Source organism: Streptomyces sp. NPDC037203 (assembly GCF_055605065.1).
In genome coordinates this window covers 368,212-425,882 of sequence record NZ_JBVJUC010000001.1, presented here as the reverse complement: position 1 = coordinate 425,882, position 57,671 = coordinate 368,212, and the positions used below count along the sequence as shown (strand labels likewise).

At 73.6% G+C, this 57,671-nt stretch carries 44 protein-coding genes and 2 pseudogenes (1 of these 46 running past the window's edge); 28 read left to right on the top strand and 18 right to left on the bottom strand.

The annotated features are described in order from the left end of the window. Nucleotides 1–157 precede the first annotated feature (157 nt). Both ACZ7EC_RS01730 and ACZ7EC_RS01725 read left to right on the top strand, forming a co-directional pair. Nucleotides 158–2,002 (top strand): glycoside hydrolase family 15 protein, encoded by a 1,845-nt coding sequence (locus ACZ7EC_RS01730; RefSeq protein ID WP_471056297.1) that lies wholly within the window; start codon nucleotides 158–160, stop codon nucleotides 2,000–2,002. An 82-nt stretch (nucleotides 2,003–2,084) separates the two neighbouring features. Continuing rightward, the gene (locus tag ACZ7EC_RS01725) at nucleotides 2,085–2,318 is read left to right on the top strand and encodes a hypothetical protein (protein ID WP_471056294.1); all 234 of its coding nucleotides are present in this window, start codon (nucleotides 2,085–2,087) and stop codon (nucleotides 2,316–2,318) included. A gap of 45 nt (nucleotides 2,319–2,363) precedes the next feature. On the opposite strand, the gene cynR is transcribed toward ACZ7EC_RS01725, so the two are convergent. Then, the gene (cynR, locus tag ACZ7EC_RS01720) at nucleotides 2,364–3,281 is read right to left on the bottom strand and encodes a transcriptional regulator CynR (RefSeq protein WP_471056291.1); all 918 of its coding nucleotides are present in this window, start codon (nucleotides 3,279–3,281) and stop codon (nucleotides 2,364–2,366) included. A gap of 126 nt (nucleotides 3,282–3,407) precedes the next feature. On the opposite strand from cynR, the gene ACZ7EC_RS01715 reads away from it, so the two are divergent. From ACZ7EC_RS01715 to ACZ7EC_RS01705, 3 genes are all read left to right on the top strand, one after another. Next, nucleotides 3,408–3,992 (top strand): carbonic anhydrase, encoded by a 585-nt coding sequence (locus ACZ7EC_RS01715; RefSeq protein ID WP_471056288.1) that lies wholly within the window; start codon nucleotides 3,408–3,410, stop codon nucleotides 3,990–3,992. Nucleotides 3,993–4,068: 76 nt separating this feature from the next. Next, complete coding sequence (cynS, locus tag ACZ7EC_RS01710) at nucleotides 4,069–4,539, top strand: cyanase (protein WP_471056285.1); 471 nt, start codon at nucleotides 4,069–4,071, stop codon at nucleotides 4,537–4,539. Nucleotides 4,540–4,570: 31 nt separating this feature from the next. Next, entirely contained in the window at nucleotides 4,571–5,071 is a 501-nt protein-coding gene (locus tag ACZ7EC_RS01705) for a nucleoside deaminase (RefSeq protein WP_471056282.1), read from the top strand. Between the two features lie 56 nt (nucleotides 5,072–5,127). Here ACZ7EC_RS01705 and ACZ7EC_RS01700 read toward each other — a convergent pair whose 3' ends face one another. Both ACZ7EC_RS01700 and ACZ7EC_RS01695 read right to left on the bottom strand, forming a co-directional pair. Then, nucleotides 5,128–7,749, bottom strand: a complete 2,622-nt coding sequence (locus ACZ7EC_RS01700; RefSeq protein WP_471057795.1) for a SpoIIE family protein phosphatase — start codon at nucleotides 7,747–7,749, stop codon at nucleotides 5,128–5,130. Nucleotides 7,750–8,068: 319 nt separating this feature from the next. Continuing rightward, nucleotides 8,069–10,588 carry a SpoIIE family protein phosphatase gene (locus ACZ7EC_RS01695; RefSeq protein ID WP_471056278.1) on the bottom strand — a complete coding sequence of 840 codons (2,520 nt, stop codon included), beginning with the start codon at nucleotides 10,586–10,588 and terminating at the stop codon, nucleotides 8,069–8,071. Nucleotides 10,589–11,006: 418 nt separating this feature from the next. Here ACZ7EC_RS01695 and ACZ7EC_RS01690 point away from each other — a divergent pair, with 418 nt between their 5' ends. Beyond that, complete coding sequence (locus ACZ7EC_RS01690) at nucleotides 11,007–12,206, top strand: hypothetical protein (protein ID WP_471056275.1); 1,200 nt, start codon at nucleotides 11,007–11,009, stop codon at nucleotides 12,204–12,206. Nucleotide 12,207: 1 nt separating this feature from the next. On the opposite strand, the gene ACZ7EC_RS01685 is transcribed toward ACZ7EC_RS01690, so the two are convergent. The 6 genes from ACZ7EC_RS01685 to ACZ7EC_RS01660 form a co-directional block, all read right to left on the bottom strand. Continuing rightward, nucleotides 12,208–12,900 (bottom strand): 2-phosphosulfolactate phosphatase, encoded by a 693-nt coding sequence (locus ACZ7EC_RS01685; RefSeq protein ID WP_471056272.1) that lies wholly within the window; start codon nucleotides 12,898–12,900, stop codon nucleotides 12,208–12,210. 27 nt (nucleotides 12,901–12,927) lie between these two features. Next, the gene (locus ACZ7EC_RS01680) at nucleotides 12,928–13,209 is read right to left on the bottom strand and encodes a DUF1232 domain-containing protein (RefSeq protein WP_471056270.1); all 282 of its coding nucleotides are present in this window, start codon (nucleotides 13,207–13,209) and stop codon (nucleotides 12,928–12,930) included. A gap of 27 nt (nucleotides 13,210–13,236) precedes the next feature. Beyond that, entirely contained in the window at nucleotides 13,237–14,439 is a 1,203-nt protein-coding gene (locus ACZ7EC_RS01675; RefSeq protein WP_471056267.1) for a hypothetical protein, read from the bottom strand. 455 nt (nucleotides 14,440–14,894) lie between these two features. Next, nucleotides 14,895–16,259: an FAD-dependent oxidoreductase gene (locus ACZ7EC_RS01670; RefSeq protein WP_471056264.1), complete on the bottom strand. Its 1,365-nt coding sequence runs from the start codon at nucleotides 16,257–16,259 to the stop codon at nucleotides 14,895–14,897. Between the two features lie 202 nt (nucleotides 16,260–16,461). Continuing rightward, on the bottom strand, nucleotides 16,462–16,797 hold the full coding sequence (locus ACZ7EC_RS01665; protein ID WP_471056261.1) for a hypothetical protein: 336 nt from the start codon (nucleotides 16,795–16,797) through the stop codon (nucleotides 16,462–16,464). Nucleotides 16,798–16,856: 59 nt separating this feature from the next. Then, nucleotides 16,857–17,498: a class I SAM-dependent methyltransferase gene (locus ACZ7EC_RS01660; protein ID WP_471056258.1), complete on the bottom strand. Its 642-nt coding sequence runs from the start codon at nucleotides 17,496–17,498 to the stop codon at nucleotides 16,857–16,859. Between the two features lie 181 nt (nucleotides 17,499–17,679). On the opposite strand from ACZ7EC_RS01660, the gene ACZ7EC_RS01655 reads away from it, so the two are divergent. The 5 genes from ACZ7EC_RS01655 to ACZ7EC_RS01635 all read left to right on the top strand — a co-directional run bounded on the left by ACZ7EC_RS01655 (nucleotide 17,680) and on the right by ACZ7EC_RS01635 (nucleotide 22,955). Then, complete coding sequence (locus tag ACZ7EC_RS01655) at nucleotides 17,680–18,132, top strand: flavodoxin family protein (protein WP_471056255.1); 453 nt, start codon at nucleotides 17,680–17,682, stop codon at nucleotides 18,130–18,132. A gap of 234 nt (nucleotides 18,133–18,366) precedes the next feature. Next, nucleotides 18,367–19,341: an ABC transporter ATP-binding protein gene (locus tag ACZ7EC_RS01650; protein ID WP_471056252.1), complete on the top strand. Its 975-nt coding sequence runs from the start codon at nucleotides 18,367–18,369 to the stop codon at nucleotides 19,339–19,341. Then, a complete protein-coding gene (locus ACZ7EC_RS01645; protein WP_471056249.1) occupies nucleotides 19,338–20,186 on the top strand; it encodes an ABC transporter permease in 849 nt (282 codons plus the stop codon). The genes ACZ7EC_RS01650 and ACZ7EC_RS01645 overlap by 4 nt, the downstream gene beginning before the upstream one ends. Before the next feature lie 358 nt (nucleotides 20,187–20,544). Next, nucleotides 20,545–22,629 carry an acetoacetate decarboxylase family protein gene (locus tag ACZ7EC_RS01640; RefSeq protein ID WP_471056246.1) on the top strand — a complete coding sequence of 695 codons (2,085 nt, stop codon included), beginning with the start codon at nucleotides 20,545–20,547 and terminating at the stop codon, nucleotides 22,627–22,629. Between the two features lie 35 nt (nucleotides 22,630–22,664). Beyond that, on the top strand, nucleotides 22,665–22,955 hold the full coding sequence (locus ACZ7EC_RS01635; protein WP_471056243.1) for a hypothetical protein: 291 nt from the start codon (nucleotides 22,665–22,667) through the stop codon (nucleotides 22,953–22,955). 210 nt (nucleotides 22,956–23,165) lie between these two features. Here ACZ7EC_RS01635 and ACZ7EC_RS01630 read toward each other — a convergent pair whose 3' ends face one another. Continuing rightward, entirely contained in the window at nucleotides 23,166–23,747 is a 582-nt protein-coding gene (locus tag ACZ7EC_RS01630; RefSeq protein ID WP_471056240.1) for an ATP-binding protein, read from the bottom strand. A gap of 360 nt (nucleotides 23,748–24,107) precedes the next feature. Between ACZ7EC_RS01630 and ACZ7EC_RS01625 the strand changes: the two are divergent. Then, nucleotides 24,108–24,254 (top strand): annotated as a pseudogene (locus tag ACZ7EC_RS01625) (polyketide cyclase); the annotation flags it as partial. Between the two features lie 181 nt (nucleotides 24,255–24,435). Next, nucleotides 24,436–24,921, top strand: a complete 486-nt coding sequence (locus tag ACZ7EC_RS01620) for a hypothetical protein (protein ID WP_471056237.1) — start codon at nucleotides 24,436–24,438, stop codon at nucleotides 24,919–24,921. Between the two features lie 71 nt (nucleotides 24,922–24,992). Here the strand turns inward: ACZ7EC_RS01620 and ACZ7EC_RS01615 are convergent, their stop codons facing one another. Next, nucleotides 24,993–26,183, bottom strand: a complete 1,191-nt coding sequence (locus tag ACZ7EC_RS01615) for a PP2C family protein-serine/threonine phosphatase (RefSeq protein ID WP_471056235.1) — start codon at nucleotides 26,181–26,183, stop codon at nucleotides 24,993–24,995. A gap of 609 nt (nucleotides 26,184–26,792) precedes the next feature. On the opposite strand from ACZ7EC_RS01615, the pseudogene ACZ7EC_RS01610 reads away from it, so the two are divergent. The 3 genes and pseudogenes from ACZ7EC_RS01610 to ACZ7EC_RS01600 all read left to right on the top strand — a co-directional run. Next, nucleotides 26,793–27,374: pseudogene (locus ACZ7EC_RS01610) on the top strand (nucleotidyltransferase family protein); the annotation flags it as partial. Beyond that, nucleotides 27,371–27,640: a BON domain-containing protein gene (locus tag ACZ7EC_RS01605; protein ID WP_471056232.1), complete on the top strand. Its 270-nt coding sequence runs from the start codon at nucleotides 27,371–27,373 to the stop codon at nucleotides 27,638–27,640. The pseudogene ACZ7EC_RS01610 and the gene ACZ7EC_RS01605, both read left to right, overlap by 4 nt. Then, the gene (locus ACZ7EC_RS01600) at nucleotides 27,637–28,368 is read left to right on the top strand and encodes a metallophosphoesterase family protein (RefSeq protein ID WP_471056229.1); all 732 of its coding nucleotides are present in this window, start codon (nucleotides 27,637–27,639) and stop codon (nucleotides 28,366–28,368) included. Before ACZ7EC_RS01605 ends, ACZ7EC_RS01600 begins: the two co-directional genes overlap by 4 nt. Before the next feature lie 79 nt (nucleotides 28,369–28,447). Here the strand turns inward: ACZ7EC_RS01600 and ACZ7EC_RS01595 are convergent, their stop codons facing one another. Then, nucleotides 28,448–29,749: an MFS transporter gene (locus tag ACZ7EC_RS01595; protein ID WP_471056226.1), complete on the bottom strand. Its 1,302-nt coding sequence runs from the start codon at nucleotides 29,747–29,749 to the stop codon at nucleotides 28,448–28,450. A gap of 315 nt (nucleotides 29,750–30,064) precedes the next feature. On the opposite strand from ACZ7EC_RS01595, the gene ACZ7EC_RS01590 reads away from it, so the two are divergent. The 3 genes from ACZ7EC_RS01590 to ACZ7EC_RS01580 all read left to right on the top strand — a co-directional run bounded on the left by ACZ7EC_RS01590 (nucleotide 30,065) and on the right by ACZ7EC_RS01580 (nucleotide 35,527). After that, on the top strand, nucleotides 30,065–30,436 hold the full coding sequence (locus ACZ7EC_RS01590; protein ID WP_471056224.1) for a DUF6343 family protein: 372 nt from the start codon (nucleotides 30,065–30,067) through the stop codon (nucleotides 30,434–30,436). A 596-nt stretch (nucleotides 30,437–31,032) separates the two neighbouring features. Continuing rightward, on the top strand, nucleotides 31,033–31,908 hold the full coding sequence (locus tag ACZ7EC_RS01585; RefSeq protein ID WP_471056221.1) for a hypothetical protein: 876 nt from the start codon (nucleotides 31,033–31,035) through the stop codon (nucleotides 31,906–31,908). Between the two features lie 244 nt (nucleotides 31,909–32,152). Further along, a complete protein-coding gene (locus ACZ7EC_RS01580) occupies nucleotides 32,153–35,527 on the top strand; it encodes a pyruvate carboxylase (RefSeq protein ID WP_471056219.1) in 3,375 nt (1,124 codons plus the stop codon). A 51-nt stretch (nucleotides 35,528–35,578) separates the two neighbouring features. Here ACZ7EC_RS01580 and ACZ7EC_RS01575 read toward each other — a convergent pair whose 3' ends face one another. The 4 genes from ACZ7EC_RS01575 to ACZ7EC_RS01560 form a co-directional block, all read right to left on the bottom strand. Next, nucleotides 35,579–36,106 (bottom strand): hypothetical protein, encoded by a 528-nt coding sequence (locus ACZ7EC_RS01575; protein ID WP_471056216.1) that lies wholly within the window; start codon nucleotides 36,104–36,106, stop codon nucleotides 35,579–35,581. 192 nt (nucleotides 36,107–36,298) lie between these two features. Continuing rightward, complete coding sequence (locus ACZ7EC_RS01570; protein WP_471057792.1) at nucleotides 36,299–37,486, bottom strand: chitinase; 1,188 nt, start codon at nucleotides 37,484–37,486, stop codon at nucleotides 36,299–36,301. Between the two features lie 149 nt (nucleotides 37,487–37,635). After that, a complete protein-coding gene (locus tag ACZ7EC_RS01565; protein WP_471056214.1) occupies nucleotides 37,636–40,272 on the bottom strand; it encodes a TIM-barrel domain-containing protein in 2,637 nt (878 codons plus the stop codon). Nucleotides 40,273–40,497: 225 nt separating this feature from the next. Then, complete coding sequence (locus ACZ7EC_RS01560) at nucleotides 40,498–40,914, bottom strand: PaaI family thioesterase (protein ID WP_471056211.1); 417 nt, start codon at nucleotides 40,912–40,914, stop codon at nucleotides 40,498–40,500. Between the two features lie 207 nt (nucleotides 40,915–41,121). Between ACZ7EC_RS01560 and ACZ7EC_RS01555 the strand changes: the two genes are divergently transcribed. Together ACZ7EC_RS01555 and ACZ7EC_RS01550 are read left to right on the top strand one after the other, a co-directional pair. Continuing rightward, nucleotides 41,122–42,222 (top strand): GNAT family N-acetyltransferase, encoded by a 1,101-nt coding sequence (locus ACZ7EC_RS01555; RefSeq protein ID WP_471056208.1) that lies wholly within the window; start codon nucleotides 41,122–41,124, stop codon nucleotides 42,220–42,222. A gap of 126 nt (nucleotides 42,223–42,348) precedes the next feature. Continuing rightward, complete coding sequence (locus tag ACZ7EC_RS01550) at nucleotides 42,349–44,988, top strand: beta propeller repeat protein (protein WP_471056206.1); 2,640 nt, start codon at nucleotides 42,349–42,351, stop codon at nucleotides 44,986–44,988. 51 nt (nucleotides 44,989–45,039) lie between these two features. Here the strand turns inward: ACZ7EC_RS01550 and ACZ7EC_RS01545 are convergent, their stop codons facing one another. After that, nucleotides 45,040–46,050 carry a Ppx/GppA family phosphatase gene (locus ACZ7EC_RS01545; RefSeq protein ID WP_471056203.1) on the bottom strand — a complete coding sequence of 337 codons (1,011 nt, stop codon included), beginning with the start codon at nucleotides 46,048–46,050 and terminating at the stop codon, nucleotides 45,040–45,042. A 220-nt stretch (nucleotides 46,051–46,270) separates the two neighbouring features. Between ACZ7EC_RS01545 and ACZ7EC_RS01540 the strand changes: the two genes are divergently transcribed. From ACZ7EC_RS01540 to ACZ7EC_RS01510, 7 genes are all read left to right on the top strand, one after another. Next, nucleotides 46,271–47,440, top strand: a complete 1,170-nt coding sequence (locus ACZ7EC_RS01540; protein ID WP_471056202.1) for an FAD-dependent oxidoreductase — start codon at nucleotides 46,271–46,273, stop codon at nucleotides 47,438–47,440. A gap of 137 nt (nucleotides 47,441–47,577) precedes the next feature. Next, complete coding sequence (locus ACZ7EC_RS01535) at nucleotides 47,578–49,356, top strand: RICIN domain-containing protein (RefSeq protein ID WP_471056201.1); 1,779 nt, start codon at nucleotides 47,578–47,580, stop codon at nucleotides 49,354–49,356. A 41-nt stretch (nucleotides 49,357–49,397) separates the two neighbouring features. Continuing rightward, nucleotides 49,398–50,219: an inositol monophosphatase family protein gene (locus ACZ7EC_RS01530; protein ID WP_471056198.1), complete on the top strand. Its 822-nt coding sequence runs from the start codon at nucleotides 49,398–49,400 to the stop codon at nucleotides 50,217–50,219. Between the two features lie 140 nt (nucleotides 50,220–50,359). Further along, nucleotides 50,360–52,900 (top strand): discoidin domain-containing protein, encoded by a 2,541-nt coding sequence (locus ACZ7EC_RS01525; protein WP_471056195.1) that lies wholly within the window; start codon nucleotides 50,360–50,362, stop codon nucleotides 52,898–52,900. A 166-nt stretch (nucleotides 52,901–53,066) separates the two neighbouring features. After that, a complete protein-coding gene (locus tag ACZ7EC_RS01520; protein WP_471056192.1) occupies nucleotides 53,067–54,530 on the top strand; it encodes an aminotransferase class I/II-fold pyridoxal phosphate-dependent enzyme in 1,464 nt (487 codons plus the stop codon). A 424-nt stretch (nucleotides 54,531–54,954) separates the two neighbouring features. Beyond that, a complete protein-coding gene (locus ACZ7EC_RS01515) occupies nucleotides 54,955–57,219 on the top strand; it encodes a catalase (protein ID WP_471056188.1) in 2,265 nt (754 codons plus the stop codon). A 134-nt stretch (nucleotides 57,220–57,353) separates the two neighbouring features. Beyond that, nucleotides 57,354–57,596 (top strand): chaplin, encoded by a 243-nt coding sequence (locus ACZ7EC_RS01510; protein WP_471056186.1) that lies wholly within the window; start codon nucleotides 57,354–57,356, stop codon nucleotides 57,594–57,596. Nucleotides 57,597–57,645: 49 nt separating this feature from the next. On the opposite strand, the gene ACZ7EC_RS01505 is transcribed toward ACZ7EC_RS01510, so the two are convergent. Next, a protein-coding gene (locus ACZ7EC_RS01505; protein ID WP_471056183.1) for a PP2C family protein-serine/threonine phosphatase crosses the window boundary here: on the bottom strand, nucleotides 57,646–57,671 show its final stretch. Its footprint extends 1,642 nt past the window's final position; the window shows 26 of its 1,668 coding nt (coding positions 1,643–1,668); the start codon falls outside the window, past its right edge; the stop codon is at nucleotides 57,646–57,648.

Below are 57,671 nucleotides of genomic sequence, written 5' to 3'. Positions count from 1 at the left end.
GGGGCACACTCTCACCATTGCCCGCCGCGGCGCACCCTGCATCCGGAAGGCACGCCGGTGACGGGTGACAAGCTCCTGCCCACTCCACCGCGCCGTACTCGCTCCTAAGCTGGAGACATCGCGGACGAGATCGAGCACCCGCACCGGGAGGCCGCCGATGAGCCAGACGCCGTTCCCCGCGGACACCTCCGCCCGCCCCCGCTACCTGCCGATCGCCGAACACGGCCTGATCGGCGACCTGCGCAGCGTCGCCCTGGTCGGCAGCAACGGCACCATCGACTGGTACTGCTCGCCGTCCTTCGACTCGCCCAGCGTCTTCGCGGCCATCCTGGACGCCGAGCGCGGCGGCTGCTTCGAGCTGGCCGCCGCCGTCCCGGCCCGCACCAAGCAGTTCTACTTCCCCGACACCAACGTGCTGATCACCCGGTTCTTCACCGAGGAGGGCGTCGGCGAGGTGCAGGACTTCATGCCGGTCGCCGCCGATGACCGGCAGTCCGGCGAGGCGGTACGGCACCGGCTGATCCGGCGGGTGGTCTGCGTGCGCGGCAACGTGCCCTTCCGCGCCCTCGTCGCCCCCCGCTTCGACTACGGCGCCGCCCCGCACACCGTCCGCGACGTGGACGGCACCCTGCTGTTCGAATCGCCGGACCTGGCGCTCGCGCTCACCGCGACCGTGGCCGTGGAGTGCGACGGCCGCGACGCCCTCGCCGAGTTCAAACTCGGCGAGGGCGAGACGGCGGTGTTCGCCCTCGACCAGGCCGGCACCGCCCTCGCCCCGCGCGGCTGTGCCCACGCCGAGGCCGAGCAGGAGTTCAACGCGACCGTCGCCTACTGGCGGCGCTGGCTCCACCAGTCCCGCTACCGGGGCCGCTGGCGCGAGATGGTGCACCGCTCCGCCCTCACCCTCAAGCTGCTCACCTACGCCCCCACTGGCGCCATCGTCGCCGCCCCCACCACCAGCCTGCCCGAGCAGCTCGGCGGCGAGCGCAACTGGGACTACCGGTACGTCTGGGTGCGCGACGCGGCCTTCGCCGTCTACGCGCTGCTGCGGCTCGGCTTCAGCGGCGAGGCCGAGGCGTTCATGCGCTTCCTCACCACCCACATCAGCCCCGGCGACGGCGCCGCCTCCGGCCCGCTCCAGATCATGTACGGCATCGACGGCCGCACCGACCTGCCCGAACGCGAGCTGCCGCACCTGGAGGGCCATCAGGGCTCGGCCCCGGTCCGGGTCGGCAACGCCGCCGCCGACCAGCTCCAGCTCGACATCTACGGCGCCCTGATCGACTCCGTGTACCTCTTCGACAAATGGGCCGAGCCCATTTCCAGCGACCAGTGGGACGACGTGACCCATCTGGTCGAGTGGGTCTGCGCGCACTGGGACCAGCCCGACGAAGGGGTGTGGGAGACCCGCGGCGGGCGCAAGAACTTCCTGTACTCGCGGCTGATGTGCTGGGTCGCGGTGGAGCGCGCCATCCGGCTGGCCAACCGGCGCGGCCTGCCCGCCGAGCTGCTGCGCTGGCGGCAGACCCGCGACGCCATCTACCGGCGGATCATGGACCGCGGCTGGTCGGCGCGGCGCAACGCCTTCGTGCAGCACGAGGACGGCGATGTGCTGGACGCCTCCGTCCTGATGATGCCGCTCGCCAAGTTCATCGCCCCCACCGACCCCAAGTGGCTGTCCACCCTGGACGCCCTCACCGGGGAACTCGTCTCCGACTCGCTGGTCTACCGCTACGACCCGCGGGTCAGCCCCGACGGGCTGCGCGGCGACGAGGGCACCTTCTCGATCTGCTCCTTCTGGTACGTCGAGGCGCTGGTGCGGGCCGGCCGGGTGGACGAGGCCCGCCTCGCCTTCGAGAAGATGCTCACCTACGCCAACCATCTCGGCCTGTACGCCGAGGAAATCGGCCGCACCGGCGAACAACAGGGCAACTTCCCGCAAGCGTTCACCCACCTCTCGCTGATCAGCGCCGCCTTCAACCTGGACCGCGCCCTCGGCTGAGCCCGGCGGCCCGTGTGCGGGCAGACCGCACGGGTACCCGAGGCGCGGAAACCGACGGACGGGACCGAAGGAGGAGACCCGCATGACCAGCACCAGCGAGACCGGACACCTCACCGGAACCCGCGACAAGGACTACAACCTGATCTGGTACGTCGAGTCGTGCCTGAACAACGCGCTGCGTCTGGAGAGCTACATCCAGGACGCCGAGCGCGACGGCGACGGCGAGACCGCGGAACTGTTCCGCAAGGCCCAGGCCGACAGCCGCAAGGGTGCCGAACTCGGCAAGCAGCTGCTGCGCGCACGCCTCGGCGGCTGACCACCCCGCCGCGGAGCCGGGACGGGCCGTGCGCCCGTCCCGGCTTCAGGCTGCCCCGGTGTATCCGCGGCTGCGCACCAGCTCGTGGACGAGCCGGGTGAAGGCACCGGTCGCCGCGCTGCGGTAGGCGTCGGCGCGGCCCAGGAGGGCGACCGTGCGGACCGGCAGGGCGGGGTCGAGCGGCACGGGGGCGAGGCGGGGGTGGTCGTGGGTGATCGCGTCCGGCAGCACGGTGGCGAGCCGGGTGCGCTGCACGACCTCGGTCAGGGCCTGGATGGAGTTCGCCTCGACGGCGATGCGCGGGCTGACCCCGTGCCGCTCCAGGTACGCGTCGATATGACCACGGGTGGCGAAGTCGCCGCTGAGCAGCGCGAGTTGGCGCCCGGCGAGGGCGCGTACCGGCAGCGCGGCCGAACGGCTTTGCGGTGCAACCGGGTTACCGAGGTCACCGGTGACCAGGGTGAGCGTCTCGGTGAACAGGTCGGTCGCGGTGATGCCGGGCAGATGGGTGCCCCGGAAGGCGATGCCGAGGTCGAACTCGTCGGCCAGCAGCCCCGCTTCGATCCGGTCCTGGGTGGTCTCCCGCACGGTCAGCGTGATGCCGGGATGCCGGTCGTGCAGCTCGGCGGTGAGCGGGCCGACGAGATAGGCCGTGAAGGTGGGGGTGACCGCCAGCCGCAGCCGCCCGCGCGAAAGGTCGCGCACATCGTGGACGGCGCGCTCGGCGGCGGCCAGCTGGTGCAGCGCGGCGCGGGCGTGCTGGGCGTACGCCTCGCCCGCGTCGGTGAGACGTACGGTGCGCCCGGTGCGGTCGAGCAGCTGGCTGCCGAGGGTCCGTTCGAGCTGCTTGATCTGCTGGGACAGCGTGGGCTGGGAGATGTGCAGCTCCTCGGCGGCACGGGTGAAGTTGCCGTGCTCGGCCACGGCGAGCAGATAGCGCAGATGACGCAGTTCCAGGGCCATGGACACGACTATAGATGGCATCTATAGCGGTGATGCCCAGTGCGTCTTGGACGCTATAGCCCGAGGTCATGCAGGGTGGATCTCGCCGGGCCCGACGGGCCGGGCCGCCACGAAAGGGAGTGACCCATGCATGACCTCGCAAAGGGCGTCGCGCGCTTCCAGCAGGATGTGTTCCCCGCCAAGAGGGAGCTGTTCCGCCGCCTGGCCGCGCACCACGCGCCGCACACGCTGTTCATCGGCTGCTCCGACGCCCGCGTCGTGCCCGAGCTGATCACTGGCTGCGAGCCCGGCGAGCTGTTCGTCATCCGCACCGCGGGCAACCTCGTCCCCGCCCGCGCACCGGGCGCCGACGGGGTCGCGGCGAGCATCGAGTACGCCGTCGGGACGCTCGGGGTCCGGGACATCGTCGTATGCGGGCACTCCGCGTGCGGCGCGATGACCGCCCTCGCCCACGGGCACGACCTCGGCGGCGCCCCCGCGGTCGCCGACTGGCTGCGGCTCGCCGACACCTCGGTGGCCCGCACCCCCGGTACCGCGGACGTGCCCGCCCTGGTCCGGCAGAACGTGCTGGCCCAGCTCGCGAACCTCGCCACCCACCCCAGCGTCGCCCGCGCCCTGGCCCGACGCCAGGTCACGGTGCACGGCTGGGTCTTCGACATCGCCACCGGCCACGTCGAGGACCTCACACCCGCCGCCCCGCTCGCGGCCTGACCCCCCAACCCCCGGACCGGCCCCGCCGGCGCGGTCCGGTGACCGCCCCATCCACACAGTGAGGAACAACACCCCCGTGATCCACGCCCAGTTCGACCCCACCGCCCGCCAGAACCTGGCCGCCGCCGCCGTCGAGGCCAAGACCCGCAAGAACCTCTCCTGGCAGCAGATCGCCGACGCCTCCGGCCTGTCGGTCGCCTTCACCACCGCCGCCGTCCTCGGCCAGCACGCCCTGCCCGCGCACGCCGCCGACGCCGTCGCCGAACTGCTCGGCCTCGACCAGGACGCCGCCCTGCTGCTGACCACCATCCCCACCCGCGGCTCCATCCCCGGCACGGTCCCCACCGACCCGACGATCTACCGCTTCTACGAGATGCTCCAGGTCTACGGCACCACCCTCAAGGCCCTCGTCCACGAGGAGTTCGGCGACGGCATCATCTCCGCGATCAACTTCCGGCTCGACGTCAGGAAGGTCGCCGACCCCGAGGGCGGCGAGCGCGCCGTCATCACCCTGGACGGCAAGTACCTGCCGACCAAGCCCTTCTGACCCGCCCCGCCCGACCACCCAGGAGGACCGCGTGGACTTCGTCCAGCGCACCATCGACCTCGCCCGCCGCAATGTCGCCGAGGGCGGGCGCCCCTTCGCGACCGTCATCGTCAAGGACGGCGAGATCCTCGCCGAGAGCGCCAACCGGGTCGCCCAGACCAGCGACCCCACCGCGCACGCGGAGATCCTCGCCATCCGCGAGGCCTGCGTGAAGCTGGGCACCGAGCACCTGACCGGGACGACCATCTACGTCCTCGCCCACCCCTGCCCGATGTGCCTGGGCTCGCTGTACTACTGCTCGCCGGACGAGGTCGTCTTCCTCACCACCCGCGACGCCTACGCGCCGCACTACGCCGACGACCGCAAGTACTTCGAACTCGACACCTTCTACGAGGAGTTCGGCAAGAACTGGGACGAGCGCCGGCTGCCGATGCGCCACGAGCCGCGCGCGGAGGCGGTGGAGGTCTACCGCATGTGGCAGCACCGCAACGGCGGCGAGCGCCGCGTCACCGGCGCACCCACCGCCGACTGAGGGCACCCCCCCGGCCGACCGGCGCACCGGACGGCGCAATCCGGGCGGAGCCGCCCCTACGGCAGCGGCTGCTCCGCCCAGATGATCTTGCCGTTCGGCGTGTAGCGGGTGCCCCAGCGGTCGGCGACCTGCGCCACCAGGAACAGGCCCCGGCCGCCCTCGTCGGTGCTCGCCGCGTACCGCAGATGCGGGGAGGTCGTGCTGCGGTCGGAGACCTCGCAGATCAGGGTGCGGTCGCGCAGCAGCCGTACCCCGATCGGGGGCCGTCCGTAGCGGATGGCGTTGGTGACCAGCTCGCTGAGGATCAGCTCGGTCGCGAACGCCAGCTCGTCCAGCCCCCACGCCTCCAGCGTCCGGGTGACCGCGGAGCGCACCTCGGAGACGGCCGCCGGATCGGACGGAACCTGCCACTCGGCCACCTGATCCGGACCCAGCACCCGCGTCCGGGCCACGATCAGCGCCACGTCGTCGCTCGGCCGGCCCGGCATCAGCTCCAGCACGGTACGGCAGGTCGTCTCCGGGGAACCGTCCGGCGTTCGGCGCAGCGCGTCGCCCAGCAGTTCCAGGCCGACGTCGATGTCCCGCTCCCGGTCCTCCACCAGGCCGTCCGTGTACAGCACCAGCCTGCTGCCCTCGTCCAACTCCAGATCGACCGTCTCGAACGGCAGCCCGCCCAGACCCAGCGGCGGTCCGGCCGGCACCTCGGCGAACTCCACCCGCCCGTCGGGACGCACCAGCGCCGGCGGCGGATGCCCCGCACGGGCCATGGTGCACCGCCGCGACACCGGGTCGTACACCGCGTACAGGCAGGTCGCGCCGGTCACCGCGGCGCCCTCGTCCGGGCTCTCGTCCTGGTCGATCCGGCCCACCAGCTCGTCCAGCAGACCGAGCAGTTCGTCGGGGGGCAGATCCAGCGCGGAGAAGTTGTGCACGGCCGTGCGCAGCCGCCCCATGGTCGCCGCCGCGTGCAGCCCGTGCCCCACCACATCGCCGACCACGAGCGCCACCCGCGCCCCGGACAGCGGCAGCACGTCGAACCAGTCGCCGCCCACCCCGGACTGCGCCGGCAGATACCGGTAGGCGATCTCCAGCGCCCCCTGCTCGGGCAGCGTCCGCGGCAGCAGGCTCCGCTGGAGCGTCACCGCCATGCTGTGCTCGCGCGTGTAGCGGCGGGCGTTGTCGATGGACACCGCCGCCCGCGCCACCAGCTCCTCCGCGAGCGCCAGCTCCTCGGCGTCGAACGGCTGCGGCTTCTCCGAACGCCAGAAGTTCGCCACGCCGAGGACCAGGCTCCCGGCCCGCAGCGGCACGGTGATCAGCGAGTGGATGCCGTACTCCAGCACCTTGTCCGTACGCTCCGGCTCCTGCGCCCGCCAGCCCGGCGCGTCGCGCAGCCGCGGCTCCACCACCGAGCGCCCGGTCGTCAGGCTGTGAGCCTGCGGCGAGCTCGCAACGAACCTGATCCGGTGGTCCACCGGGTACAGCGGGGAACCCTTGCGCACGCCCACGCAGGCCACCCGGCGCAGATCGCTGCCGGGCCGCGGCTCCTCCCCGTTCAGCACCGGCTCGAACAGGTCCACGGTCGCGAAGTCCGCGAACCGGGGCACCGCCAGCTCCGCCAGTTCCCCGGCGGTGCGGGTCACGTCCAGGCTGGTGCCGATGCCCACCCCGGCGTCGTACAGCATGTTCAGCCGTTCCCGCGCCACCTCCGCCCGCCCGGACACCGCCCGCAGCTCGGTGGAGTCGCGCAGCGTGGCGACGCTGCCGGCCGGGCCGCCGCGCAGCTCGGTGGGCCGCTGGTTGATCGCCAGGAGGCGGTCCTTGACCAGGTGCACCTCGTCCGTGGCCGACCGCCCGGAGGCCAGCAGCCGCGCCGTGTCGTCGTCCAGGCCCAGCTCCAGGACATGCCGGCGCTCGGCGTTCGCGGGCAGGTCCAGCAGGCGCTGCGCCTCGTCGTTGGCGAGCAGCAGCCGGCCGTCGCGGCCCACGATCAGGACCCCCTCCCGCACCGCGTGCAGCACCGCGTCGTGGTGCTCGTACATCCGGGTCATCTCGTACGGCCCGAGGCCGTGCGTCTGGCGCAGCAGCCGTCTGCTGACCAGCGCGGTGCCCGCGGTGGCCAGCGCGAGCGCCGCGGCGGCCGCGGCGAGCAGCAGCGGCAGCTGCTGGTCGGCGGCCCCGCCCACGTGCGCGGTGGTGATCCCGGCCGACACCAGCCCCACCACGGTGCCGTGCGCGTCCTTGACCGGGACCACGCTCTGCACCAGCGGGCCGAGCGTGCCGTTGACGGTCTCCACGACCGTGCCGCCGGCCACGGCCGGGCCGATGGTGCCGACGAATTTCTTGCCTATGCGGTCGGGACGCGGATGCGTGTAGCGGATGCCCTTCGTGCTCATCACGACGATGAAGTCCACGCCGGTCGCCTTGCGCGCGGCCTCGGCCTTCGGCTGGAGGATCGCCGTCGGATCCGGTGAGCGCAGCGCGGCGGCCGTGCCGGGCGCGTTGGCGAACGTCTGCGCCACGGCGAGGGAGCGGTTACGCGCCTCGGTCTCGCTGTCGTGGCGCACCTGGAGCACCTGGGCCACCACCGCCGAGACCACCAGCAGCAGCACGATCACGACCTGGAGCACGAACACCTGACCGGCGACGCTGCGCCCGGTCACCGCCGCCCACAGCATGCCCGGCCGGTCGCCGTTCGCACTGGGGCCGTCCGGCGGCGGGGCCAGTGGTGCGCGCGGGTGCCCGAAGGGTCGGGGCGGCCGGGACACTGGCCGGCCGGGCAGTCGCACCATGTGCCCATGTCTACACTGCCCGGCGGCATCAGGCGAGACCGTCACCCCGGTCGGCGGGCGCCGGGAAAGGCGCAGGAGGCGTGCCGGGCGAAGGAGCGCGGCGAGCGGACTCGGGGAGCCGCGCGGCCGGCCGCGGACGACCCGCGGCGTCCGGGCCGTACGCCGCCGCCCGGACGTCGGCAGCCGGCGTGGCAGGACCGGCTGGCTAGCCACGGCGGAGCCTGCGGGCCAGCAAGAGGGCCACGTCGTCGGGGCGGGCGGCGGCGTGCCGGGCGGCGGCGGTGAGGCGGTCGGCGACCCCGGACAGGGTGAGGCCGTCGCGCCGCCCGGCGGCGGCGCCAGCCCGGTCCAGGGCCGCGCACAGCTCGGCGATCCCGTCGTCGATGTCGGCGCCCGCCCGCTCCACCAGTCCGTCCGTGTACAGCGCGAGGATCGCGTCCGGTTCGAGGACCAGCTCGGTCACCGGATAGCGGGCGCCGGGATCCACCCCGAGGACGACCCCGCCGGGCACGTCCAGCGGCCGGGCCCGGCCGCCGGGGGAGAGCAGCAGCGGCGGGAGATGACCCGCGCGGGCGATCAGCGTCCGCCCGGTCGCCGGGTCCAGGCGCAGACAGCAGCAACTGGCGAACTGGCCCGGATCGAGACCGATCAGCAGGTGGTTGGTGCCGCTGAGCACCTCGTCGGGCGGCCGGTCGCCCAGCGCGAACGCCCGGACCGCGCTGCGCAGCTGGCCCATGGTCGCCGCCGCCTGCACCCCGTGCCCCTGCACATCCCCGATGACCAGGGCGAGACCGTCCCCGGACTCCACCGCGTCGTACCAGTCACCGCCCACCTCCAGCCCTCGGGTGCCCGGCAGATAGCGGCCCGCCGTCTCCACTCGGGGATGCGCCGACAGGCGGCCCGGCAGCAGGGCCTGCTGGAGCCCGCGGGCGAGGGCCGCCTCGCTGTCGTAGCGCCGGGCCCGCTCCATCGCGTGCGCGATCAGCCCGGCGAGCGCGGTGAGCACCGTACGCTCCTCCGCGCTGAAGCGGCGCGGGCCGTCGAAGCCGAGGACGCAGGAGCCGACCGGCCGGCCCGACGCGATCAGCGGCAGAAACGCCCGCGCTCCCTCCGCGGCGTCCGTCGGCAGTCCCGGATAGGTCGCCGCGAGCTGCCGCATCGACTCGAAGAACAGCGGCCGGCCCGTCGCCAGCGTCTCCACGGCGGGGATCCGCGCATCCAGCGCCACCCCGTCGAACCGCTCCAGGAAGCCCGGTGGGAAGCCGGACTCCCACGCCAGGTGGAGTCGCCGCTCCTGGAGCAGGTAGATGGCCAGCCGGCGGCCCCCGAACGCGGGCAGCAGCTCCCGCATCACCACCGCCGACACCTGCTGCGCCGTCGCCGCGTCCGTCAGCGCGATGGCCAGCGCGATCGGCCGGTACGCCGCCGCCACCGGGGGAGCGCCCGCCACCGGCTGCCCCGGCGGCGACGGCCCCTCGGGCGCCGCGATCCGGCTGGCCGGGACGAGCGTGCAGGTCAGGAGGTCGTCACCGGGATACACCGACACAGCGAACCCGTCGTACCCGCCCGGCGGCCCGTCGGCGCCGCCCGGCCGCCGCACATGGAAGTGCACCGGCTCGGGGGACAGCAGGGCGCCGCGCAGATGATCGTCGTACGGCGGACCGGTCAGCCACGGCAGCGCGTCCCACAGCGTCCGACCGGGCAGCGACTTGCGCGGCCGGCCGGCGAACCGTGCCGCTGCCGCGTTGGCGTACCCGATCACGCCCAGCCGGTCCAGGGTGAGCACGCCCTGCGGCAGCTGGTCTGCGGCCCCGTCGGCGAGGGCGGCCCGGCCGGCGTCGAACACCACCCCGCCGACCCGCGCCGCCCGGCCGCCGTCCGCGCCGGGCACCATCGCGCCGCCGTCCCCGGCGGGCCACAGGTCCAGCAGCCGGGACACGCCGTCGGCCGCCCGCAGGCTCAGCGGGGCCGGCGGCTTCCCGGCGGCGGTGTCGCGCAGCGCGGTCAGCACCCGGTGGGGCTCCGCCGGGGCCAGTGCCTTCGCGAGCGCGGTGTCCGTGCCCGCGAAGTCGCCCGCCGCCAGGCCCAGCAGCGCGTGCAGCCGGTCGTCGGCGTGGACCGCGCGGGTGTCCGGGTCCCAGGCGAAGCGTCCGACGGCGGCCTGCGGCGGCCGGGTCGCGGGGGGCCGTACGCACTGCGGTTCCCCGGCCCAGACGATCGCGGCCGGGTCACCGTCGGCGAGCGCGAGCAGTTCGGTGCCCAGGCCCTCGGCGAGCCTGGCCGGCAGCTCCGGGTCGAAGGGCTCGTCCCCGTCGTCGCCGGGCGAGGGACGCAGCACCGTGAGCACCCCGAGCGGCCGGCCGCCGCCCGGCACCGGCAGGTGCACGGATGCGAAGGGGAACGGCAGCCCCGCCGCGAACTGCGGGTAACGGCGCATGGCCTCCGCCGCGTCCGCCAGCACCACGGCGGTCCCCAGCCGGTAGGCGTCGCAGACGGGGAAGGGGCGGTCCGCACGCACCCGCCACCAGGGGCGGAAGAGAGGACCGGGGAGGCCGGAGAGGACCGCCAGGCGGAGGACGTCGGGCGCGTCGGCGGGACCGGCCGAGCGCAGATACACGCCCGCCACCCGGCCGCCCGCCGCGCGCAGCGCCGCGGTGGCGGCGTCCGCCAGCAGCGCGGCCAGCCGGGCCCGTGTACGGACCGCCCGCTCCCCGCTGCCCGCCATCGGCCCTACCTCGTCCCGTCCGCCTCCGGGTGGATCACACAGCAAGAATGCGCCAGGGAGAGCACAGGGCGCACCCCGGCGGACGACCGGCGGCGGGGGCTCACACCGGTGCCTCACTCGGGTGGCGGCGCGGGGAAGCGGCTCCTAGTAATGGACTGCGTACCGCGCGTGCCGTGGTCGGGGGTGTCGGACGCGGCCGTATTTCCGTACTGGAGCCGAGATGACGACCCGATCTTCGTCCACCTGTCCCGACGACTCCCTCATAGGCACGGCGCCGCCCGCGGTCGGGGTCCGGGTGCCGCCGGTCCGGATCCTGACGCGGTCCGCACCGGCGGCCGGGCCGGGGAACACGAAAGGTGCGGGGGCCGGGCCGGGTGCGCGGACCGGGCGCGAGGAGAGCGGTCGGTACGACGATCCGGTGATCAGCCTGGTTCGTACGGCCGTCATCACCCGCCCGCTGGAGGACGTCGCCCGGCTCATCGCCCTGCTGGAAGGCTCCCCGGAGCACGCGCCCGCCCTGGCCGAGGCGGTGCGGTCGGCGGGGCTCGACCGCTCGGTGGCGGACGTCACCCGACTGGCGGCTCTGCTCACCCGGCCCCCGAGGAATCCCGCCGGCGCCGACGCCGTCCTGCGCGTCGCCGCCGGACAGCGTCCCGTGGACGAGGTCGGCCCGCTGCTGCGGCTGCTGCACCACGCCCCGTTGGAGCCGCGCTGCGGACGGACCGCCGTAGCGGCCGCGGCCACCGGTCGGACGATCGAGGAACTGACGGAACTGATCGCCGGGTTGGCGGCGGACGCGGACGCGGGTGTGCGTGCGAGCGCGGGTCGGGGTGGGGGCGCGGACCCGGCCGCGGTGGGTGCGGCTTCGCGTACGGCCGCGGGGGCGACCGCGGGCGGGGCCGCCGTCGCAGGTGGGATCGCGGGTGGGGTCGCGAATCCGCCGGGGCGGGCGCTCGCGCCCGCGGCCCAGGAGAGCGTGGACCCGGCAGCGGCCCCTGCCCCGGCAGGCGAGCGCCCGGAAGCGCACCCTGCTCCAGGGAGCGAGCGCCCGAAAGAGCCGCCTGCTGCGGAGGACCGGTACCCGAAGCCGCCGGCTGCTCCGCCCCGCCGGGCGCCCCGTATCAAGCTCCTGCGCCTCGAACCCGCCTCCCACAAGCCCCTCGCCCTCGCCTCCGCCCTCGCGTCCGCTCCGGCCCCGCCGCGGCACGCCACCTCGCGTTTCCGCGCCGAGACCGTGGTGCGCACGGCCGCCCTCCTGGTCTTCCTCTGCGGAGCCGCCCACGCGCCCCGCTACTGGGCCGGGCTGTCCCGCGGGCTCCTCGGCGCCACGCTCGTCGCCTCCGCGCTGTGCATGCTGCTGGGCCTCGCCCTGCCCACGCGGGCGGCGCACGCCCGGCTCGGCGCGGCGGCGGGCGCCCTCGTGGTCACGGCGGGGCTCGGCGCCGGACAACTGCTCGGCGGGCACCTCGGGCCGCCGGACCCGGCCCGACTGTGGGCGGCGACACTCGCACCGCCCTGGCTCGCCGGTACGGCCGCCGGGGTGGCGGCGCTCGCTGCGCTCGCGGCGGTGGTGGCCGTGCTGCTGGGGCTCGACGGGCCGGACCGGCGCGGGAGTTGAATCAGCGGGCGTCGGCGGTCAAAGGCCGCAGCACCAGGTGGCCGTCCGTCCGGGCGGCCACCATCGCGAACGGCACGCTGTCGGCGTCCAGGCACAGCTCGACGTCCTCGGGATGCACCCCCGGCCACCCCCGCCGCGCCCCCTCCGCGAGCTCCGCCGCGGCGGCGGAGCGGCGGGCCCGTTCCAGATAGGGGCCGGGATCGGTGTCGGCGGCGCGCACGAGGGCGGCGATGTACTCGGCGCAGGCCCGGTCCTCCTCGGCCCGCCCGTCCTCCCCGGTCACGACGAAGGTCACCGTCCGCGCCCCGGCCCGGCGCAGCACTCCGGCGGTCGCCCCGGCCACCAGGAAGCTCGCGCACAGCACGAGCCCGGCGTCCGCCACGGCCAGCGCCCCCGCCTTACCAGCGGTGGTCTTCTGCACGATCGTGCGGCCGCGCACGTCGAGCGAGCGCAGCCGCGCGGGCGAGTTGGCGAGGTCGAAGCCCGGCACCGGCGCCCCGTCCTGGAAGGCGAGCCGGCCCGGACCGCGGGCCTTCAGCGCCAGCGCCTCCTCCCGCGTCCGGGCGAACACGATCCGCTCGGCGCCACGGCGCAGCGCCGAGGCGGCCACGGTGAACGCGCGCATCACATCCACGACGACGGCGACGTCCGGGGCGGCCGGAGCGTCCGAGATCCCAGTGAACACCGTCCGCATCGCACCATGATCCGGTACCCGGCCGGTTCAGGGCAGCCGGGGGGTCTCCGGGCGCGCGGCGCGCATGCTGCGCAGGGCGAGCAGCAGGACGCCGATGTCGTCCAGGTAGATGGGGTCGGGCAGCAGATCGGCCGGGAGCAGCAGATACGCCACCGCGCCCCAGAACACCCAGCGCGGACCCGTGGGCAGTCCCGCCCGCAGCAGTGTCCGCCGGGTGCGCACCAGGCGCACCAGCAGTGCGACGGCACCGGCGAACAGGCCCGCGGCGACGACGGCGGCGACGATCAGCAGCAGGGTGGTGGTGTCCATCGGGGCTCCTTGCGCGGCTCGGGGGCCTTACGACGACAGGTCGGGGGACGGCGGCTCCTGGCCGTCGGCGGTGGTCGAGGGTCCGGTCTTCGCCCGGCCCGGAAGGCCGGGAAGCCCCGGAAGACCGGGGAGCCGCAGCCGCTCGAAGGTCCGGGTGAGCTGCTGGAGCGGCGCGGGCGCCTTGGCCGCGGGCCGCTGCTGCGGCAGGGCGGGCGCCGGTACGTCACGGTAGGCGGCCAGCGCCTCCAGGGCCTGCTCGGCGGCCTGCTTGTACAGGTCCCGCGACTTCGTCATGGCCTCCAGGGCCTCGGCGTACATGGCGACGAGCCGCCGTTCCCGGTCCAGCTCCTCCTGGTGGGTCATCAGGGTCCAGTTGTCCCTGAGGTCCGCCAGCGCCTCCGCCGCGGCCCGCGGCGCGGGCCGCGGCAGGGCGACGAAGTGCCGCAGCGCGGCGAGGAGTTCGGGCGGCTCGGAGCCGTCCAGGAAGACGCTGCGCACCCGGTGCGGGTCGCCGTCGTAGTCCTCCGGGGCGGGGTCCGGCGGCAGGAGTACGGCGCCGCCGCGCGGTACCTCGACCCCGAGGTCCTTCAACGCCCAGTTGACGCCGCGCAGTTGGTGCGGGGCGGCGCGGTGCTCGACCACGCGGTGCCTGAGGCCGGGCGGCAGCAGCCGGGTGAGCGGCAGCTTGCCCTGCTCGTCGGGGGTCATGGCCTCGTGCACGACCAGGTTGACGCACCAGGCCTCGCGCGCGGCGTCCCGCAGCCGCCGGCGCATCTCCTTGTCGTCCGCGGGCAGCGCGTTGACCTGCCGGAAGCGCAGGCCCGCGACCGTGGGGTGGTGGTCCCAGGAGCCGTCGTCGCCGGTACCGCCCTCGGGCCAGAACAGCGTGGCGGGCGAGGGCCAGCCCTCGTCCCAGGGCCGCTCGGCCTCCGCGACGAGCCGCCACTCGTGCCCCTGCGGCCGGCCGTGCCGGGGTACGAGGGTGAGCCGGGCCCGCACGGTCACCGTGCCGCCCGCCCGCCAGCGGGCCTCGAAGACCGTGGGCGGCGCATCGCCCCCGGTGGCGTCCTCGGGCACGGGAGGCTCCGCGAAGTCGTCGATGTCCCCGCTCTCCTTGTGCCGGCGCAGGGTGCGGCGGACGACGTCGTCGGGGGCGGGGCCGGTGTGACGGCCGCGGGCCGCCCAGACGGACTGCGGAAGGGGGGCGCGGTCGGTGGCGGAGTTCGACATAGGCCAATCTGCTGATGGGGGCGGGTGCGCCTTCCAGTATCACCGCTCGCCGCGGGGAAACGTAGAGGGCCCCGCGCCCGCGCGCGGCGCGTGTCCCCGCTGGTGGGTGCGCGGGCGCCGCCGGGGGCGCGCGTACGGCCCTTCACCGGGACGCTCGGGTCGCGTGCCCCGGTCCTGCGGGTCGATCGCTCGCGCGTCGGCTCCCGCAGGCCGTGCCCGCCGGACTGCGCTCCGCCGGGCTCCGCGCGCCGGTGTACGCCCGCGTATCTCCGCGTTCGTCGGGAGCCCGGTATGCGCCCGCTGCGCGCCTGCGCCCCGTACACGCGGGGCGTGCGGGGCACAGGCGGTGGTCGGCCGTGGCAGCCGGACCGGCCATGGCGGTGTGATCAGACGTGGCCGAGGGGGTCAGCCGTGGCCGGAGGCTCAGCCGTTGCCGGGATGGCGCGCGGGAGCGCTCACGCGCCGCTCTCGCGCAGCATGTCCTCGCGCTCGACGATCTTCACCCGCTCGCGGCCCTGCGGCTCGCCCAGGGCGCGCTCGGCGGCGTCGAGGCGGTACCAGCCCTCCCACGTGGTGTAGCGGACGTTGCGCTCGGCGAGGAAGGCGTCGACGGCCTCCGGCGCGGGCGAGGCGGGGGTGTGCAGCCGGCCGCCCGCGTGGTCGGCGAGCAGGTTGGCCACCGTCTCGTTGGCGTCGCCCTTGGTGTGGCCGATGAGACCGACGGGGCCGCGCCGGATCCAGCCGGTGACGTAGGTGGACGTCAGGTGCGTGCCGCCCTCCTCGATGACCCGTCCGCCCTCGTCCGGGACGGTGCCCGACCCGAGGTCCCAGGGCAGCTTGGGCAGCTTCTCGGAGAGGTAGCCGACCGCGCGGTAGACGGCGGTGACGTCCCAGTCCTTGAACTCGCCGGTGCCCTTGACGTTGCCGGTGCCGTCCAGGGCGGTGCGCTCGGTGCGCAGCCCGACGACCTTGCCGTCCTCGCCGAGGATCTCCGCGGGGGATTCGAAGAAGTGCAGGAACAGCTTGTGCGGCCGGTCGCCGACGTCCCGGATCGCCCAGTTCTCCAGCGTCTTGGCGACCATGTCGGCCTGCTTGTTGCCGCGCCGGGTCTCGATCGAACCGGCGTCGTAGTCGATGTCCTCGGGGTCGACGATGACCTCGATGTTGGGGGAGTGGTCCAGCTCGCGCAGCTCCATCGGGCTGAACTTGGCCTGCGCGGGGCCCCGGCGGCCGAAGACGTGGATCTCCAGGGCCTTGTTGGCCTTCAGACCCTCGTAGACGTTCTGCGGGATCTCGGTCGGCAGCAGCTCGTCCGCGGTCTTGGCGAGGATGCGGGCCACGTCCAGGGCCACGTTGCCGACGCCGAGCACCGCGACCTTCTCGGCCTCCAGGGGCCAGGTGCGCGGCACGTCCGGGTGGCCGTCGTACCAGGAGACGAAGTCGGCGGCGCCGTAGGAGCCGTCGAGGTCGATACCGGGTATGGACAGCGCGCGGTCGGCCATGGCGCCGGTGGAGAAGATCACCGCGTCGTAGAAGGTCCGCAGGTCGTCCAGGCTGATGTCCGCCGGGTAGTCGACGTTGCCGAACAGGCGGATCTGCGGCTTGTCCAGCACCTGGTGCAGGGCGGTGACGATGCCCTTGATGCGCGGGTGGTCCGGCGCGACACCGTAGCGGATCAGGCCGAAGGGGGCAGGCATGCGCTCGAAGAGGTCGATGGACACGCCGGGGTCGGCGGCCACCTCGGACTTGAGCAGGGCGTCGGCGGCGTAGATCCCGGCGGGGCCGGCTCCGACGATGGCTACCCGCAGGGGGCGCGGCATGATCAGTTCCCTTCGAGTGAAACAGTCGACTCGATCGGGAAGCCTAAGCTAAGGCAGCCCTAAGTTGGTACGCGGGTCCCGCCTATGACCTCATAAGGAGATCTTATGACTTCCCCAGGGGCGTCTTATGCCCCTGGGGATGCCCCTTGCGGGTGCCTCGCCGCGCCCCTCACGGCCCCGAGCGCGGAGGGCCCCCTCCGGCTCACTCCGGGTGGGTCAGGGCTTCCTTCTGGAGCTGGACCGCCGCGAGCAGGCTCAGCCTCGGCTCCGCCTGGCGCAGTGCCTTCGTCGCCGCGACCGAGGAGAGGTCCCCCGTGAAGCCGACGGCGGCCAGCCGTCCGCGGGTCCAGTCGGCGCGCAGCTTGGCCTCGGTGGCCTCGGCGGTCGACTCGACCAGCGCGACGGCCCGTTCGAGCCCCGGCCGCTCCTCGGGCGACGCCTCCGCCAGCGCCCCGCGCAGCGCCGCGGCCACCACGTCCGCGTCCCGGATGACCAGTACGTGGTTGTGCTTCCTGTTCAGACCCGCGATTCCCGTCATGTTCGCCATCCTGGACGCCGACGGCCCCGCGGACCAAGCGGCTTGAGGAAGACCAGAGGCTACGGCGCAGGCCGCCTGCAGTGCAGGAACAGGTGCGGCTCCGGTACGGCCGAGGGGTGCGCCGGCGCGAACTCCGCGTGTTCCTCGGCCAGTACGGCAAGACCGGCCCGGCCCGCCATCTCCCGGAACCCGTCCGCGCCGAAGCTCGTGACCCGCACCGGCTGCCCCATGAACAGCCCCTCGGCGCCCTCGATGTCCACGGGTACGGTCGCCAGCACCACGAACCCGCCGGGCCGTACCGCCCGCGCGAGGCGGCCCACCACGGCCTCCTGCTCGGCCCGGTCCATCTGGAGCAGCGAGAAGTAGGCGCAGGCCGCGTCGAACGCGTCCTCCTCCAGCGGGAGTTCGCGGATGTCGGCGCGGCGGAACTCGGCCCCCGGCACCTGCCGCGCGGCGAGTTCGACCATCACCGGGGACACGTCGACGCCGAGCACCCGGTGCCCCGCCGCCGCGAGGGCCTCGGCCGTCGGCCGCCCGGTCCCGCAGCCCGCGTCCAGCACCCGGCTGCCCGGCGCCAACCGCTCCAGCAGCCACCGCAGAGACGCCCGGTGCGCCGCGGAGGAGGCGAACGCCCTCTCGTAGTCGAGACCCAGCGCGTCGAACACCACGGCCGCCGGCACCCGGCGCTCGTCCTCGCCCACCACGGCTCCTCCCGTCGCGCGGCACCGGCCCGTGCGGCCCCGCGCCGCGCGGCACCGGCGTGTACGGCGCCACTGCGTTCGGCACCGCCGCCGGCATCCTCGCACCCCGCGCGGCACGCCACAACGGCGAGCGGCGAAGCCCCGTTTGCGCACCGCGCGTCCGACCCGGCAGGGTGCGGGTGTGCCCACCTTGCTGATCGTCCACCACACCCCGTCGCCCAACTGCCAGGCCCTGTTCGAGGCCGTCGTCTCCGGCGCCACCGCACCCGAGATCGAGGGGGTCCGGGTCGTGCGCCGCGCGGCCCTCGCGGCCACCGCCGCCGACGTCCTCGAAGCCGACGGCTACCTCCTCGGCACTCCCGCGAACCTCGGCTACCTCTCCGGCGCCCTCAAACACTTCTTCGACCAGATCTACTACCCCTGCCTGGACGAGACCCGTGGCCGCCCCTTCGGCTACTACGTCCACGGGGGCAACGACGTCACCGGCGCGGTGCGCGCCCTCGACACCATCACCACCGGCCTCGGCTGGCGCCGCGCGGCCGAACCGGTCACCGTCACGGGTGAACCCGGCCGGGCAGACACGGAGGCGTGCTGGGAACTCGGCGCCACCCTCGCGGCGGGCCTGTCCGGCTGAACCGGCCGCCCGCGCGGACGGCGCGGCGCACCGGCGCCACCGCACCGGCCCGCTCCGGCGCGACGGGTCGGCGCAATACCCCCCTGTACCACCCCCTCTGCCCCGTTCAGCCCCCATCACCAAGGGTTCGCGGGGTTTCGGCGCCTAGCGTGGCGGATGAGACGTCAGACGTGACGGACGCCGCCGCCCGTGCGGGCGCGACGGACGCCGCGGTCCGCGAAAGAGGGAGCCCGCATGATCGAGGCACGACGACTGACCAAGAGATACGGCGAGAAGACGGCGGTCGACGGACTGGACTTCGTCGTCGAACCCGGCACCGTCACCGGGTTCCTCGGCCCGAACGGCGCCGGGAAGTCCACCACCATGCGCATGATCATCGGCCTCGACGCCCCGACGAGCGGCTCCGTCACCGTCAACGGCCGCCGCTACGCCGGCCACCGCGCCCCGCTCCAGGAGGTCGGCGCCCTGCTGGAAGCCAGGTCGGTGCACCCCGGCCGCTCGGCCTACCAGCACCTGCGGGCGCTCGCGCTGACCCACGGCATTCCGCGCCGCCGCGTCGACGAGGTCATCGAACTCGCCGGGCTCGGCAGCGTGGCGGACAAGCGGGCCGGCTCCTTCTCACTCGGCATGGGCCAGCGGCTGGGCATCGCCGCGGCCCTGCTCGGCGACCCCCGCACGGTGATGCTGGACGAGCCGGTCAACGGCCTCGACCCCGAGGGCGTCCTGTGGATCCGCAACCTGCTCACCTCGCTCGCCGCCGAGGGCCGGACGGTCTTCGTCTCCTCCCACCTGATGAGCGAGGTCGCCCAAGTCGCGGACCATCTGATCGTCGTGGGCCGCGGGCGGCTGCTCGCCGACACGACCGTACGGGAGCTGGTGCGCGAAGCCGGCGGGGACACCGTACGGGTCGCCACCGGGGATCCGGGGCGGCTGCGGGAGGTGCTCGCCGGACCGGGGGTGGAGATCACCGGACGGGTCGGCGCGGAGGAACTCCAGGTCAGCGGGGTGAGCGCCCGGCAGATCGGGCTCACGGCCGCCGAGCACGGCATCCCCCTGTTCGAACTGAGCACCAGGGCGGTGACGCTGGAGTCGGCCTTCATGGAACTGACCAGGGAGGCCGTCGAGTACCACGGCACCACGACCGGCACCGACACCGCCGCGACCACCGTGACCACGGCCGGCACCGACCGCACCGGGAGCGCCGCATGAGCACCCTCACCCAGACCACCCCGGCCGCGGGGAACACCGGGGCCGCGTCCGGCCGCCCCGCCTACCGGGTGACCGGTCGCCGCGTCCTCGCCTCCGAATGGGCCAAACTCTGGTCCCTGCGCTCCACGTGGATCACCCTCGGCCTGGGACTGCTGTTCCTCGTCGTCTTCGGCGTCATCGCCGCCTACCGCTACCGGTCCATGACCGGCTCGCCCCGCATGGACAAGGACTTCGCCCGCTCCACGGCCCTCAGCCTCTCCCTCTTCGGCGCCAACTTCGCCCAACTCGCCCTCGGTGTGCTGGGAGTGCTGGTCACGGCGGGGGAGTACTCCACCGGCATGATCCGCTCCACCATGGCGGCGGTGCCCCGCCGGCTGCCCGTGCTGTGGTCCAAGGCGGCGGTGTACGGGCTGGTCGCGCTGGTCCTCGGCACGGTCGGCGCGTTCGCCGCCTTCCTGGCCGGCAGCCGGGTCGTCTCGGACACCTCCGCCGCCCTGGCGATCGGTCACGCGGGCGTTGTGCGGGGCCTGTTGGGTGCCGGGCTCTACCTCGGCCTCGTCGGCGTCATCGGTACGGCCCTGGGCGCGCTGCTGCGCTCGGTGGCCGGCGGCATCTCCGTCCTGGTCGCCACCTTCATGCTCCTGCCCGGCCTCGCCTCCCTGCTGCCCAGCTCCTGGCAGGACGACATCGGCCCCTACCTGCCGAGCAACGCGGGCCAGGCGATGTACGCCCTCACGCACGACGCCACCACCCTCGCCCCCGGCGCCGGACTGCTGGTCTTCCTCGGCTGGACCGCGCTGGCGCTGGCGGCGGCGGCCTACCGGCTGCGCCGGGGGGATGTCTGACCGACACGGACATCGACACGGACACGGGCGCCGGACACCGGCGCCCGTCCGGCCCGGCCCGCGTGAGCGCCGTGTCCCCGGCCCCCCGACCGTCGTACCCCTGACCCCCTGCCCCACCGCCCCTAGGCCACACGAGTGACCCGGACCCGTAGGGGAAGCGCGAGCCCACTCGGCGGCCCCGCGCCCCCAGCCTGTCGTCCCGCGGCGCCCTCCCGGCGCCGCACCCCGACCCCCCGCCCCCGTCACCGCCCCCGACGAAGGTGCGGGGCCGGTGGGGCTGGCACACGATGGACGCGGGGTCGCGTCCGGCGGACGCGACCCGCAGCCGTCGAACGTCGTCGAGCCGAGGGAGCGTCGGATGCGAGCGGACGGCACCGCCCCCGGACAACCCGCGCCGGGCGGTCCGGACCACGAGGGAGACGTGCTGCGCGACTGCGCGCGGGACGTGCTGGAGATCGCCGAGGGCATCCGCGCGGTGTCCGAACGCACCGCCGCCACCCTGACCGCCCCCGAACTGGCCGCCACCACCCGCCGGCACCCCCGCACCGGCCTCGCCGGATACCGGGCCCTGCTGCGGGCCCTGGCCGCGACACCGGGCCTCGGCACCCCCGCGGGCACCGGTCCGCGCGGCACCATGGCCCGCGCCCTCGGCCTCGCGGGCCGTGCGGGCGGCGCGGAGAACCTCGCCGCGCTGGTGGGGCTCGCCTCCCTGCGGCTGCGCGTCACCGCCGTACTCGCCGACCATCCCGAACTGGCGCGCACTCCCGGTATGCGCCTGCTGAACCGGGCGCTCGCCGCGGACCGCGACCAGGACGCCGTACGGACCCTGCGGGCCCTGCTCAGGGACCGCACGGCCCAGCGCGCGCTGTCCGGGCTCGCCCCGCTGATATCCGAACTCCTCGCCGTGCAAGCCCTGCTGGACGGTCCGCCCGAACACGACAGCACCCCCGAGGGCGGCGCCGAGGCCGTCGACCTCACCGACCAGCGGCGGCGGATCATCGCCACCGAGGGCTCCCTGCTCGGCTTCCTGCGCAACATCGAGGCGCTCTCCACCGACGGGCGGATCCTCGTCCAGAACGTGCGCGGCCCCGACGGCGTCGTCCGTTACGTGGTCCAGGCACCCGGCGCGGCCCCCGGCCGTCCCCGCGACGACGCCCCGCAGGATCTCGTGGGCGCCTGGCGCGACCTGTGCGCGACGGACTCCCCGTACACCCGCTCCCTGGTGCACGCCCTGGCCGCGCACGGCATTCCGCGCGGCGCCGAACTCGCCCTGATCGGCCACAGCGAGGGCGGCAACGCGGTCCTCAACCTCGCCCAGGACGAGGACTTCTGCCGCACCTACCGCGTCACCCACGCCATCGCCGTGGGCTCCCCCTCCGGCGAGCGCAAAGCCGCCGACCCCCGCACCTGGATCGCCACCGTCGCCAACCAGTACGACCTGGTGGCCGCCCCCGACGGCCCCCGCACCCGTCCGGCGGCCGGTCCCGGCCGTCACCACGTCGAATACGCCGGGCCCACCCGCGAGTTCCCCCGGTGCCACCGCCTGCGCGAGTACATCGAGCACCTGCGGACCCTGCTTCCGGAGGCCCGCGCGGACCTGGACGAGGCGCTGGCGCCCTACCGCGGCCCCGTCGTGCGCACCCAGGCCTACCGGCTCACCAACCACGCCCACCCGCCCGCCGGGCATCCCTTCCTCACCCTTGCCACCGCCCCCGTGCGCACCACGGTGGGCCCCGTCGACGTGCCGGTGCGGTACTACGACTCCGCCGCCGCGCACCTCTGCTTCCCCGTCGACCCGGCCGCCGCCCGGAGCCTGCTGCCCGACGCGGACTGGCTGACGCCCAGCCGGCTCGGCCCCCGCGCCCTCGCGGTGCTGTCCGTGCACGAGCACCGGTGCACCACCATCGGCCCCTACACCGAGATCGCGCTGTCCGTACTGGTGGACGACCTGTGGCGACCGCGTCCGTACGACGCCGTCACCGATCTGCTGCGCCGCGTCGACCTGCGCCGCACCGGCCGCTACGTCCTCTCGCTCGGCGTCACCACCGAGGCGGCCCGCGTGGTCGCGCGGGAGGTCTGGGGGCAGCCCGTGCTCAAGATGCGCGCCGAGGCCGACCTGACCGGCCGGGAGATCCGGGCCCGTTCGGACGACCTCGGCCTCGTGGTGGAGGGCCGCCTCGGGCCGGGGGTGCGCTGCCCGGACGCCGACCGGGCCCTGTACGGCCGCCGGGGCACCGGCACGGTACGCACCCTGGTCCGGGCCCACGGCAGGCTCCGGCTGCATCCGGGCGCCGGCGTCCGGGTACGGCTCGACACGGCGGCCGCCGAACCCCTCGCCGGGCAGCTGAGGCGGCTCGGCATCGACGCGGTCCGGCCCCTTTTCGTGCTGTCCTGCCCGCAGTTCATGGCGCACCGCGGCGGCGGCGCGGAGCTGGCGCGCTGACGTCCCCTACGCACACAGCCTGGTGAGGAGTACGCATGGTGACCGAGTCCGCCGGGGCGCGCGCCGCGCAGGCCGATGAACTCCTCGCCCACATCGGCCGGTTGCGGGCCGACGCCGATCTGATGGACGGCTACGCCCGCCGGTTGCGCGCCACCGCGACGACGCTCGGCGACAGCCCGGCGGCACCCGGCTGGAGCCGGCCGGCCCTGGAACGGCACGCGACCGCCTGCGCCGCGGCGGCGGTCCGACTGCGGTCCGCCGCCGAGGCGTTGCTCGCCCAGGCGCGCGCCGACCGGCCGACGCGGGGCGCGATGTCGGGGCCGTAGCGCACCCGTGGGCCGAGGGGGCGCCGCGCACGGCTCAGCCGGGCTGCTCCTCCGAGCCGGGCTTCGGGCGGGTGCGGGTCCAGGAGGGGTCGACGAGAGGGGTGGTGTGGTGCATGGGGGGTCCTTCGAGCTGGTGGGGGGGGGTGTGTCCGTGGCGGCGGTTCGTGGGGTGGCGGGACTGCCCGGACGGGCCGGGTGAGGCAACGTCCCTCAGGTGAACGGCAGTTCCGCCCAGACGGTACGGGTGGGCCGGTCGGCCGGGAGGAGGACGCCCCAGCCGAGGCTCACCGCCTCCACCAGGAGCAGACCGCGCCCGTGCTGCTCCTCGGGGCCGGGGTGGCGGGTCACGGGGAACGCGGCGTCCGTTTCCCCGGTGATCTCGTCCGTCACCTCGATCCGTATCCGCCCGGCCGCGCGGCGCAGCCGGCAGGCGATACGCGCGCCATCCGCGTGCACCAGCGCGTTGGTGACCAGCTCGGAGGCCACCAGGACCACGTCGTCCGTCACCCCTTCCGGCACCCCCCAGGTGGTCAGCACGTCCCGGACGATCCGGCGGGCGGCGCCGACGCACCAGGGCCGGGCCGGCAGGTCGAAGGAGGCGGCCGGTGCCGCGAGCCGGACCCCGGTGTCCGGGCGCCCCGCCGCTGCGGAGGCCGCGCGCCACCTCGGCGAGGGTGCGTCCGCGCAGCGCGACGGTCCTACGGGGGGCACTCCGTCCGCGCGGGGCGGCTCGTCCGTTCCGGTGTCCGGGGGCGGGCGGTGCAGCGGTCGGGGGAGGGAGGGCGGAGCCATCGCCGTGCGCCTTTCGTCCGGCCTCGCGTGGGGAGCGTCCGGCCGTGCGTGGTGGGGGGTCTGGTCGGCCGGCCGCGCGCAGCAGACGGCACACCGCCCCGGACGGGGCCGTGCCGCGGACCGGTCCCCCGACCGCCCGCACCGCCTGCTCCCCGGTCGGCCGGAGCAGTCGGCCCCACTTTCCCATCTGCCAACAACGGCACGCAACCAGCGAGTTGAAACCGGCGGCCGACCGGGGGCATACGGCACCCGGCCGGTCGGCGGCGCCCGGGACGCCGCGCCGAACCGCATGCCTTTCGGGTACGCCGCCCGAGCCACCCATCAGATGCGCGCGGCCCCCTCGGCTGCCTGCCGGGGCCCATGACGACGACGCTCACCCCGGCCGGTGACGGCACGGACGCGGAGAGCCCGCACGAGGGCGTTCCCGACGCCGTTCCCCGCGCGGACAACGAGCGGGGCACCCGCATGGCCCTCGATCGGTTCGCCCGGTTGCCGGCGGAACGGTAGAACCGGATACATGACCGGATCGGCACGCGCCGGGACCGGAAACCGACGCAACCTTTTCCGATGTGCCGCACGCCCTGAATCATCCGGAAACCACCGGAACCGCCCGCGCCGAAACACGGTCTTACCAGCCGTCAACGTCCGTGATCAGCCCGTCCGTCACGAAACCGGGGGAACGAGACACATGTCCGTCCGCAGCCGTACGACCCTGCTCACCGCCCTCGCCCTCGCCGCCGGCCTCAGCCTGGCCGCGGTGACGCCCGCACTCGCCCGCCCCTCCGCCCCGCGCGCCACCGCCGTCGTCCAGGGCGACGCGCGCAACGCCACCCAGCATGTAGCCGACTTCTACGGCGCCTACATCGACGCCGTCTGGGCCGCCGACGACAAGGCCGCCGGCGCCGAGGCCAAGGCCCTGCGCGCCTTCTACCTCTCCCCGGCCGCCCAGCAGAAGGTCGCCGCCTACGAGGCCAAGCAGCACGCCGACGGCATCCTCTTCGCCCAGAATGTGCCGGTGCGCTGGCAGGTGGCCTACACCGGCTCGGGCGCCGGCCACGCCACCAGCCAAGTGACGCTGACCTGGAGCGACGGCCCGCACGCCGAGGTCACCCGGATCGACGTCCAGTCCGACCTGCGGACCCTGAAGATCACCGACCTCCGGCCGGCCGACTGACCCGGCTCATCGGCCGGGCCGGACCGGCCCGGCGGTCGTACGGCCCCGCTCCGGCCGCGGCTGGGGCGGGGCTAGGGCCGCTCGGCGCCCGCCGCGCCCTCCCGGACGGCCGTCTGGCCATGATCGCGCCCGTGGCCGTGGTGGCGGTGCCGTTCGACCGGGGTGCGGCGCAGCGCGATCAGCGCGGCGTCGTCGCCGAGGCGGCCGCCCGCGTGGGCGAGCAGATCGCGCCGGATGTGGTGCAGCAGTGCCTCGGGAGTGTCGTCGGTCCACCGCGCCACCCGCTCCGCCAGCGGATAGAACCGGCCGCGCACGTCCCGCGCCTCGACCACCCCGTCGGTGTAGAGCAGCAGCGTGTCACCGGGCTCGAACGAGAAGACGTCCAGCGTGTGCTCCACGCTCACCGGCAGCCCCTGCACGCCGAGCGGCGGCGAGGGGTGCAGGCTCGGCACCGTCACCACGTGCCCCGGACTCAGCAGCAGCGGCGGCGGATGCCCGCAGCTGGTCATCCGGGTGATCTGGCCCTGGCCCGGTATCTCCACCAGCAGCGCGGTGGCGAACCGCTCGCTCGCCTCGTCCTCCGGCTCCAGGTCGGCGGTGTACCGGGTGACGCTCTGGTCCAGCGTGTCGACCAGGTCCGGCAGCGAGTGATGGCGGTGGGCGCTCTCCCGGAACGCGCTGAGCAGCAGCGCGGCCTCCCCGATGGCGGGCAGCCCCTTGCCGCGCACGTCCCCGATCAGCACCCGTACGGCGTTGTCGCACACCGTCGCCGCGTAGAGGTCGCCACCGATCTGGGCCTCGTCCTCCGCGGCCAGGTACAGCGAGGCGATCCGCAGCGGGCCGATCTGCTCGGGCAGCGGCCACATCAGCACGTGCTGGGCGGCCTCGGCGACCGTGCGGACCTGGGCCAGCTGGGCCTGGCGCCGCTCGCGCAGGGCGCTGTAGATCACCACCAGCACCGAGAGCGCCGCGAGGGTGATGATCTGCACGATGTGGTTCGAGGTACCGATGCCGCCGTGCGCGACACCGATCACGATCTGGGCGAGCGTGGCCAGCGCTCCGACGGCGGCGGTGGTGCGGGGGCCGGCGAACGACGGGGTCAGCGCGGGCGCGATCACCAGGGCCGGACCGAGGTGGACGTTCTCCGGCGCCTTCACGTCCACCACCGTGATCACGACGATGAGCATGACCGGCAGCAGCAGCAATGCCTGCGAGGACTGCGGGAATCGCCGCTCGCCCGCCGACCCGAGCCGGAATCTCATGCCTACCAGCGTGCTCCCGGCAGGAGTGGGCGGCCACTCGCGCCCCGGAGCGCGCCCCCGGAGCGCGCCAGGGAGCCGGGACGGGAGGGGTGGGGGATCTCGGGGTGGCCGATCTCGGGGCGGCATCCGGGCCGCCCGGCGGCGTGCGCTGCGGGCGCGTCCCGCCGGGGCCCCGGTTCCGCCGCCCCGGTGTCGCCGCCGTCGCGCCGGGTACTCGTACGACTCCCCGGTGTCCGCCCAGGTCGCCGGGGCAGGTGCCGGGAAGGGAGGGCCATGACGCACAACGGGGAGGAGGCCGCGTCTTCGAGGCGGCAGGATGTATCGGAGGCCGCCGGGCTGCGCCTCGCGACGGACGGGACCCCGCCGCGGGCATCGGCCGACCGGCCGTACGCCCCGCCGGCCCACGAGACGCGGCAGCCGGAGGCCGCACCGGGCCACGAGAGGCAGCCGCACGGCGCGCCGGGACACGGAGCGCACCCGCAGCGGGAAAGCGCGCCGGAGCCCGGACCGGGGCCGCGGTCGCCCGTCCCGCCGGACCCCGACGGGACGTCGCAAGCCCCTCCTGGAGGCGAGCCGCGGTTTCAGCCGGAACCCCGGCCGGCGCCCGACGCGCCCGCCCTGCCGCACGACCGCAGCCAGGCCATCCTGGAGGCCGCCAAGCGGATCGGGGCCCTGCTCAAGCGGGCCGGCCACCCCTTCGCGCTGGCCGGGAGCGTCGCCGTGTACGCGCACGGCGGCAGCCGCTACCTCCAGCACGACGCGGACTTCTGCGTGCTCCCCGGCGACGCCGACGCCGTGGCCGCCACCCTGCGCGAGGCCGGGCTAGAAGTCCGCACCCCGCCCGAGGACTGGCTGCTGAAGACCACCTGCCACGGACAGAACGTCGACATCATCTTCGCGCTGGCCCACGAGCCCGTCACCAAGGAGATGCTCGACCGGGCGCACGTCCTGCCCGTCGACTCGGTGCTGATGCCGGTGCTCTGCCCGACCGACCTCATCCGCAGCCTGATCAGCGCGTTCTCCGAGCACTACTGCGACTTCGGGGCCGTGCTGCCGGTCGCCCGCGCCGTGCGCGAGAAGGTCGACTGGGACGTGATCCGCGACAGCTGCGGCGAGCAGCCCATGCCCGCCGCCTTCCTCTTCCTCCTCGAACGCCTGAACGTGATCGAACCCCGTGAGGACCGGCCATGACCGACGTCCCGACCCCGCCGGACACCCAGCTGGACTACCGCGTCGCCCACCTCGCCGAACGCCTGGCCTCGGGACGGCTCGGTGAACTCGGCGTACGCCTCGAACTGCGCGGCGACACGGTCCTGCTCACCGGCACCGTGCCGTCCGCCGAGTGCCGGGACGAGATCCTCGCCACGGCCCGCGAGGAACTGGCGCACCACCCCGTCCACAGCGACCTGCTCGTCGCCGGCACCTCCTCACCCGACCACGGAGAGGACCTCACATGATCCGCGTCGCGGCCGTCGGGGACATCCACATGGGCCCCGACAGCCAGGGCATCCTCCGCCCCTCCTTCGAGACGCTGCCCGAGTGCGCCGACGTCCTGCTGCTCGCCGGCGACCTGACCCGGCACGGCACGCCCGAGGAGGCCGAGGTCGTCGCCCGTGAGATCGAGGACCTCGGGGTGCCCGTGGTCGCCGTGCTCGGCAACCACGACCACCACGACGAGCACTCCGAGGAGGTCACGGCGATCCTCCGGGGTGCGGGCGCGCACGTCCTGGAGGGTCAGGCCGTGGTCGTCACCGCGGGGGGCGCGCGCATCGGGGTCGCCGGGACGAAGGGGTTCGGCGGCGGCTTCGTCGGGCGCTGCGCGGGCGAGTTCGGCGAGCCGCTGATGAAGGAGTTCGTCCGCTACACCCGCCGCTGCGCCGACGCGCTGCACGCCGCGCTGAAGGACATGGAGCAGTGGAACCCGGACGTGCGGATCGCCCTCACCCACTTCTCGCCGGTGCCCGACACCCTCGCCGGGGAGCCGCCGGAGATCTATCCGTTCCTCGGCAGCTACCTGCTCGCGGAGGCCATCGACACCGCGGGCGCCGACCTCGCCGTCCACGGCCACGCCCACGCCGGCACCGAGCACGGCATGACCACCGGCGGCGTCCGCGTCCGCAACGTGGCCCAGCCGGTGATCGGCCAGGCGTTCCACGTGTACCACCTGCCCGGACGCCCGGAGTGAGACCTCCGCCGACCGCCGGGAGTGAGACCGCTGTCGGCCGCTCGGAGCGGGACCGGCGCCGTCGCTCCGGCCCCGCGGATCAGGCCGCCGTGCCGAGCGCCACCCGCTGCGGCACGTCCCCGTTTGGCGTCGGCACCGCGGCCACCGGCGGCAGACCGCCCCGGCGGCGCAGCAGCAGGCCCGCGGCCACCGACCCGGCGATCAGCAGACCACCCGTGACCAGGGCGCCGCGCGCGCCCGCCGTCTGCATGAGCAGGCCCAGCAGCGGCGGGCCGCCGAGGCCCCACACGGTGCCGATGGTGCTCCACACCCCGAGCACCCGGCCCCGCAGATGCGCGGGCGGGTCGGTCTGGAGCACGGCCGTGCCCGCGGTGTCCGAGACGGACTCCACGACGGCCATCGGCAGCACCAGCACCAGCAGCACGGCGAGCGACGGGGACAGCCCGGCCACCACCTGGAGCAGCCCGCCCGCCGCCGCGAGCACCCCCACCGTGCGCACCGACGGGCTGCGCAGCCGGGCGCCGAGGACCGCGCCGAGGATGCCGCCGACGGCCAGCACCGTGGAGACGGTGCCGAAGGAGCCGGCGCCCCCCGCGAGCGGTCCGGTGACCAGGACGGCGAGCGTGAGGCCGTAGTTGCGGCCGAAGACGGAGCTGATCGCGGTGATCCCGGCCAGCGCCATCAGCCGGGGCCGCCGCACGAAGTACGCGAGACCCTCACGGGCGCTCGTCCGCACCGGCTCGGGCTCGCGGCGCACCTCGGCCACGGGCCGCTCGGTGGCCGCGCGCAGGGGCCGCAGGAAGGGCACCACCGACGCCACGAACAGGAAGGACAGTCCATTGGCCGCGTACGCGGCGCCGGTGCCGAGGAGGGCGACCGCCACACCGGCCAGCGCCGTGCCCGCGAGCCGCCCCGCGCTGTGCACGAGGGCGCCCACGCCGATCGCGGACGGCACGTCCGCCACGGGCACGAGGTCGTTGCCGAGCAGCGCGCAGGCCGGGCCGTCCACGGTGGCGATGACGCCGGTCACGGCGGCCAGCACCAGCAGCGACGTCATGTCGATCCGGTCCAGGGCCACCAGCAGCGCCATGGTGAACGCCACCGCGCCCAGCAGTGTCTGGCTGACCGCGACCGTCAGCTTCCGGGGCCAGCGGTCCACGGCCGCGCCGCCCAGCAGGCTCACGAACAGCGCGGGCGCCGCCTGCACGGACATCGACAGACCGGTCGCCGCCGCGGAGCCGGTGATGTGCAGCACCAGCAGGTTCTGCACGGTGAGCTGCATCCAGGTGCCGGCGTTGGAGACGAGGTTGGCGACCGACCACCAGCGCATACCGCGGTGCCGCAGCGACCGCCACGGCGCACGCGAGGCGGGTGCGGCCACGTCAGGGGAATAGGACACGAAGGGGTACTCGACAAGGGTGGGGAGCAGTGACCGACGGTGCCCGCGAGCCGGCTGCGCTGCACGGCCGGGCTACCCGGTCAGGGCATGGGCAATCGTGACAGACGGCGGGGGAGGGGCGCCTGCCGAGACCCCTGCGGACGAGGTCGTACGACGCTCGAAACGCCGTACGGGCAAGGCAGTTGGACCCTCGCGTGGGGTTGCTCACAGACTCCGCCGGACGCCGGTTTACGGGCGCCGCGCCGGGCTACGCGGACGGTGATCCCGCAAGGGCCCCACGGGTGCGAGGAGGCCGTCATGGCCGATGACCGGAACGGACGGACGCCACCACCGGCGCACCGCGCAAACCCCGCCCCCGCGCACACCCCAGCGCACGCCCCCACCGGCACCGAGCCGGTCACCGCCCGCAGCGCCCTGCGCCTGCGCCTGATCCTCTCCGCCCTCTTCCTCCCGGTCTTCACCGCCGCCACCGTGGGCTTCGCCCTCTGGTCCGCCGACCAGGGCCCCGGCGACAGTCCCGGCAGCGGTCCGCTGGCCGTCCTCGCGGTGGTGTGCGGGGTCCTCGCCCTGGCCGCGGCACTGGACCTGGTACGGGTGACGGGCCGCCGGCGGCGCGAGCGCGGCACGGCCGACGACGCCGTCGACCGGCCCGAGGACGCCCTCGGCTAGGGTCTCGGCGAGGGCGCCGCTTTGCGTGGCTTTGGCGGGACGCAGGGCGTGAATATGCCATCCGCACGCTACTGAATCCCGGATTCCGGGGGCAGTCTGCTGACGTACCGCCTGCCCCGCCGTGTCATGAGGTCCGGAAGCCTCCCCGCGCACGGCGGGGCCGGTGTCCCTCCGGGCCGTGAACGCGTCGCGCCGCACCTCTTGCGCCCGGTGAGCTGGGGTCATGGACCTTCCCCGCCAGCGGCCTCGCGACCGCCGGAGCCTGCGCGGTGCTGCTCGGCGGGCGCTGCAGTGTCCGAATCGGAAGACGCGTCGGGAGGGGCGGAGGTTGCCTTCCCGCCCCAGTTTTCCGTTCCGTCCGCCTGTGGGGCTTCCCACCCGTTAAAGATCTTGACGACCGTCGCGCGGGTCGCTGAACTGTCCCCTTGGGTCGCGCGACCACACGGCCCGGAGAACAACGTCGGCGGTCACCTGGTGATTGCCGGAATCGAGCGGGTAGGGGAAAGGCTCGTACGGTCGACCACCGGACGCGGGCCGAAGGGGGCGATGTGCATGACAGGTGCGTCGAAGGCGAAGGCGACGGGCTGTCCCGTCTCATGACCGCGGAAAGACGTCCGGCCCGGCTCCGCCCGGCGGCGGCCCGCCTCGTCCGCTTCACCGGCCGCACCCTGCGCGGTGAATGGCAGGCCATCGTCGTCGACCCGGTACGGCAACTCGCCCGGCGCGGACTGTCCGGGCTGCTGCTGGCCTTCGTCGCCGCGTTCGGCGTCATCTTCTTCCACGACATCGCCCAGCACCCCACCGGCGCGGTCTGGGTCACCCGGCTCGGCGGCGTCAAGGCCGACCTGCCGCTGTGGCTGTCCCTGCTGCGCACCCCGGTGTCGCTGTACGTCCCGGCGCTCGACCTGCCGGTCTGGGCCGGCATCACCCAGCTGTTCCTCGCCTTCGCACTCGCCGAACTCACCCTCGGCCGCTCCCGCACCCTCGCGATCGCCTACGCCACCACGCTGGCCGGCACCCTCGTCGCCCGGCTCATGATCGCGATCGGCCCCGGCTGGTGGGGCCTCGGTCTGCCGGCCGAATGCGGGCACATCCTGGACACCGGGCCCTCGGCGGCGGTCGTCGGCCTGTTCACCTACCTCTCGGTCGTCCGGCGCGCCCCGGTGGTCTTCACGCTGACCGGTGGCTCGATGGTGTGGGAGTCGATCGCCGTGCCCAACCTCGCCGGGCGCGAGCACCTGATCGCGGTGGGCTCGGCCCTCGTCCTCGGCCTGCTGCACGGCCGCCGCAAACGGCTGCGCACCCGCACCCCCGCCCGCCGACCATCCCCTACGGCCCCTACGGCCCCTACGGCCCCTACGGCCCCTACGGCCCTCCCCGTGCCCGCCGTCCTCCCCGCCCCCGCGTCCCCCCACCCCGCGCCCACCGCCGGCCGGACCGCCACCACCGCGATGACCTCCCTCGAACGCTGACCGGGGCACCGTCCGCGCCACGGCCCGTGCCACCGCACCCCGCCCGTGCGCGAACCGGCCCCCGCCCCGGACCGCCCGCACCTGTGGCGCCGCCCACACCCTCGGTGTGATGGTTTTCGCATACGGCCCCGTTCGGCCAGCCCCTAGGGTTGCGCGGGAAACGGCAGGGCAGGGCGTGTCCTGACCACCATGGTCTCGGCCACCATGACGTTCGTCGCCGCCAGGCAGCTGAAGGGATTCCAGGATGTTCCGTAAGGTGCTGGTCGCCAACCGCGGAGAGATCGCGATCCGTGCGTTCCGGGCGGGCTACGAACTCGGCGCGCGCACCGTCGCCGTGTTCCCGCACGAGGACCGCAACTCGCTGCATCGGCTCAAGGCCGACGAGGCGTACGAGATCGGCGAGCCGGGGCACCCGGTGCGTGCCTACCTCTCCGTCGAGGAGATCGTGTCCGCCGCCCGCCGGGCCGGGGCGGACGCCGTCTACCCCGGCTACGGCTTCCTGTCCGAGAACCCGGAGCTGGCCCGCGCCTGCGAGGAGGCGGGCATCACCTTCGTCGGCCCCGGCACGGCCACGCTGGAGCTGACCGGCAACAAGGCCCGCGCGGTCGCCGCCGCCCGCGCGGCCGGCGTACCGGTGCTCGGCTCCTCCCAGCCCTCCACCGACGTGGACGAACTGGTCCGCGCCGCCGGGGAGATCGGCTTCCCCGTGTTCGTGAAGGCGGTCGCGGGCGGCGGTGGCCGCGGCATGCGCCGGGTGGAGGACCCCGCCCAGCTGCGCGAGTCCATCGAGGCCGCCTCCCGCGAGGCCGCCTCCGCGTTCGGCGACCCGACCGTCTTCCTGGAGAAGGCCGTCGTCGACCCGCGCCATATCGAGGTGCAGATCCTCGCCGACGGCGAGGGCAACGTCATCCACCTCTTCGAGCGGGACTGCTCGCTCCAGCGCCGCCACCAGAAGGTCATCGAGCTGGCGCCCGCCCCCAACCTCGACCCCGCGCTGCGCGAGCGGATCTGCGCCGACGCCGTACGCTTCGCCCGCGAGATCGGCTACCGCAACGCGGGCACCGTGGAGTTCCTGCTCGACCGGGACGGCAACCACGTCTTCATCGAGATGAACCCGCGCATCCAGGTCGAGCACACCGTCACCGAGGAGGTCACGGACGTCGACCTGGTCCAGGCGCAGCTGCGGATCGCCGCCGGCGAGACCCTCGCCGACCTCGGCCTCGCCCAGGAGACCATCACCCTGCACGGGGCCGCGCTCCAGTGCCGTATCACCACCGAGGACCCCGCCAACGGCTTCCGCCCGGACACCGGCACGATCAGCGCCTACCGCTCGCCCGGCGGCTCCGGCATCCGGCTCGACGGCGGAACCACCCACGCCGGTACGGAGATCAGCGCCCACTTCGACTCGATGCTGGTCAAACTCACCTGCCGGGGCCGGGACTTCAAGGCCGCCATCGGCCGCGCCCGGCGGGCCGTCGCCGAGTTCCGCATCCGCGGGGTGGCCACCAACATCCCCTTCCTCCAGGCGGTCCTCGACGACCCGGACTTCCAGGCCGGGCGGATCACCACCTCGTTCATCGAGGAGCGCCCGCACCTGCTCACCGCCCGCTCCTCCGCGGACCGCGGCACCAAGCTGCTCACCTACCTCGCCGACGTCACGGTGAACAAGCCGCACGGCGAACGCCCCGAACTGTTCGACCCGTCGACCAAGCTGCCCGCACTGCCGGCCGGTGAGCCGCCCGCCGGATCGCGCCAACTCCTCGTGGACCTCGGCCCCGAGGGCTTCGCCCGCCGGCTGCGCGAATCGCCGACGATCGGCGTCACCGACACCACCTTCCGCGACGCCCACCAGTCGCTGCTCGCCACCCGCGTGCGCACCAAGGACCTGCTGGCCGTCGCCCCGGTCGTCGCCCGCACCCTGCCGCAGCTGCTGTCCCTGGAGTGCTGGGGCGGTGCCACCTACGACGTCGCGCTGCGCTTCCTCGCCGAGGACCCCTGGGAGCGGCTGGCCGCCCTGCGCGAGGCGGTACCCAACATCTGCCTGCAGATGCTGCTGCGCGGCCGCAACACCGTCGGCTACACCCCTTACCCGACCGAGGTCACCGACGCCTTCGTACAGGAGGCCGCCGCCACCGGCATCGACATCTTCCGCGTCTTCGACGCCCTCAACGACGTCGGCCAGATGCGCCCCGCCATCGAGGCCGTGCGCGAGACCGGCACCGCCATCGCCGAGGTCGCCCTCTGCTACACCGGGGACCTGAGCGACCCCGGCGAGCGGCTCTACACCCTCGACTACTACCTGCGGCTCGCCGAGCAGATCGTCGACGCGGGCGCCCATGTCCTCGCCATCAAGGACATGGCCGGACTGCTGCGCGCCCCGGCCGCCGCCACCCTGGTCTCCGCGCTGCGCCGCGAGTTCGACCTGCCCGTGCATCTGCACACCCACGACACCGCGGGCGGCCAGCTCGCCACCTACCTCGCCGCGATCCAGGCGGGCGCGGACGCGGTGGACGGCGCGGTCGCCTCCATGGCGGGGACGACCTCGCAGCCGTCCCTGTCCGCGATCGTCGCCGCCACCGACCACTCGGAGCGGCCCACCGGCCTCGACCTCCAGGCGGTCGGCGACCTGGAGCCGTACTGGGAGGGCGTGCGCCGGATCTACGCGCCGTTCGAGGCGGGTCTCGCCGCGCCGACCGGGCGGGTCTACCACCACGAGATCCCCGGCGGCCAGTTGTCCAACCTGCGCACGCAGGCCGTCGCGCTCGGGCTCGGCGACCGCTTCGAGGACATCGAGGCCATGTACGCCGCCGCCGACCGCATCCTGGGCCGCCTGGTCAAGGTCACCCCGTCCTCCAAGGTGGTCGGCGACCTCGCCCTGCACCTGGTGGGCGCCGGAGTCTCTCCCGCGGACTTCGAACAGACCCCCGACCGGTTCGACATCCCCGACTCGGTGATCGGCTTCCTGCGCGGGGAGCTGGGCACCCCGCCCGGCGGCTGGCCGGAGCCGTTCCGCACCAAGGCGCTCAAGGGGCGCGCCGCGGCCAAGCCGGTGCCCGAACTGTCCGCGGAGGACCGCGAGGGGCTGGCCAAGGACCGCAGGGCGACCCTCAACCGGCTGCTGTTCCCGGCGCCCACCAGGGAGTTCGACACCCACCGGCAGGCGTACGGCGACACGAGCGTCCTGGACAGCAAGGCGTTCTTCTACGGGCTGCGGCCGGGCAAGGAGTACGCCGTCGATCTGGAGCCCGGTGTGCGGCTGCTGATCGAGCTCCAGGCGATCGGCGAGGCCGACGAGCGCGGTATGCGCACGGTGATGTCCTCGCTCAACGGCCAGCTGCGGCCCATCCAGGTGCGCGACCGGTCGGCGGCCTCGGACGTGCCGGTGACGGAGAAGGCCGACCGGTCGAATCCCGGCCAGGTGGCCGCGCCGTTCGCCGGTGTGGTGACCCTTTCGGTGACCGAGGGCGACGAGGTCGAGGCCGGTGTCACCGTCGCCACCATCGAGGCGATGAAGATGGAGGCCGCGATCACGGCCCCGAAGGCGGGCCGGGTGTCCCGGCTGGCCATCAACCGGATCCAGCAGGTGGAGGGCGGCGACCTGCTGGTCGAGATCGCCTGAGCGCGCGAAGAGGCGGCCGGGTCCTCGCCGGACCCGGCCGCTGGTGCGCTGTCAGCCCCGCGGTGACGAGGGGCCGTCCCAGAGCGGGTACGACATCATGCGCTGGAAGCCCTGCGGCCGCGCGCCGGTGTAGGTCAGGGTCAGCTGGGTGAAGCGGTCGAAGGAGGGATGCTTCTTCCACTGCGTGTCGCCGCTGAGCCGGATGACCACCGGGTAGGGGTGGAAGGAGCCGGCCGCGCAGTACGGCTTGCAGTCGTTCACCCAGTTCGTGCCCGTGCCCGTGGCGCCGCCGGCGCCCCAGCTGGTCCACTGGAGCCCCTTGAGGCGGCTGTTGCCGTCGCCGCAGGCCAGGATGAAGTCCGTGGGGCGCACATTGCGGTGCGCGAAGCAGTCCACCAGCACCCTGTCTCCGCGCGAGCCCCGCGCTGTCGCGGCCGGCGAGGCGGTCGCGGCCGGTGACGTGGTCGCCGTCGGTGACGCGGTCGTGGTCGGCGGGCTGGCCGAAGCCGTCGTCATCCCCGCCGTCAGCAGTGCCGCCGCCGCCAGGGTCACCGCCGTTCCCGCCACTGTTCCGCGCATGGCCGCTCCCACCGTTCGTGCCGTGTCCGAGCAGATGCCATCGACGCTACGGCCACCTGGCGTATTCCACCAGTCGCGCAGGTGACGCCGCGTGTCACCCGGACGGACCGGTTCCGCCGCGGACGTGCGGCCGGGGACGCGCCCGGCGGGGGTGTCCCACCGCACGTGTCCCCGGCCACCGGGCGCGCCGGTTCAGCAGGTGCCCTCGTCCTGCCAGGGTCCCCAGGTGGAGGCGCCGGGCACCTCGTTCTGGGTCCACCACTTGGCCTTCCAGTTGTGCTGCTGGTACGACACCTCGGACCCGCCCGTGTACGCGGTGGACGAGTTCCATGCGGGCTTGCACGAGGTCGGCGTGGGGGTGGGGGTGGGCGTGCCGGTCGGCGGGGTGACGCCCGCGAACTTCACCGAGTACTTCGCGAAGTCCCAGTCGCTCTGGGCGACGCTGGAACAAGTCCCGGACGTACGGCCCCCGTTGTCCGGCGGGCTGCACTGCCGGTCGCGGTTGAGCGACCAGAAGGTGAAGCGGTCCATGTGGTGGCTGGTCGTGTAGTCCAGCACCGTCTGGAAGTCGCTCTGGGTGAAGATCTCCCCGGTGTCGCTGCGGCCGTTCATGCCGGAGAAGCCCTCGTGGGCGTAGGCGGTGGCCTCGTCCCAGCCGAAGGTGGACTGGAGGATCGAGTTGAAGTTGGTCAGCGCGCTGGTCTGGCTCGCCGCCCCGTTGAAGCCGCCGTCGAACGGCATGATGGAGAAGTTGTTCGGGGTGAACCCCTGCGACTTCGCCTCCAGCAGCATCTGCTTGCCGAACCAGCCGGTGCCGTCCGCCGTGCCAGCCGTCGTCACGGAGACGTACAGGCCCGGATTGTTCTGCTGGAGGATCTTCGCGGCGCCGATCTCGTTCTTGATGGCCGCGGTGTTCTCGTACTCCGGCTCCTCCAGGTCGAAGTCGATGGCGTGCAGGCCGTACTTGGTGATCACCTGCTGGTACGCCGCCGCCGTGGAGGCCGGGTCCGCGCAGGCCTGGCCGAGCTTGGTGCCGCCGTAGCCGCCGATGGAGACGGACACGTCGCCGCCCTTGGCGCGGATCGTGTCGATCATCGACTTCACGGCGGTGTCCGAGGAGACCGGTGCCGTGCCGCCCCAAGTCGGCGAGCAGCCACCGCCGTTGGGGGCGAGCACGAAGGCGAGCTGGAACGCCTTGAGGCCGGTGGCGTCCATGATGGCGGCCGGGTCCGGCGGGTTGTTGTCCAGCGGCATCAGATAGGGAGCGGCCGCGTACCAGCGGTTGCTCAGGGCGTCCTGGGGAGTGGCGCCCGAGGCGTTGGCCGCGACCAGGGCGGTGGTGCCCGCGGCGGCGAGCACGACGGCGGCCGCCGCGCTCATACAGGCGTGAAGACGTCTCACTGCGTGCCTCCAGAGGGTGGGGAGAACCCGAGGTGGGGGAGGAGCCCCCACCCTCCGGGAGCTGTTGCGGTCACGTCAATAAGTTGGCCTAGACCAACCCGCTCTTTGGACTAGACCATACGATCTATTTACCATTTGTCGACCAATCGCAGACCGAAGCCCTGGTCCAGCGGCAGGCTCGCCGTGGTGATCGTCGTGACCCGGCTCGCGGGGTCGAACGACCAGGCGGAACGCGGTAGTTGACGACCGTCCAGCAGGACCCGCGCGGGGGCGGAGCCGCCGTGCACGGTGAACCGGTACGTCCGGGCGGCCGGCTTGCCCGCGTAGTCGCCCTTGCTCGCGCCCACGGACACGCTCGTCCCGTGCGCGTCCCGGTGCACCGAGACCCGCTGGGTGGCGTGTGCGCCCCCCGCGAAGTCACGGGTCACGCCGTCGTCCTCGTACAGCGCGTAGCGACTGGTGCCGTGGGCCGACGGGTACAGGTCCCAGTCCAGCTCGTGCCGGTCCCGCGTCTGCCAACTCGTGGTGCCCTTGGGCCACATGGGGACGATCGCGCCCTCGCGTACGAACAGCGGGAGCGTGTCCAGCGGGGCGTGGTAGCCGTCGACGGTGGTCGGGCCATGGTAGGTGCGGCCGGTCCAGTAGTCGGTCCAGGTGCCCTTGGGCAGATAGATGCCGTCGCGGGTGTCGGAGTCCTGGTAGACCGGCGCGACCAGGAAGTCGGGGCCGGACAGGAACTCGTACCTGGCGTCGGCACCCAGGGTGCGGGGGTCGTCCGGGTACTCCAGCCACAGCGGGCGCACCGCGCCGACCCCGGTCTTCGCCGCGTCGGCGGAGAGGGTGTACATGTACGGCAGCAGCCGCTCCTTCAGCTGGAGGTACGTGCGGTTGATGGAGGTGTACGGCTCGCCGTCCAGCCACGGCTGCTGGTCGGCGGGCTTCTTGGTGGTCAGGTCGGTGGCCCAGCCGTCCATGGTCATGATGGCGGGCAGGAACGCCTTCCACTGGAGGTCGCGGGTGTACATCTTGGCGTCGTGGCGGTAGATGCTGCCCACGTCGCCGGTGTCGTAGGCGATGCCGGACATCGTCGCACCGGCGTAGGTCGGGATCTGCCAGCGGATGTAGTCCCAGGACAGCTGCTGGTCGCCGCTCCACAGCACCCCGCAGCGCTGGGCGCCCGCCCAGGAGACGGGCAGCCAGACGAAGCCGCGCGCGTCGCTGTTGTCCTCGATGCCCTTCTTCGCCGCGTCGCAGGCGTCCAGGGCGAATCGGTAGCCGTTGCCGACCCAGGCCACGTCCAGCTTGGCCACCCGCTGGCCCGCCTTGACCTGCTCGGCGAGTTTGTCGATGCCGTCCTGCGTCCACAGGCCGAGCTGGGCGTGGTGGTCCTGAAGGCCCTGCGCGGTCTGCTGGAGGTTCTCGTAGCCGCAGCCGTAGCCGTCGTTGACCAGCATCCAGCCCAGCGGCATCTGGTGCTCGGTGTAGCCGTCGGCGACCTTCAGGGCGTCCAGGGTGTGCCGCTCGCCCCGGTTGGCGTTGTGCAGGTAGCAGTCGGAGTCGCCGGGTTCCAGTCCGTAGACCGGCGGCATGAACGGCCTGCCCACGAGCTTCGTGTACTTGCCGATGACCTGCTTGGCGTCGCCGAGGAAGTAGTAGGCGTCCAGGCGCCGTTCCTGCTGCCCGGTGGTCACCGGCGCGCCGAAGGTGTACACGCCCGGCGCGAAGGTGTTGCGGAAGGCGCCGTAGCCCGCGCTGGAGAGGTAGAACGGCTGGGAGTTGTTGTAGCCGCCCTCGTTCCAGTCGAAGCTGTTGGACACGTACATCGTCTGCCCGCGGTGCGAGAAGCTGCCGTTCTGCTCCCCGCCGCCGAAGAACTGCTCGTCGGCGCCCCGGTCGAGGCTCTGCCGCATTCCGCCGGTGGACCAGCGCAGCGGCTTGTCCTCCTGCCAGATCCGGGTGCGGTTGTCCGCCTTGTACAACCCGAACCGCAGCGGCTTCTTGTACACGCGCAGCACCGCGCCGGAGGTGCGGATGCCGTAGTAGCCGCCCGCGTCGAAGGACGAGGTGCGCCGGTCCGCCGCCGGCTGCGTGCGCACGATCTCGGTGCCCGCCGGATCGCTCAGTGTTCCCGACGGATCGGCCTGGAGCCGTAGTTGACCGCCGGTCAGGAAGTCGGCGCGCGCCACGAGCTGTCCGGCCCGGATCGTGTAGCTGCCGTCGCCGCCCGAGAAGGAGGTCAGATCGCCGGCGTCCTCGGTCGCGGGCAGATAGGCCGTGCCGGTGAAGGAGCCGCCGTGCACGTCGTACGGCACCACCACCACGTGGTACGTCCCCGACGCCCGCGGGATCACCGTGGCCTCGGGGTCGGCGGTGCCCGCGCTGGAGGCCACCTGGGTGCCGTGGTCGTCGTACACGTACAGGTCGAAGTCGTCGGTGGGGTGGTCCCACCGGATGTTCAGCGGGACGCCGCCCTCGGGGTTGTCGTCCCAGTAGCCGGCCGGCACCGAGACGGTCAGGTCGAAGCGGTTGCAGACCTTGTCGTCGGGGTCGGCGCCGGCGGCGGGGCATGCCTCGGGGCCGGCGCCGGTGCCCTTGGGGTAGGCGGGGCTCTGCCAGCTGACACTGCTGTGGGCGGGGTCCAGTACGGCGCCGGTGGCGGCGGCCGCGGCGGGCGCCGGGGCGACCAGCGCGGTGCCCGCCAGGGCGGTCACCAGCCCCAGTGGTATCCAGGCCGGCCACGGCACCCGGTGTCGGAGTCTTCGCACGGCGGAACAGCTCCCCTCGCATCGGTGCGGAGTACCTGAGTTTGCGCGGAAGTGCTTGAAGACGCGCGAAATCAAGCAACTTCACGCACGAAGACTCGAAGGAAGCACAGGTTCATGTCAATACCGCGGGCGGCTGCCGGACGCCCCGCGCGGGTCGGAGGGCGCGCATGGCGAAGGGCCGGACCCCGCCCCCCGGCGCGGTCCGGCCCGTCCGGCCGCCGTGCCTCAGCCGGCCTGCGCGCGCAGCACGATCTGCGTCTGCGTGGTCTGTCCGACCAGCCGGTCCCGGTCGTCGTGCAGCTCCGTCTGCACCACGATGAGCGTGCCGCCGACGTGCAGCGGCCGGGCCGTGGCGTGGACGCGGCCCGAGGTGAGGGCCCGCAGGAAGTTGGTCTTCGACTCGACCGTGGAGGTGCCGGCCGCCCCCTTCGGCAGGTTGAGATGGGCGCACACCGCGCCCACACTGTCCGCCAGCGCCATCAGCGCCCCGCCGTGCAGCGCGCCACCGGCCGTGCACAGCCGGGGCGACCAGGCGAGCGAGCCCACGGCGCGCTCGGCGGTGGCCTCCCGCAGCTCGATGCCGAGACCGGCCGCGAACGGCATCGCGGCCAGCAGCTCGGCGGGCTCGGAATGGGACGTCATGACGTACCGCCTCTCCACGGGGCCAGGATGATCGGGAAGTCTGCCAGCCGGCGCCTTCCCCCGTGCCGGATCGGGGAGTTCGCGGAAGAGTCGGCGTCCCCGCGTCGCCTGCGCCCTTGACAGGATCCGTCTGTTTCGCCAGCTTTGAGCGGCGGCGCACGGCGGGGGACCGGGCGCCCGTCGTACGGGGGAAGGCGGGGGTGCCGAGTGGAGATCACCGTCCATGCGCCCGGCGAACTGACGGCTGGTCAGCTGCGAGCCTGGCATGAGGCGATGGACACGTCTCCCGCGTTCGCCAACCCCTTCCTCGCCCCGGAGTTCGCCCTCGCGGTCGGCCGGCACCGGAGCGGGGTCCGGGTGGCGGTGCTGCGCGAGGGCGGCCGGGATGTCGGATTCCTGCCGTACGAGCGGGGGCCCTTCGGCACCGGCCGGGCGATCGGACTCGGCCTGTCCGACTGCCAGGCCCTGGTGCACCGACCCGGAACCATGTGGGACACCGGGGAGTTGCTGCGCGCCTGCGAGCTGAGCAGCTTCGCCTTCGACCATCTCGTCGCCGGGCAGCGGCCGTTCGAACCGTATGTCACCGGCACCTTCGCCTCACCCGTCATCGATGTGCGGCCCGGCGACGGCGACTACGCCGACTGGCTGCGCGGCACCTACCCCGGACAGGCGAAGACGACCCTGAAGAAGGAGCGCCGCCTGGGCCGGGACGCCGGCCGGGTGCGCTTCGTGTTCGACGAGCGCGACCCCGAGGCGCTGCGCACCCTCATGCGCTGGAAGTCCGCGCAGTACCGCAGGACCGGCCGCATGGACCGGTTCTCCCGGCCCTGGATCGTCGCCCTGGTCGAGGACATGTTCCGGCTGCGGGAACCGCACTGCGCCGGGGTGCTGTCGGTGCTCTACGCCGGGGACCGCCCGGTCGCCGCCCACTTCGGGCCCCGGTCGGGCACCGTACTGGCCGCCTGGTTCACCGCGTACGACCCCGGACTGCACCGCTACTCGCCGGGACTGATGATGCATCTGCGGACCGCCGAGGCCGCCGCCCGGCACGGCGTGGGCCTGGTGGACCTCGGGCGCGGCGACAAGGAGTACAAGGACTGGCTGAAGACCCGCGAACTGCGGGTCGGGGAAGGTCTCCTGACCCGGCCGCACCCGGTGGCCCTGGCCCACCGCCTGTGGCGCGGGCCCGCGCGGGGCCTGCGCAACACCGTGCTGGCCCGTCCGCGTCTGCGCGGACCCGCCGACCGGCTGCTGCGGACGGCGGGCGCCCTGCGCACCCGCGCGCAGGGCGGCGGAGCCCGCTCCTGACGTCGGCACGTCGGCACTGTTACTGGCGCGTACGCGTCAAAACTTCGCCAAGTGGCCGAGCACCGCCCGCCCGTGTGATCGGGTCTCCTGCGTCGGCAGAGTCGAATGGCTGTTCCTGGAGGTCCGGTGTCCGTACCAACCCGCAGCAGACGGTGGTTCACCGTCTGCGCGATCAGCGCGTCGGCCGCGCTCATCGCGATACCCCCGTCGTCCGCCGCCGGCCGCACGGCGAGCCCCTTCGGCGTCCGTACCCTCGGCCAACTCGCCAAGGAACGGACGGAGTCGGCGGGCGCCATGACGCCGCGTCTGTCGGGGGACGACGACGGCGGCAACGAGGCGGACGAGATCGCCGAGGGCGCGGACCAGTTCGCCGAGGCCCGCACCTCGCCCGGCATCGTCGCACCGGGCGCCTACGGCGCCGCCTGGGGAGACCTGGGCAAGCTCAAGAGCACCGGCGGCAGGTGGCAGAACATCACCGACCTGCCGTACAACTCGGACGACCCGCGCTACCGCGACTACGACTCCAACTCCAGCGGCGGCGCGGGCGATGTCACCGGTCGGATGGCCGCCGTGGCCGCGGACGACGACGGCTATGTGTACGCGGGCAGCGCGGGCGGCGGCGTCTGGCGCTCGCGCACCGGCGGCGGGAAATGGCAGCCCATCAGCGACAGGCTGCCCTCCCAGTCCACCGGCGCGCTCGCCCTCGACGGCGGCGGCCGGCTGTGGCTGGGTACCGGCGAGGCCACCACCAACTCCGACGCCTACCTCGGCAGCGGCGTCTACGTCCTCGCCCGCCCGCACCACGGCACCTTCACCCAGCGCACCCGCGTGGGCGGCGACGAACTGGAGAGCACCACCATCCACGAGCTGCGCTTCGCCGGGGGAACGGTGTGGGCGGCCACCAGCGAGGGTGTGTGGAGCCACTCCACCAGGAATCTGAAGGGCCCCTGGAAGCTGGAGTTCGCGCCCAACCCGGACTACCTGCCGAACGGCCCCAAGGCGCACGACCCGGACGCGGCGTACAAGAACATCGCCAACGACATCGCCGTCGATCCCAAGGACCCCGCCAAGGTGGTCCTCGCGATCGGCTGGCGCGGCGGCGACGACTACAACGGCTTCTACACCAGGTCCGGCGGCACCTGGAAGCGGATCACCGACGGCCTCGGCGACCTCCCGGCCGACCCGGACGACGTGGGCAACGTGACCTTCGCCCGCTCCGCCGACGGTTCCCGCTACTACGCCATCGACCAGTCGCCGCGGCAGCTCGAAAGCAACCCGGACAGCGGCCTGGAGGGCATCTACGTCTCCAAGTCCGGCTCCCCGAGCGGACCCTGGACGAAGATCGCCGACTACAAGGGCCTGGCCGCCGACAACTCGGCGCTCACCACCGCGGGTTACATGCCCGGCGTGCAGGCCTGGTACAACCAGTTCCTCGCCGTCGACCCGAAGAACCCGGAGCACCTGTACGCCGGCCTGGAAGAGGTCTACGAGACCAAGGACGGCGGCAGCACCTGGTCCACCGTCGGCCCGTACTGGAACTTCACCTTCTCCTGCTGGAACATCGACCCCGCCAAGCAGACCGGTGACTGCAACCCGACCACCCACTCCGACCAGCACGGCGTCGCCATCGGCAGCTACCACGGCAAGCCGTACGTGTACGTGGGCAACGACGGCGGCATCTACAAGCGCCCGGTGAACGGCTCCCAGGACGCCTCGGGCCACGCCACCGACTGGACGTCCCTGAACGACGGCACCATCGACGCCCTGGAGTACTACTCCGTCGGCATCGGCAAGGACCTCGACCACGGAGGCGTCTCCGTCACCGGCGGTCTCCAGGACAACGGCCAGTCCATCCTGCGCGGCAACGACACGGTGATGGGCTCCAACTTCGGCGGCGACGGCGGCGACACCCTCACCGACCCCGCCAACGGGTGCAACATCGCCCAGGAGTACGTCTACCTCGCCATCCAGGTCACCCAGAACTGCGCGGTGAACGACGGAAGCTGGGTCAGCGACCCGAGCAAGGTCACGTCGTACTCGGTCGCCCCGCCCGACAACGCCACCGACGAGGCCCGCTTCATCGCCCCGCTCGCCGCCGACATGCAGGACGGCAACACCTGGGTCGCGGGTGGCCGCCACGTCTGGGTGCAGCACCACGGCTACGCCATCCGCAGCGGCTCCGAGTGGACCAGCGCCCACGACCTCGGCCAGGGCCGTACCGCCACCGCCGTCGCCGCCTCCGGGGGCAAGGTCTACGCCGCCTGGTGCGGCCCCTGCAACGACCAGGGCTTCGCCCGCGGCATCTCCGTCGGCAACGCGGACGGCACCGGCTGGCACGACATCAACCTGCCCGTGGACGGCACGGTGCCCAACCGCTACCTCAGCGGCTTCGCCATCGACCCGCACGACGCCGACCACGTCTACCTGACGGTCAACGGCTTCTCCCGGCAGTGGACCGAGGGCCCCGGCGCCGGCGTCGGCCACGTGTTCGAGTCCACGGACGGCGGCACCACCTGGAAGGACATCTCCGGCAACCTGCCGGACGTGCCCGCCAACTCCGCGCTGGTGACCGCCGACGGCGGCCTCGCCGTCGGCACCGACCTCGGCGTCGTCCACCGGGCGCCGGGCAGCACCACGTGGAAGCGAGTCGGCGACCTCCCGGCCGTCGCCGTGCTCCAGCTGAAGACAAGCCCCGACGGCGGCACGCTGTACGCCGCCACGCACGGCCGGGGCATCTACACCATCAAGACGGGCACACTGCGCTGACCGCAGCGGGGGAAGGGGCGGCCGATCCCGGCTCGCCCCTTCCCCTCCCCGCTACGCGGAGGGCCCCGCCACGCAGCGCAGCGACACCCCCGAGGAGGGTGCCGCCGGAAGGCAGGCCCCCGCGGTCCGCGTCCACCAGTCGGCGCCGTCCTCGATGTAGCGCAGCAGGATGCCCTCGCGGATCGCCCACGGGCTGACCACGGCCCGGCGCAGCCCCATCAGCTTGAGAGCGGTGTGCCCGACGACGGCGCCGGCCAGGCTCTGCCCGGCGCGCGGCGCGGAGATACCGGGCAACTGGGCGCGCTCCGCGGCGGGCAGCGCGGCCAGGGTCTGCACCGCCGCACCCAGGTCACGGCGCCGCAGCGCGCGCGGCTCGAACGGGCCGAACCGCCCCGGCGCGGCCCCGCACAACCGGGCCAGCTGCTGGAACGTGCGGGAACTGACCGCGGCGGTGCGCGGCGACTCCCACCGTATCCGCGCCGCCACGTCCCGCAGCTCGTGCCGGACGCGGCGCCGCAGCTCCCTCAGCTCGCCCGCGCCGGGCGGGTCCCGCACGTCCAGGTGCTCCCGCGTCAGCCGGTTCGCGCCCAGCGGCAGCGAGGCCGCGAAGTCCGGCAGCCGGCCCCGCCCGAAGGCCACCTCCAGCGAGCCGCCGCCGATGTCGAGCAGCGCGAGCGGCCCCGCGTTCCAGCCGAGCCAGCGCCGGGCCGCCAGGAACGTCAGCTCGGCCTCCGTCTCGCCCGGCAGGGTGCACATCCGGATCCCGGTCCCGGCCGCCACCCGCTCCAGGACCTCCGCCCGGTTCGGCGCGCCCCGCACCACCGTGGTGGCGAACGCCAGCGGGCCCGCCGCCTTCCACCGCAGCGCCGTCTCCCCGGCCTCGGCCACCGCCTCGACCAGCCGCTCCACCGCCTCCCCGCCGATCGTGCCGTCCGCGCCGACCTGTTCGGACAGGCGCAGCTTCCACTTGACGGTGTGCACCGGCAGCGGAACACCCCCCTCCACATCCGCGATCACCAGGCGTACCGTGTTCGAACCCGCATCCACCACACTCACGCGCATGGCCGGTGCGTACCCACCTGGACCGCCCGGACGCCCGCGCACGAGGGGCGGTCGTGCGCACACCCCGCGCTGGCGGGTGGCGCCCGGAGCGCTCCCGGCACCCACCGGCGCGCGCGGCGGACGGGCGCCCGCCCCTGTCCGGATCCGGACCCCCACCCGGCCCCCACCGTCCGCGGCTGTACTTGGATGGTCCCCACCACTGTCGGCATGGGGAGCGGCGATGACCGGTACGGCGGCGACCAGGGTCCTGGTGATCGGCGGCGGCATCGCGGGCAGCGCCGCCGCACTGGGCCTGCACCGGGCGGGCCTGGACGTCCGCGTGTACGAGGCCCGTCCGGGCGCGGACCGGGACGCCGGCGCCTTCCTCACCCTGGCGAGCACCGGCATGCGCGCCCTGGCCCAACTGGAGGCCGGCCGGGCCGTGACGGCCATCGGTTTTCCGCTGACTTCGCTGCGCCTGCTGGACGCGGCGGGCACCGAGCTGGCCCACGTCCCGCTCGGGGAGGTCGCCGAACCCGCCCTGCGCTACCGCTGCCTGCGCCGCGCCGAACTCAACTCCGCGCTCCAGGAGGAGGTTGCACGGCGCGGCATCCGCCTCGTCCGCGGCGCCCGGCTGACCTCCGTGACCGAAGGGCCGGGCGGCGTCACCGCGCGCTTCGCGGACGGCAGCACCGCCGGCGGCGACCTGCTCATCGGCGCCGACGGCCTGAACTCCGCCGTCCGCCGCGCCGTCGCCCCCGAGGCCCGGCCCGGCTACGCGGGACAGCGTGTCTTCTACGGCCGCACCCCCGGCGCGCCGGGCACGGGCGGCGGCGTCATCACCATGGTGCGCGGCAGCGCGAGCGCCTTCGGTTACGCTCAGGCGCCGACGGGGGAGACGTACTGGTTCGCGCGCGTCGGCGGCGATCCGCTGCCCGAGCGGGGTCCGGGCGCGCGCGGCGCCGTACCGCTCGAGGAACTGCTGCCCCTGCTGCGCGAGGACCCCACGCCCGCCGCCGCGCTGGTGGCCGCCTGTCCGGGGCCCGTGATGGTCACCAACGCCACCGAGATGCCGCTCGGCACCCGCTGGCACACCGGCAGGGTGCTGCTCGTCGGCGACGCGGCCCACGCCGCCTCCCCGGCCACCGGGCGGGGCGCCTCCATGGCGCTGGAGGACGCGGTCGTCCTCGCCAAGGCGCTGCGTGATCTGCCGGACGGGGCACGGGCGTTCGAGGCGTACGAGCGGTACCGGCGCCCGCGCGTGGAGCACAACATCACCGTCAGCGGCGGCATCTCCCGCGGCACCCACACCCCCGCCCGGCCCGCCGCCCCGGACCACCGCCCCGACCACCGGGACGAGGAGCTGATCCGCCAACTGGCGTGGGACACACCGCTGTCCGGGGAAGGCTGACCGGCCGGTCCGCGCGCGAAAGTGCAAGAGGCGGCGCACAGGAGTCCATTGCCGGGACACCGCCGGGGGCTGATCGTTCCGTGGGACCGGACCTCCGGCCCCACCTCCGGCATCACCTCCGGCAACGAGGAGCATCCGTGCGACTGTTGAGCAGAGCGGGCGGCGCCGTGGCCGCGGCCGCCGCCCTCGTCCTGGGCGGCGCCACCGCGTCCCCGGCGTCCGCCGCCCCCGCCTACACCGTGACCGTGGGCAGCCCGGTGCCCTTCCCGTACCCCACGGACACCCCCGCGAGCCCCTTCCTCGACCGGGACGGCACCTTCCACTACCAGCAGTCCGCCGCCCTGTACGGCGCCGACGACCCGCGCAGCTGGGACTTCTACACCGGCACCGACTTCGACACCGCCACCTTCGACAGCGCGCTGAGCACCGCCGTGAACCCGGCCGACCCCGCCGACCGCAACGACGACACCACCGCCCGGTGCAACAACAGCCCCACCGGCCGCGAGGCGAGCTACGCCCCCGCCGGATCGGGCTACGCCCAGAAGAACTACTGCGACCTCTCCGGCGTGTGGATCGACCCCGACACCGGCGACTGGTACGGCCTGGTCCACAACGAGTTCACCCCCCGACCCTTCGGCGACGGGCTGCACTTCGACGCCATCGACTACGCCGTCTCCACCGACCGGGGCCACACCTGGACCATCGAGGACCACGTCATCACGTCCCCGTTCAGCACCGTGCGCGGCGACACGGCGGCCTTCCCGAACCAGACGTACGACTACGGCGACGGCGACCAGCGCCTCTTCGTGGACACCGCCTCCGGCTACTTCTACGTCTATTACGGCTCCCGGATCGTGGACAAGAAGGGCGGCTGGAAGGCCTTCTACGAGCACGTCGCCCGCGCTCCGATCGCCGGCAAGATGGCCCCCGGCACCTGGCGCAAGTGGTACGACGGCGCCTGGTCCCAGCCCGGCACCGGCGGCAAGGAGAGCAACATCGTCCCCGTCGGCGCGGACCACCCCACCGGCTACACCCCCGCCGCCGCCGAGTACGACCCGGCGAACACCGGCACCACCGCCGAGCAGATCGCGGCCGGCAAGACACCCCCGACCTCCCCGCTGTTCGTGATGAACATCGCCTACGACGCCTACCTGGGCCTGTACATCGGCGAACCGCAGGCGGTCGACCAGAGCGGGAACGCGCCGCAGTACCTCTACGCCACCGACGACCTCGCCACCCAGAAGTGGCGCCTCATCGGCGACACCGGCGGCTACACGAACGCCTCCTGGTACCGCTGGTTCCTCGACGGCGCCAACCGCACCAGCTCCTCGATCGTCGGCAGAACCCTGCGCTCGTACTGCTCCTTCGGCTGCGCGCACGGCGCCGACGGCGAATACGTCGACCTCACCCTCGACTCCGCCAGGCGCCCGGTGCCGCCCGTGGCCACCGGGCACCGCTACCGGATCGCCGCGGGCACCGGCCGCGTCCTCGCCCAGACCCCCGGCGGTGCCACCACCACCGCGGCCCGGCCCACCCCCGCGGCCCGCGCCTCCTGGACCTTCCGGCCCACCGGCGACGGCGCCTACACCGTGACCAACGCCGCCACCGGGGACCTGCTCGGCGTCGATTCCACCAGGACCGCGGACCGCGCCTGGGGCACCCGGCCGACCGTGAGCAGGCGCAGCGCAAGCCCGGCCGTCGGACAGCAGTGGTTCCTGATCCCGGACGCCGCTCCGGCCGGCACGTACCACCTCGTCAACCGCTACAGCGGCCTCGTCCTCGGCCTGTCCGCCGACGCCGGGCGCGGCGCGGAGACCGTACCGGTGCGCACCTGGACCGACACCGGGCACAGCGCCGTCGGCCGGGGCCGCACCGCCGCCGAACAGACCCTCACGCTCACCCCGGCGCAGGACTGAACTCCTGCGCCCCTCAGTCGAGTTGCGCATAGGCTGCGCATATGACGATCACCGAGGGGGAATCCGACGCCCGCCTGGCCGTGACCGCGGCACGGGCGGGCGCCGCCGTCGTACGCGACCTCTACGGCGGCCGGCTCGCGCGCCACGACAAGGGCGGCGGCGACTTCGCCACCGAGGCGGACCTCGCCGCCGAGCGGGCCATCCTGGACGTGCTGCGCACCGGCCGCCCCGAGGACGCCGTCACCGGCGAGGAGAGCGGCGTCGACGGCGCCGCCGGGGCCCGGCGTCGCTGGCTGGTCGACCCCCTGTGCGGCACCCTCGACTACGCGGTGCGCACCAGGCTCGTCGGCGTCAACGTCGCGCTGCGGGCGGACGGCGAGATCACCGCGGCGGCCACGGCCGACCCGTTCACCGGCGAGGTCTTCTGGACCGACGGCCACCGGGCCCGGCTGAGCGACGGCGACGGCGGAGCCGAAGAGAAGCTGACCCCGTCCGCCGCCTCCGCCCTGGTGGACGTCAACCTCGACCCGCCCTTCCCCAACGCCCCCGGATTCCGGGCCCCGTCGCTGCTCGCCGACCCCGACTTCACCGAATGGTTCCGGCCTCGGGTGATCTCCAGCACCCTCGCCGTCGCCTGGGTCGCCGCCGGGCGCCGCGCCGCCTACGTCACCGACGGCCATCTCGCCGACAGCGTGCACTTCGCCGCCGGGATCGCCCTGTGCCAGGCCGCCGGCTGCACGGTCACCGGTCTGTACGGCGATCCGGTGCACACCGGCCGGGGCGGCCTGATCGCCGCCGCCGACCCCGGCACCCATGCCGCGCTCCTCACGATGGTCAGGCGGCAGACACGAAAGGAGAGTTGACGGCGCGTCGGAAGCGAGGCGCCCGGAAACGTTCGGCTTCCGAAGGCTTGTGCGGCACACGTCTCGCCACTTAAATCAAAACGTGAACTAAGTAGTGAGCGATCGGGTTCGCTCTCTCCTCAGCCCTCAGGGAGCCGCACATGAGATTCCGCACCGCGGGTGTCGCGCTGGCCGCCATGGCCGCGCTGATCACCCTGCCCCTCGCCCCCGGCCGGGCGGCGGCGGCCGACACCCCGTTGTCCCAGGGGAAGACCGCCACCGCCTCCTCCGAAGAGAACTACGGCACCACCGCGGCCGACGCCGTCGACGGCGACACGGGGACCCGCTGGTCCTCCGCCGCCACCGACGGCCAGTGGCTCCAGGTCGATCTGGGTGCCACCGCCTCCGTCACCCGCGTCACCCTCGACTGGGAGGCCGCGTACGCGAAGGACTACAAGGTCCAGATATCGAAGGATGCCGTCAACTGGACCGACCTGAAGTCGGTCACCGGCTCCGACGGCGGGACCGACACCCTCGACGTCTCCGGCCAGGGCCGTTACGTCCGCATGCTCGGCGTCCACCGCGCCACCCAGTGGGGCTATTCCCTCTGGGAGTTCCGGGTGTACGGCAGCACCGACACCGCGCAGCCGAGCTGCGGCACGGCCAACGCGGCCCAGGGCAGGCCCGCCACCGCCTCCTCCACCGAGAACGCCGGCACCCCCGCCTCCGCCGCCTTCGACGGCAACACCGGCACCCGCTGGTCCAGCCAGGCAGCCGACCCGCAGTGGGTCCAGGTCGACCTCGGCTCCGTCCAGGACCTGTGCAAGGTGGACCTGAACTGGGAGGCCGCCTACGGCAAGGACTTCCAGATCCAGGCCTCCACCGACGGCCAGAACTGGAGCACCCTCAAGAGCGTCACCGGCGCCACCGGCGGCACCGCGTCCTACGACGTCAGCGGCACCGGCCGGTACGTGCGCGTGTACGGCACCGCCCGCGGCACCGGCTACGGCTACTCCCTGTGGGAGGTCGCCGTGCACACCGGCACCACCGGCACCCCGCCCGTGCAGGGCGGCGGCGACCTCGGCCCGAACGTCATCGTCGTCGACCCCTCCACGCCGAACCTCCAGCAGAAGTTCGACGACGTCTTCGCCCAGCAGGAATCCGCCCAGTTCGGCACCGGCCGCTACCAGTTCCTGCTCAAGCCCGGCATCTACAACAACATCAACGCCCAGATCGGCTTCTACACCTCGATCTCCGGGCTCGGCCTCAACCCCGACGACACCCAGATCAACGGCGATGTCACCGTGGACGCGGGCTGGTTCAACGGCAACGCCACCCAGAACTTCTGGCGTTCGGCCGAGAACCTCGCCATCAAACCGTCGAACGGGGACGACCGCTGGGCCGTCGCCCAGGCCGCGCCGTTCCGCCGCATCCACGTCGAGGGCGGCCTCAACCTGGCCCCGAACGGCTACGGCTGGGCCTCCGGCGGCTACATCGCGGACTCGAAGATCGACGGCACGGTCGGCCCGTACTCCCAGCAGCAGTGGTACACCCGCGACAGCTCGGTCGGCGGCTGGACCAACGGCGTGTGGAACATGACCTTCTCCGGCGTCCAGGGCGCGCCCGCCACCAACTTCGACAGCGGCCCGTACACCACCCTGGACAACACGCCCGTCTCCCGCGAGAAGCCGTTCCTGTACCTGGACGGCTCCACCTACAAGGTGTTCGTCCCCGCCAAGCGCACCAACGCCCGCGGCGTCTCCTGGCCGAACACGCCGGGCACCTCCCTGCCGCTCGACCAGTTCTACGTCGTCAAGCCGGGCGCGACCGCGGCCACCATCAACGCGGCCCTCGCCCAGGGCCTCAACCTCCTGTTCACGCCGGGCATCTACCACCTGGACCAGACCATCAACGTGACCCGCGCCAACACCGTCGTCCTCGGCCTCGGGCTCGCCACCCTGGTGCCGGACAACGGCGTCGACGCCGTGCACGTCTCCGACGTCGACGGCGTCAAGCTGGCCGGGCTGCTGATCGACGCCGGATCCGCCAACTCCGACACGCTCGTGCGCATCGGCGACCCCGGTGCGAACGCCGACCACTCCGCGAACCCCACCACCGTGCAGGACGTGTTCTTCCGCATCGGCGGCGCGGGCCCCGGCCTCGCCACCAACTCGCTGGTGGTCAACAGCGACGACACGATCATCGACCACACCTGGATCTGGCGCGCCGACCACGGCAGCGGCGTCGGCTGGACCACCAACCGCGCCGACTACGGCCTGCGGGTCAACGGCGACGACGTCCTCGCCACCGGCCTGTTCGTCGAACACTTCAACAAGTACGACGTCTACTGGAGCGGAGAACGCGGCCGGACCATCTTCTTCCAGAACGAGAAGGCCTACGACGCCCCGAACGCCGCCGCCATCACCCACGACGGCATCGTGGGGTACGCGGCCTACAAGGTCGACGACTCGGTCACCACGCACGAGGCATGGGGCCTGGGCAGCTACTGCAACTACACCGCCGACCCCTCCATCGTGCAGGCCCAGGGCTTCCAGGTGCCCACAGGAGCCGGCATCAAGCTGCACGACCTGCTGGTGATCTCCCTCGGCGGCAACGGCCAGTACGCCCACGTCGTCAACAACACCGGAGCGCCCACCTCGGGGACCAGCACCGTCCCGTCCAAGGTGACGTCCTTCCCGTGATCCACCGCACCCCCGGAACCGGCCCGGCTCCGGTTCCGGGGGCGCCCGCCGTGGACGGGGTGCCCGCGCCCTTCATGGGCCCGGCCGTGCCCCGCCCTCATGGGTTTGACCCCGCCCGACCGGTGCAACCCGTGCGGCACGGCACCGATCAGAAGGACGGCACGGCATGGACCATTCGCGCGCACCCGTACTGGAGTCCCTCCAGGAGTTCCGGCGCCGGGGAGACGTGGTGTTCGGACCGCCCGGACACAAACAGGGACGCGGCACCGACCCGCGGGTCGCCGACATCCTCGGTCTCGACGTCTTCCGCTCCGACGTGCTCAGCCTGAACGGCCTCGACGACCGCCGCCAGTCCCAGGGCGTGCTGGAACAGGCCCAGGAGCTGATGGCGGACGCCGTCGGCGCCGAACACGCCTTCTTCTCCACCTGCGGCAGCTCCCTGTCGGTCAAGACCGCGATGCTGTCGGTCGCCGGGCCGGGGGAGAAGCTGCTGCTGTCCCGCAACGCCCACAAGTCGGTCATCGCCGCGGTGATCATCAACGGCGTGGAGCCGGTCTGGGTCCACCCCAAGTTCGACACGAAGCGCCATCTGGCCCACCCGCCGGAGCCCGACGACGTACGGCGCAAACTGCGTGAGCACCCCGACGCCAAGGGCATGCTGCTGATCACACCCACCGACTGGGGCACCTGCGCCGACATCCGCGGTGTGGCCGACGCCTGCCACGAGCTGGACGTACCGCTCATCGTGGACGAGGCGTGGGGCGCCCATCTGCCCTTCCACCCCGGCCTGCCCACCTGGGGCATGGACGCCGGCGCCGACCTCGTGGTCACCAGCGTCCACAAGATGGGCGGCGCCATCGAGCAGAGTTCCGTCTTCCACCTCCAGGGCGACCGCGTCGATCCCGCCGTCCTCAAACAGCGCGAGGACCTGCTCGGCACCACCAGCGCCTCCTCCCTGGTGTACGGCGCCCTGGACGGCTGGCGGCGCCAGATGGCCGAGCGGGGCCGCGAGCTGCTGGACGCCGCTCTGCACCGCGCCGAACGGATCCGCGCCGTGCTGCGCGAGATCCCCGGCCTCGACGTGATGGGCGGCGAGGTCATCGACGAGGGACTGGCCGCCGAATTCGACCCCATGAAGATCGCCGTGGACGTACGGGACCTCGGCATCAGCGGCATGCAGGCCACCGAGTGGCTGCGCGCCCACTGCCACGTGGACATGGGCGGCTCGGACAGCTGCCGGATCAACGCCTCGATCACCTACGCCGACGACGACGAGACCGAGAAGATCCTCGTGGACTCGCTGCGCGCCCTGGTCGACCACGCCGGCTCGATCGAACGGCGGCCCGCGGTGCACCTGCCCGAGCCCGCCGTCCTCGAACCGGAACAGGCGATGCTGCCCCGCACGGCCTTCTTCGGGCCCGCCGAGCAGGTGCCCGCCGAGCGCGCCGCCGGGCGGATCGCCGCCGAGATGATCAGCCCCTACCCGCCCGGCGTACCGGTCGTGGCGCCCGGCGAGGTCATCACCGACGAGGTGGTGGACTACCTGCGCAGCGGGGTCGAGCACGGCTTCCTGATCGCGGACGCCGCGGACCCCTCGCTGAAGACCCTGCGCGTCGTGGCCCGCGACTGACCCTCGGAGCCGTCCCCGACCCGTGCCGGGTCCCCGGTGTGCCCGAGCGGCCGTCCCGGACTGCGCGCCTGCGGGCCAGCCCCTAGGGTGTCGTATGCGGGCGGCCGGGTGCTGCCCTCCACCGGGTCAAGAAACCGGCCCCCGACCAACCCGCCCTCGGCAAAGGGGACTTGACCCTGCCCGAGCGGTCTCCGGGTCCGGACCAGCGTGTCCGGCGGGTCAGCTGTCCCGGCAACGCGACGGGAGACGGCCCGACTTCACCCCGGCCGGAAATCCCCCGATTCCCGGTTTCGGACGCCCCGGCCCGGGGACCTCGGTACCACGCCTGGCCCGCCCCCTCATATGAACTTCCGGCCGGAGTTGTCCGGCCGACCGCGTCCCGCCGCGCCGGGCCCGTCTCCTGACCAGCGAAGGATTGGAACTGATGAGCGAGAAGAACCCCCTGAAGCGAGCGGCGGACGCCCTGAAGGGCGCGGGCGAGACTCCCGAGGAGGGCATCCCCGGCAAGCCGGGAATCGAGTCGCCGCCGGTCGCCGAGCCGACCGAGGCCCGTGAACCGCTGCCCCCCAAGCCCGACCAGACCGGCCCCGACACCGTCTCGCCGACCGGCCAGCCCACCGGCGCCGACCAGGCCCGGATGGCCCAGAGCGGCAGCTATCTCACCAACGCGCAGGGCACCCGCCTTTCCGACACGGACCACTCCCTGAAGGCGGGACCGCGCGGCCCGGTCCTGCTCCAGGACCACCATCTGCGCGAGAAGGTGATGCACTTCGACCACGAGCGCATCCCGGAGCGTGTGGTGCACGCCCGCGGCGCCGGCGCCCACGGCGTCTTCCGCAGCTACGGCACGGCGGCCAATGTCACCAAGGCGGCCTTCCTCGCCGAGGACGTCGAAACCCCGGTGTTCGTGCGCTTCTCCACGGTCCTCGGCTCCCGTGGCTCCGCCGACACCGTCCGCGACACCCGTGGCTTCGCCACGAAGTTCTACACCAGCGAGGGCGTCTTCGACCTGGTCGGCAACAACATGCCGGTCTTCTTCATCCAGGACGCGATCAAGTTCCCGGACGTCATCCACGCCGGCAAGCCGCACCCCGACCGGGAGATCCCGCAGGCACAGAGCGCCCACGACACCTTCTGGGACTTCGTCACCCTGCACACGGAGGCCACCCACCACACCCTGTGGAACATGTCCGACCGGGGCATCCCGCGCTCGTACCGCACCATGGAGGGCTTCGGCGTCCACACCTTCCGCCTGGTCAACGCGGCCGGCGAGACCACCCTGGTGAAGTTCCACTGGAAGCCGAAGCTGGGCGTGCACTCCCTGGTGTGGGAGGAGGCGCAGATCATCGGCGGCGTGGACCCCGACTTCCACCGCCGCGACCTCGCCGACGCGATCGAGGCGGGCGCCTACCCCGAATGGGAGTTCGGCATCCAGGTCTTCCCCGACACCCCCGACCAGACCTTCGAGGGCATCGACCTGCTGGACCCGACGAACATCGTCCCCGAGGAACTGGCCCCGGTGCAGCCGATCGGGCTGCTCACCCTCGACCGCAACCCCTCGAACTTCTTCGCCGAGACCGAGCAGGTCGCCTTCCACGTCGGCCACCTCGTCCCCGGCATCGACATCACCGACGACCCGCTGCTGGCCGGGCGCCTCTTCTCCTACCTGGACACCCAGATCACCCGCCTCGGCGGCCCCAACTTCCCGCAGATCCCGATCAACCGGCCGCACGCGCCGGTGAACGACATGCTGCGCGACAGCTTCCACCAGACCGCCGTGCACCGCGGTGTGGCCCCCTACCGCCCCAACTCCCTCGACGGCGGCTGCCCGTTCATCGCGGGCGCCGACATGGGCGCCTACGTCGAGGCGCCGGTACGGGTGCCGGAGGCGACCAAGGTCCGCGAGGCCCCGGAGTCGTTCGCCGACCACTTCAGCCAGCCGCGCCGGTTCTGGCTCAGCATGAGCCCGGTGGAGCGCGAGCACATCATCGGCGCCTACACCTTCGAGCTGGCCAAGTGCTACGAACAGGCCATCCGGGAGCGGGCGTTGCAGGTCCTCGCGAACATCGACCCCGAGCTGTGCGCGGGTGTCGCCGCCGGGCTCGGCCTGCCCGCCCCCGAGCCCACCGAGCCGCTCGCCGACGTCGAGCCCAGCCCCGCCCTGTCCCAGGTCGGCCACACCTGGCCCACCGACGGCCGGGTCATCGGCATCATCACCGGCGAGGACGGCGACCTCGACGGCGTGGCGGCCGTCCGCCAGGCGGTACTGGACGGCGGCATGGTCCCGCTCGTCATCGCACCCAAGGGCGGCAAGCTCGGCTCCGGCGGCGACGCCCTGACCGTGCAGCGGACCTACGCCACCGCGCGCTCCGTGGAGTTCGACGCCCTGCTGGTGGCGGGCACGCCGGGCGTCGGCGAGGACGCGTACGGCGCCCGCGACGCCAAGGCCGGTCTGCCCTCGAGCCCCTCCACCCCGGACCCGCGGGTGGGGCTGCTGCTGGCGGAGGCATACCGGCACGGCAAGGCCATCGGCGCCGCCAAGGGCGGTCAGGCGGCGCTGGAGGCGGCCGGCCTCCCGCTCGACGCCCCCGGCGTGATCGCCGGCGACGACGCGACCTCGGTGCTCCAGCAACTCGTCGGGCTGCTGGGCGCGCACCGGGTCTGGGAGCGCTTCCCGTCCGCCGCCTGATCCGGACGAAAGCCCCCAGCCGGGGTGGTTCCCTCCGAAGGGGGCCACCCCGTCGGCGTATCCGGAGAGGCGGACACCGCGGGGGCCGGGTGTGATGGTGCTGTCCCTAACCTTTCGACCAGTAAGGCAGATTCATGCGCATCCGCAGCATCGCCACCACGGCCGTACTCACAGGCGTCTTCGCGCTGGGCGGAGCCGCCGGCGCCTTCGCGGCCGACCCCGACCCGACGACCGGTACGGCCGTGGGCAGTCCGGGCGTCGTGTCCGGGGATGTCATCCAGCTCCCGATCCACGTCCCCGTCAACGTCTGCGGCGACAGCATCGACGTCATCGGTCTGCTGAACCCGGCCACCGGGAACACCTGCGTCAACCAGTGACGGCACACCCGTGCGCCGGTCCCCCGCCGGGGACCGGCGCACGGGCGCGTCAGGGAGCGGTACGGCAGAGCAACA

Bases quoted from the DNA above. Each gene is read 5' to 3' on its own strand.
- ACZ7EC_RS01640 (WP_471056246.1), top strand. From the start codon at position 20,545: ATGCGAGCGGACGGCACCGCCCCCGGACAACCCGCGCCGGGCGGTCCG.
- ACZ7EC_RS01530 (WP_471056198.1), top strand. From the start codon at position 49,398: ATGACGATCACCGAGGGGGAATCCGACGCCCGCCTGGCCGTGACCGCG.
- ACZ7EC_RS01580 (WP_471056219.1), top strand. From the start codon at position 32,153: ATGTTCCGTAAGGTGCTGGTCGCCAACCGCGGAGAGATCGCGATCCGT.
- ACZ7EC_RS01570 (WP_471057792.1), bottom strand. From the start codon at position 37,486: ATGAGCGCGGCGGCCGCCGTCGTGCTCGCCGCCGCGGGCACCACCGCC.
- ACZ7EC_RS01590 (WP_471056224.1), top strand. From the start codon at position 30,065: ATGGCCGATGACCGGAACGGACGGACGCCACCACCGGCGCACCGCGCA.
- ACZ7EC_RS01700 (WP_471057795.1), bottom strand. From the start codon at position 7,749: ATGCTGTGGGCGGCGGTGACCGGGCGCAGCGTCGCCGGTCAGGTGTTC.
- ACZ7EC_RS01525 (WP_471056195.1), top strand. From the start codon at position 50,360: ATGAGATTCCGCACCGCGGGTGTCGCGCTGGCCGCCATGGCCGCGCTG.
- ACZ7EC_RS01545 (WP_471056203.1), bottom strand. From the start codon at position 46,050: ATGCGCGTGAGTGTGGTGGATGCGGGTTCGAACACGGTACGCCTGGTG.
- ACZ7EC_RS01635 (WP_471056243.1), top strand. From the start codon at position 22,665: ATGGTGACCGAGTCCGCCGGGGCGCGCGCCGCGCAGGCCGATGAACTC.
- ACZ7EC_RS01585 (WP_471056221.1), top strand. From the start codon at position 31,033: ATGACCGCGGAAAGACGTCCGGCCCGGCTCCGCCCGGCGGCGGCCCGC.
- ACZ7EC_RS01650 (WP_471056252.1), top strand. From the start codon at position 18,367: ATGATCGAGGCACGACGACTGACCAAGAGATACGGCGAGAAGACGGCG.
- ACZ7EC_RS01575 (WP_471056216.1), bottom strand. From the start codon at position 36,106: ATGCGCGGAACAGTGGCGGGAACGGCGGTGACCCTGGCGGCGGCGGCA.
- ACZ7EC_RS01730 (WP_471056297.1), top strand. From the start codon at position 158: ATGAGCCAGACGCCGTTCCCCGCGGACACCTCCGCCCGCCCCCGCTAC.
- ACZ7EC_RS01665 (WP_471056261.1), bottom strand. From the start codon at position 16,797: ATGACGGGAATCGCGGGTCTGAACAGGAAGCACAACCACGTACTGGTC.
- ACZ7EC_RS01515 (WP_471056188.1), top strand. From the start codon at position 54,955: ATGAGCGAGAAGAACCCCCTGAAGCGAGCGGCGGACGCCCTGAAGGGC.
- ACZ7EC_RS01725 (WP_471056294.1), top strand. From the start codon at position 2,085: ATGACCAGCACCAGCGAGACCGGACACCTCACCGGAACCCGCGACAAG.
- ACZ7EC_RS01680 (WP_471056270.1), bottom strand. From the start codon at position 13,209: ATGGACACCACCACCCTGCTGCTGATCGTCGCCGCCGTCGTCGCCGCG.
- ACZ7EC_RS01645 (WP_471056249.1), top strand. From the start codon at position 19,338: ATGAGCACCCTCACCCAGACCACCCCGGCCGCGGGGAACACCGGGGCC.
- ACZ7EC_RS01715 (WP_471056288.1), top strand. From the start codon at position 3,408: ATGCATGACCTCGCAAAGGGCGTCGCGCGCTTCCAGCAGGATGTGTTC.
- ACZ7EC_RS01695 (WP_471056278.1), bottom strand. From the start codon at position 10,588: ATGGCGGGCAGCGGGGAGCGGGCGGTCCGTACACGGGCCCGGCTGGCC.
- ACZ7EC_RS01675 (WP_471056267.1), bottom strand. From the start codon at position 14,439: ATGTCGAACTCCGCCACCGACCGCGCCCCCCTTCCGCAGTCCGTCTGG.
- ACZ7EC_RS01605 (WP_471056232.1), top strand. From the start codon at position 27,371: ATGACCGACGTCCCGACCCCGCCGGACACCCAGCTGGACTACCGCGTC.
- cynR (WP_471056291.1), bottom strand. From the start codon at position 3,281: ATGGCCCTGGAACTGCGTCATCTGCGCTATCTGCTCGCCGTGGCCGAG.
- ACZ7EC_RS01560 (WP_471056211.1), bottom strand. From the start codon at position 40,914: ATGACGTCCCATTCCGAGCCCGCCGAGCTGCTGGCCGCGATGCCGTTC.
- ACZ7EC_RS01510 (WP_471056186.1), top strand. From the start codon at position 57,354: ATGCGCATCCGCAGCATCGCCACCACGGCCGTACTCACAGGCGTCTTC.
- ACZ7EC_RS01520 (WP_471056192.1), top strand. From the start codon at position 53,067: ATGGACCATTCGCGCGCACCCGTACTGGAGTCCCTCCAGGAGTTCCGG.
- ACZ7EC_RS01615 (WP_471056235.1), bottom strand. From the start codon at position 26,183: ATGAGATTCCGGCTCGGGTCGGCGGGCGAGCGGCGATTCCCGCAGTCC.
- ACZ7EC_RS01620 (WP_471056237.1), top strand. From the start codon at position 24,436: ATGTCCGTCCGCAGCCGTACGACCCTGCTCACCGCCCTCGCCCTCGCC.
- ACZ7EC_RS01670 (WP_471056264.1), bottom strand. From the start codon at position 16,259: ATGCCGCGCCCCCTGCGGGTAGCCATCGTCGGAGCCGGCCCCGCCGGG.
- ACZ7EC_RS01630 (WP_471056240.1), bottom strand. From the start codon at position 23,747: ATGGCTCCGCCCTCCCTCCCCCGACCGCTGCACCGCCCGCCCCCGGAC.
- ACZ7EC_RS01540 (WP_471056202.1), top strand. From the start codon at position 46,271: ATGACCGGTACGGCGGCGACCAGGGTCCTGGTGATCGGCGGCGGCATC.
- ACZ7EC_RS01600 (WP_471056229.1), top strand. From the start codon at position 27,637: ATGATCCGCGTCGCGGCCGTCGGGGACATCCACATGGGCCCCGACAGC.
- ACZ7EC_RS01685 (WP_471056272.1), bottom strand. From the start codon at position 12,900: ATGCGGACGGTGTTCACTGGGATCTCGGACGCTCCGGCCGCCCCGGAC.